The 57248-nt window shown below is 68.9% G+C and carries 49 protein-coding genes and 6 pseudogenes (2 of these 55 running past the window's edge); 36 read left to right on the top strand and 19 right to left on the bottom strand.

All coding sequences use genetic code 11. The features are described from left to right. The 4 genes and pseudogenes from IEY89_RS20115 to IEY89_RS20105 all read right to left on the bottom strand — a co-directional run. Positions 1-334, bottom strand: partial view of a LamG domain-containing protein gene (locus tag IEY89_RS20115; RefSeq protein WP_189148823.1) — the start only. 3884 nt of this gene lie to the left of the window's left edge; the window shows 334 of its 4218 coding nt (coding positions 1-334); it begins with the start codon at positions 332-334; its stop codon lies beyond the left edge, outside the window. A 174-nt stretch (positions 335-508) separates the two neighbouring features. Further along, positions 509-1233, bottom strand: a pseudogene (locus IEY89_RS20110) (glycoside hydrolase family 38 C-terminal domain-containing protein); the annotation flags it as partial. 53 nt (positions 1234-1286) lie between these two features. Further along, a pseudogene (locus IEY89_RS42220) lies at positions 1287-1454 on the bottom strand (IS701 family transposase); the annotation flags it as partial. A 4-nt stretch (positions 1455-1458) separates the two neighbouring features. Next, complete coding sequence (locus tag IEY89_RS20105) at positions 1459-2307, bottom strand: hypothetical protein (RefSeq protein WP_189148822.1); 849 nt, start codon at positions 2305-2307, stop codon at positions 1459-1461. Positions 2308-3116: 809 nt separating this feature from the next. Here IEY89_RS20105 and IEY89_RS20100 point away from each other — a divergent pair. From IEY89_RS20100 to IEY89_RS20090, 3 genes are all read left to right on the top strand, one after another. After that, positions 3117-4076, top strand: coding sequence for a DNA-processing protein DprA (locus IEY89_RS20100; protein ID WP_189148821.1), 960 nt, complete (start codon positions 3117-3119; stop codon positions 4074-4076). Positions 4077-4234: 158 nt separating this feature from the next. Next, a complete protein-coding gene (locus tag IEY89_RS40735) occupies positions 4235-4822 on the top strand; it encodes a ComF family protein (protein ID WP_229695318.1) in 588 nt (195 codons plus the stop codon). A 198-nt stretch (positions 4823-5020) separates the two neighbouring features. Then, positions 5021-5230 (top strand): hypothetical protein, encoded by a 210-nt coding sequence (locus IEY89_RS20090; RefSeq protein ID WP_189148820.1) that lies wholly within the window; start codon positions 5021-5023, stop codon positions 5228-5230. Positions 5231-5740: 510 nt separating this feature from the next. Here IEY89_RS20090 and IEY89_RS20085 read toward each other — a convergent pair. Beyond that, positions 5741-6109, bottom strand: a complete 369-nt coding sequence (locus IEY89_RS20085; protein ID WP_189148819.1) for a hypothetical protein — start codon at positions 6107-6109, stop codon at positions 5741-5743. Positions 6110-7205: 1096 nt separating this feature from the next. On the opposite strand from IEY89_RS20085, the gene IEY89_RS20080 reads away from it, so the two are divergent. Beyond that, on the top strand, positions 7206-7544 hold the full coding sequence (locus tag IEY89_RS20080) for a CRISPR-associated endonuclease Cas1 (protein WP_189148818.1): 339 nt from the start codon (positions 7206-7208) through the stop codon (positions 7542-7544). After that, on the top strand, positions 7492-7836 hold the full coding sequence (gene cas2, locus IEY89_RS41930; protein WP_189148844.1) for a CRISPR-associated endonuclease Cas2: 345 nt from the start codon (positions 7492-7494) through the stop codon (positions 7834-7836). The genes IEY89_RS20080 and cas2 overlap by 53 nt, the downstream gene beginning before the upstream one ends. A 1051-nt stretch (positions 7837-8887) precedes the next feature. Here cas2 and IEY89_RS20070 read toward each other — a convergent pair. Both IEY89_RS20070 and IEY89_RS20065 read right to left on the bottom strand, forming a co-directional pair. Continuing rightward, positions 8888-9705, bottom strand: a protein-coding gene (locus tag IEY89_RS20070) for an IS5 family transposase (RefSeq protein WP_189148817.1) whose coding sequence is annotated in 2 segments (ribosomal slippage) — positions 8888-9363 and positions 9363-9705 — 819 coding nt in all. Because the reading frame shifts where the segments join, the coding sequence is not laid out codon by codon here. A gap of 127 nt (positions 9706-9832) precedes the next feature. Further along, positions 9833-10174, bottom strand: a pseudogene (locus IEY89_RS20065) (hypothetical protein); the annotation flags it as partial. Between the two features lie 103 nt (positions 10175-10277). On the opposite strand from IEY89_RS20065, the gene ggt reads away from it, so the two are divergent. Beyond that, the gene (gene ggt / locus IEY89_RS20060) at positions 10278-12086 is read left to right on the top strand and encodes a gamma-glutamyltransferase (protein ID WP_189148816.1); all 1809 of its coding nucleotides are present in this window, start codon (positions 10278-10280) and stop codon (positions 12084-12086) included. Between the two features lie 215 nt (positions 12087-12301). Here the strand turns inward: ggt and IEY89_RS40730 are convergent. Together IEY89_RS40730 and map are read right to left on the bottom strand one after the other, a co-directional pair. Continuing rightward, positions 12302-12517: pseudogene (locus IEY89_RS40730) on the bottom strand (GNAT family N-acetyltransferase); the annotation flags it as partial. 120 nt (positions 12518-12637) lie between these two features. Further along, entirely contained in the window at positions 12638-13429 is a 792-nt protein-coding gene (map, locus tag IEY89_RS20050; RefSeq protein WP_189148815.1) for a type I methionyl aminopeptidase, read from the bottom strand. Positions 13430-13461: 32 nt separating this feature from the next. On the opposite strand from map, the gene IEY89_RS20045 reads away from it, so the two are divergent. The 9 genes from IEY89_RS20045 (at position 13462) to IEY89_RS20005 (ending at position 25014) form a co-directional block, all read left to right on the top strand. After that, the gene (locus tag IEY89_RS20045; RefSeq protein WP_189148814.1) at positions 13462-13722 is read left to right on the top strand and encodes a helix-turn-helix domain-containing protein; all 261 of its coding nucleotides are present in this window, start codon (positions 13462-13464) and stop codon (positions 13720-13722) included. 161 nt (positions 13723-13883) lie between these two features. Beyond that, positions 13884-15833, top strand: a complete 1950-nt coding sequence (locus tag IEY89_RS20040; RefSeq protein WP_189148813.1) for a hypothetical protein — start codon at positions 13884-13886, stop codon at positions 15831-15833. A gap of 163 nt (positions 15834-15996) precedes the next feature. Continuing rightward, on the top strand, positions 15997-16839 hold the full coding sequence (locus tag IEY89_RS20035) for a nitrilase-related carbon-nitrogen hydrolase (RefSeq protein WP_189148812.1): 843 nt from the start codon (positions 15997-15999) through the stop codon (positions 16837-16839). Then, complete coding sequence (locus IEY89_RS20030; protein WP_189148811.1) at positions 16836-18122, top strand: aspartate aminotransferase family protein; 1287 nt, start codon at positions 16836-16838, stop codon at positions 18120-18122. The genes IEY89_RS20035 and IEY89_RS20030 overlap by 4 nt, the downstream gene beginning before the upstream one ends. A 24-nt stretch (positions 18123-18146) precedes the next feature. Beyond that, a complete protein-coding gene (locus IEY89_RS20025; protein WP_189148810.1) occupies positions 18147-19715 on the top strand; it encodes a PucR family transcriptional regulator in 1569 nt (522 codons plus the stop codon). Between the two features lie 189 nt (positions 19716-19904). Further along, the gene (locus IEY89_RS20020; protein ID WP_189148809.1) at positions 19905-20747 is read left to right on the top strand and encodes a nitrilase-related carbon-nitrogen hydrolase; all 843 of its coding nucleotides are present in this window, start codon (positions 19905-19907) and stop codon (positions 20745-20747) included. A 127-nt stretch (positions 20748-20874) separates the two neighbouring features. Continuing rightward, on the top strand, positions 20875-22278 hold the full coding sequence (gene hydA, locus IEY89_RS20015; RefSeq protein ID WP_189148808.1) for a dihydropyrimidinase: 1404 nt from the start codon (positions 20875-20877) through the stop codon (positions 22276-22278). Between the two features lie 11 nt (positions 22279-22289). Continuing rightward, positions 22290-23309, top strand: coding sequence for a TIGR03842 family LLM class F420-dependent oxidoreductase (locus tag IEY89_RS20010; RefSeq protein ID WP_189148807.1), 1020 nt, complete (start codon positions 22290-22292; stop codon positions 23307-23309). A 160-nt stretch (positions 23310-23469) separates the two neighbouring features. Continuing rightward, positions 23470-25014, top strand: coding sequence for an NCS1 family nucleobase:cation symporter-1 (locus IEY89_RS20005; RefSeq protein ID WP_189148806.1), 1545 nt, complete (start codon positions 23470-23472; stop codon positions 25012-25014). Positions 25015-25045: 31 nt separating this feature from the next. On the opposite strand, the gene IEY89_RS20000 is transcribed toward IEY89_RS20005, so the two are convergent. Then, on the bottom strand, positions 25046-25705 hold the full coding sequence (locus IEY89_RS20000) for a hypothetical protein (protein WP_189148805.1): 660 nt from the start codon (positions 25703-25705) through the stop codon (positions 25046-25048). Positions 25706-26070: 365 nt separating this feature from the next. On the opposite strand from IEY89_RS20000, the gene IEY89_RS19995 reads away from it, so the two are divergent. Continuing rightward, positions 26071-27906 (top strand): gamma-glutamyltransferase family protein, encoded by a 1836-nt coding sequence (locus IEY89_RS19995; protein ID WP_189148804.1) that lies wholly within the window; start codon positions 26071-26073, stop codon positions 27904-27906. Between the two features lie 86 nt (positions 27907-27992). Beyond that, a complete protein-coding gene (locus tag IEY89_RS19990; protein WP_189148803.1) occupies positions 27993-28838 on the top strand; it encodes an inositol monophosphatase family protein in 846 nt (281 codons plus the stop codon). Here the strand turns inward: IEY89_RS19990 and IEY89_RS19985 are convergent. Further along, positions 28774-29436, bottom strand: a complete 663-nt coding sequence (locus tag IEY89_RS19985; protein WP_189148802.1) for a hypothetical protein — start codon at positions 29434-29436, stop codon at positions 28774-28776. The two genes, IEY89_RS19990 and IEY89_RS19985, sit on opposite strands and share 65 nt — an antisense overlap. A 96-nt stretch (positions 29437-29532) precedes the next feature. Between IEY89_RS19985 and IEY89_RS19980 the strand changes: the two genes are divergently transcribed. The 3 genes from IEY89_RS19980 to IEY89_RS41685 all read left to right on the top strand — a co-directional run bounded on the left by IEY89_RS19980 (position 29533) and on the right by IEY89_RS41685 (position 31885). Continuing rightward, positions 29533-30942: a phytoene desaturase family protein gene (locus tag IEY89_RS19980; RefSeq protein ID WP_189148843.1), complete on the top strand. Its 1410-nt coding sequence runs from the start codon at positions 29533-29535 to the stop codon at positions 30940-30942. Further along, the gene (locus IEY89_RS19975; RefSeq protein ID WP_189148801.1) at positions 30939-31451 is read left to right on the top strand and encodes an O-acetyl-ADP-ribose deacetylase; all 513 of its coding nucleotides are present in this window, start codon (positions 30939-30941) and stop codon (positions 31449-31451) included. Before IEY89_RS19980 ends, IEY89_RS19975 begins: the two co-directional genes overlap by 4 nt. 206 nt (positions 31452-31657) lie before the next feature. Then, complete coding sequence (locus IEY89_RS41685; RefSeq protein WP_189148800.1) at positions 31658-31885, top strand: hypothetical protein; 228 nt, start codon at positions 31658-31660, stop codon at positions 31883-31885. 190 nt (positions 31886-32075) lie between these two features. Here the strand turns inward: IEY89_RS41685 and IEY89_RS19965 are convergent, their stop codons facing one another. Next, entirely contained in the window at positions 32076-32462 is a 387-nt protein-coding gene (locus tag IEY89_RS19965; protein WP_189148799.1) for an ArsR/SmtB family transcription factor, read from the bottom strand. 34 nt (positions 32463-32496) lie between these two features. On the opposite strand from IEY89_RS19965, the gene IEY89_RS19960 reads away from it, so the two are divergent. From IEY89_RS19960 to IEY89_RS19950, 3 genes are all read left to right on the top strand, one after another. After that, positions 32497-34527, top strand: a complete 2031-nt coding sequence (locus IEY89_RS19960; RefSeq protein ID WP_189148798.1) for a heavy metal translocating P-type ATPase — start codon at positions 32497-32499, stop codon at positions 34525-34527. A gap of 103 nt (positions 34528-34630) precedes the next feature. Further along, the gene (locus tag IEY89_RS19955) at positions 34631-36151 is read left to right on the top strand and encodes an AlkA N-terminal domain-containing protein (protein ID WP_308437451.1); all 1521 of its coding nucleotides are present in this window, start codon (positions 34631-34633) and stop codon (positions 36149-36151) included. A gap of 17 nt (positions 36152-36168) precedes the next feature. Next, positions 36169-36651: a methylated-DNA--[protein]-cysteine S-methyltransferase gene (locus IEY89_RS19950; protein ID WP_189148797.1), complete on the top strand. Its 483-nt coding sequence runs from the start codon at positions 36169-36171 to the stop codon at positions 36649-36651. Between the two features lie 133 nt (positions 36652-36784). Here the strand turns inward: IEY89_RS19950 and IEY89_RS19945 are convergent. Further along, positions 36785-37482: pseudogene (locus IEY89_RS19945) on the bottom strand (SIR2 family NAD-dependent protein deacylase). A gap of 289 nt (positions 37483-37771) precedes the next feature. Between IEY89_RS19945 and IEY89_RS19940 the strand changes: the two are divergent. Then, positions 37772-40195, top strand: a complete 2424-nt coding sequence (locus IEY89_RS19940; RefSeq protein WP_189148796.1) for a restriction endonuclease — start codon at positions 37772-37774, stop codon at positions 40193-40195. Between the two features lie 31 nt (positions 40196-40226). Here IEY89_RS19940 and IEY89_RS19935 read toward each other — a convergent pair whose 3' ends face one another. Then, complete coding sequence (locus IEY89_RS19935) at positions 40227-41579, bottom strand: NsdA family TPR-like regulatory protein (protein WP_189148795.1); 1353 nt, start codon at positions 41577-41579, stop codon at positions 40227-40229. 169 nt (positions 41580-41748) lie between these two features. Between IEY89_RS19935 and IEY89_RS19930 the strand changes: the two genes are divergently transcribed. Continuing rightward, a complete protein-coding gene (locus IEY89_RS19930; RefSeq protein WP_189148794.1) occupies positions 41749-42312 on the top strand; it encodes an ATP-binding protein in 564 nt (187 codons plus the stop codon). A gap of 324 nt (positions 42313-42636) precedes the next feature. Then, complete coding sequence (locus IEY89_RS19925) at positions 42637-42927, top strand: hypothetical protein (RefSeq protein WP_189148793.1); 291 nt, start codon at positions 42637-42639, stop codon at positions 42925-42927. A 407-nt stretch (positions 42928-43334) separates the two neighbouring features. On the opposite strand, the gene IEY89_RS19920 is transcribed toward IEY89_RS19925, so the two are convergent. After that, positions 43335-44114 carry a GntR family transcriptional regulator gene (locus IEY89_RS19920; RefSeq protein ID WP_189148792.1) on the bottom strand — a complete coding sequence of 260 codons (780 nt, stop codon included), beginning with the start codon at positions 44112-44114 and terminating at the stop codon, positions 43335-43337. Positions 44115-44277: 163 nt separating this feature from the next. Between IEY89_RS19920 and IEY89_RS19915 the strand changes: the two genes are divergently transcribed. From IEY89_RS19915 to IEY89_RS19900, 4 genes are all read left to right on the top strand, one after another. After that, positions 44278-44619 carry an SCO3933 family regulatory protein gene (locus tag IEY89_RS19915; protein WP_189148791.1) on the top strand — a complete coding sequence of 114 codons (342 nt, stop codon included), beginning with the start codon at positions 44278-44280 and terminating at the stop codon, positions 44617-44619. Further along, positions 44616-45920, top strand: coding sequence for an FtsK/SpoIIIE domain-containing protein (locus IEY89_RS19910; RefSeq protein ID WP_189148790.1), 1305 nt, complete (start codon positions 44616-44618; stop codon positions 45918-45920). The genes IEY89_RS19915 and IEY89_RS19910 overlap by 4 nt, the downstream gene beginning before the upstream one ends. Continuing rightward, positions 45917-46114 (top strand): hypothetical protein, encoded by a 198-nt coding sequence (locus tag IEY89_RS19905; RefSeq protein WP_086747616.1) that lies wholly within the window; start codon positions 45917-45919, stop codon positions 46112-46114. Before IEY89_RS19910 ends, IEY89_RS19905 begins: the two co-directional genes overlap by 4 nt. Before the next feature lie 303 nt (positions 46115-46417). Beyond that, positions 46418-47773 (top strand): replication initiator, encoded by a 1356-nt coding sequence (locus IEY89_RS19900; RefSeq protein WP_189148841.1) that lies wholly within the window; start codon positions 46418-46420, stop codon positions 47771-47773. A gap of 189 nt (positions 47774-47962) precedes the next feature. Here IEY89_RS19900 and IEY89_RS19895 read toward each other — a convergent pair whose 3' ends face one another. Further along, on the bottom strand, positions 47963-49612 hold the full coding sequence (locus tag IEY89_RS19895; RefSeq protein ID WP_189148789.1) for a recombinase family protein: 1650 nt from the start codon (positions 49610-49612) through the stop codon (positions 47963-47965). Positions 49613-49797: 185 nt separating this feature from the next. Here IEY89_RS19895 and IEY89_RS19890 point away from each other — a divergent pair, with 185 nt between their 5' ends. After that, positions 49798-50004, top strand: a complete 207-nt coding sequence (locus IEY89_RS19890; protein ID WP_189148788.1) for a DUF2191 domain-containing protein — start codon at positions 49798-49800, stop codon at positions 50002-50004. Between the two features lie 20 nt (positions 50005-50024). Here the strand turns inward: IEY89_RS19890 and IEY89_RS19885 are convergent, their stop codons facing one another. Continuing rightward, positions 50025-50516 carry an NUDIX domain-containing protein gene (locus IEY89_RS19885; RefSeq protein WP_189148787.1) on the bottom strand — a complete coding sequence of 164 codons (492 nt, stop codon included), beginning with the start codon at positions 50514-50516 and terminating at the stop codon, positions 50025-50027. Between the two features lie 51 nt (positions 50517-50567). Then, positions 50568-51661 (bottom strand): annotated as a pseudogene (locus tag IEY89_RS19880) (ADP-ribosylglycohydrolase family protein). Between the two features lie 194 nt (positions 51662-51855). Here IEY89_RS19880 and IEY89_RS19875 point away from each other — a divergent pair. Next, positions 51856-52974, top strand: a complete 1119-nt coding sequence (locus tag IEY89_RS19875; RefSeq protein ID WP_189148840.1) for a glycerate kinase — start codon at positions 51856-51858, stop codon at positions 52972-52974. Positions 52975-53003: 29 nt separating this feature from the next. Here IEY89_RS19875 and IEY89_RS19870 read toward each other — a convergent pair whose 3' ends face one another. Beyond that, positions 53004-54239 (bottom strand): PucR family transcriptional regulator, encoded by a 1236-nt coding sequence (locus tag IEY89_RS19870; RefSeq protein ID WP_189148786.1) that lies wholly within the window; start codon positions 54237-54239, stop codon positions 53004-53006. 196 nt (positions 54240-54435) lie between these two features. Here IEY89_RS19870 and IEY89_RS19865 point away from each other — a divergent pair, with 196 nt between their 5' ends. The 4 genes in view from IEY89_RS19865 to IEY89_RS19850 are tightly spaced (at most 51 nt apart) and all read left to right on the top strand, a layout consistent with a single transcriptional unit that may run on beyond the window. Continuing rightward, positions 54436-55326 (top strand): ABC transporter ATP-binding protein, encoded by an 891-nt coding sequence (locus tag IEY89_RS19865; protein ID WP_229695317.1) that lies wholly within the window; start codon positions 54436-54438, stop codon positions 55324-55326. A 51-nt stretch (positions 55327-55377) separates the two neighbouring features. Next, the gene (locus IEY89_RS19860; protein ID WP_189148785.1) at positions 55378-56148 is read left to right on the top strand and encodes an ABC transporter ATP-binding protein; all 771 of its coding nucleotides are present in this window, start codon (positions 55378-55380) and stop codon (positions 56146-56148) included. Then, positions 56145-57035, top strand: coding sequence for a branched-chain amino acid ABC transporter permease (locus IEY89_RS19855; RefSeq protein WP_189148784.1), 891 nt, complete (start codon positions 56145-56147; stop codon positions 57033-57035). The genes IEY89_RS19860 and IEY89_RS19855 overlap by 4 nt, the downstream gene beginning before the upstream one ends. Continuing rightward, positions 57028-57248 carry the start of a branched-chain amino acid ABC transporter permease gene (locus IEY89_RS19850; RefSeq protein ID WP_373287262.1) on the top strand. The gene runs 880 nt beyond the window's last position, so the window shows 221 of its 1101 coding nt (coding positions 1-221); the start codon lies at positions 57028-57030; its stop codon lies beyond the right edge, outside the window. The genes IEY89_RS19855 and IEY89_RS19850 overlap by 8 nt, the downstream gene beginning before the upstream one ends.

Here is a 57248-nt window from a genome sequence, read left to right as displayed (position 1 = left end):
CGGCACGCGGGGCGACCGAACCGTCCGGCCGCCGCACCAGGGTGGTGTCGATCGCCACCCACTTGCCGTCTTGGCGCGCCCGGACCGGGCCAGGGTGCAGCACTGCGGTGAAGTGGCCCTTGGGGTCGGCGTAGACCTCCATCGTCTCGGTGCGCTTCGCCGTCACCTCGACCCGCTTCCCGGACGCGCGGGCCTGGGTTAAGGCCGTGCGCTCGGCCGGAGTGGGGGCCGAGCTGGTGGGCGAAACGGGCGGCGGTGCTGCCGCGTCAGCAGCCCTCTGCCTGGTCAGGCCACCCGCGCCCAGCCCTGTGAGCAGGACCGAAAGCCCCACCATGACAGCAACGACACCCCGGTACCGCGATCTTGCCATCACCCACCGCCCTCGCCCTGCCCCACCGGCGTCCACGATCGGGAGAAGGATGGCATCGGCGGATCGCGACCACCAGAGGGCGATCAGATTGGCCGGAATCCTGGGATGCCTGTCCCGATTGAGCGGGTAACCGGTCGATCATCCGGTTCTGCGCAGCCGCAGGGTCATGACCTGGAAGGGACGCAGCGAGACGGGGATCCGGCCCTCGGCGTCGATCGGCACGGGCTCGCCGGGCAGTGGCCGTTCGAGCAGGTCCGTGGCCGTCGCGGCGGCCACCGGGAACGAGGTCCGCAAGCGCGTGTCCGCCCGGCCGCTGAGCGACTCGTACGTCGTACGATCACGTCGCCGGACCGGTCGTCGGCGAGCTTGACCGTCTCGATCGACGCGGTGTTCCCCCCGATGCTCACCAGCGGTGCCGGGGGCGCGTCGGAACTGCCGGTGGCGACCCGGAGAGGCATGTTCAGCGCATAGCCGCCGGCCACGGCTGCGCCGGGCAGCAGCGTGTAGGTCATCCGGTGGCGCCCCTGGTCGGCCTCGGGGTCGGGACTGCGCGGCGCGCGCACGAGGCTGAGCCGTACGGTCGTTGTCGTCCCGCCGTCCGGACGGGTCGTACGGGTGACGTCATGCCCATAGATGGAGTCGTTGAGCAGTGCCACGCCATAGTCCGGTTCGGCGAGGTGAACCCAGCGATGGCAGGCGGTCTCGAACCGGGCCATGTCCCAGCTGGTGTTGGTGTGCGTCGGCCGGAAGACGTGGCCGAACTGGATCTCTGCGGCCGACCGGTCCGCGTGCACGTCGAGCGGGAACGCCGCCTTGAGGATCTTCTCGCGCTCATGCCAGTCGATCTCGCTCTCGATCCGTACCCAACCCCCCTTTGAATAAGCTCCCAGCTGTAGATCGTGCTCTTCATGGGGGCGGCCGGCCTGCTGCTGTAGTGGCAGGCTCGGGCCCGGGCTTGATGGCGTCGGCGCCATGCGGACCAGCGGAGCCGGTGTCCGGTTGCGTGGAGGGGCTGGGCAACGAGCGTAGTGAACAGGTGTTGGATCTCGTTGCAGGCCAGCTGGATCAGGCCGTCCGGGGCTGGAGTATTAACCACCCATCTCTTCGAGCCTCTGCTGATCTTGGTAGAGCTTGGCAACAAGCAGCTCGCGCGGGTCGGCAATCGGGTAGCGCATTTTCCGATCACGCTTGCTGAACGCGCGGCTCACGGGGTATCCGAGCCAGCGGTCGATACGAGTTGCCTCGATGGGCGCTTTCGGTCCACTGGTCAAGAAGATAAGGAACGGTGGGAACGAGACGGCCCAGAACTCGGTGCTGCTCGCGCCCTGGCCGGTGAGGCTGACGGACACGGATAGCACGCCGTTTCGGAAGTAGCACAGGCCGGAGCCAGCGAGCGCCAGGTGCAACGCGAACGGTTCGATCGACGTCGGCTCGTCGGAGTGGTAGGCAGCGGCCAACTGCGGCTGTGTGTCCAGCAGGTAGCGCGTGTCCTGTACGGCCAGCATCATGCCGAGCACCTGACGAACGATCTTGCCGGGATTCAAGTTCGTGATGTGCTCTGACCCGAGCTTTGTTCCGTGCTCCATCGGCAGCGTGAAGGCACCGCCTTCTCGGGCGGCGATGAAGAACAGGTCGTTGTGTGGCTGACCACTGGAATGGTGGAACGCCGCAGCGGCTTCCCGGAGGTGGCCGATGGTGTCATCGCGCCAGAGCGCGTACGCCTCCGGCAGACCCCGGTGGCTGGCCTTGTTGTTGTCAGCCCTGCAGAGCGACGGAATCGTGTGGCCCGCCTCGAAGCTCCGAAGTACCGTCAGCGCTCCGTCTTGCTCGTTGTACACGGTGATGGGTGACCGGTTGCCCGCGACTCTTGGCGGAAGGTGCTCCTCGGTCATCGGCCCGTGGTTGCCGCAGTGTCGGCACCAGTCGAAAATCGTCACCAGATGAGGCTACTAGTGCTCCGGCTGTAGGTCGTGGTCTTGCTGGTCGAGGCCGGTCCGAGAACGGGCGCGGCCACCGGTGATCATCGGTGTGCGAAGACAGAGGATCAGGCGGTGGCCGTAGGGTGCATCGTAGATCCTGTCCGCTGGCAGGACATGTTCGAGGCCCTGATGCCACATCCCGGGAGGTCCGCCAGGGTGGAACCACGACGCCGGGCACGGGAGTTGGTGCTGGCGTTGCTGTCGGATACCTGCCGCGCTGATCAGGCGACATCCTGTACCAGACGCCCCCGGTGAGCCTGCAGCTCGGACCGACCGCCGGGGCCTCGATCGCCTCCGCGATCAACACGTCCTTGTCCGCGTTGCAGCCGTTCTTGTCGTCGTCCTTCCAGTGCAGGTACAGCTCGCGCTTGTACCCCTCGCGGATCTCATCGGCGACGGGCAGGGAGGCGATGCCCTCCATGAGGGTCAGCTCGTCGGCATGGGCGGGTGTCGGAGCGAGGGTGGCGAAGGCGAGGGCGGCGGCGACCAGGCCGCGGCGTAGGTTCATGATCGCGAAAAGTGTCTGGCGGTCACAGGACGTAGATGGCTACCTTCGTCCCGGTCGTTCACTTGGGAGAGTGGCAGAAGCCGCCGAAGGTAGAAGCCCTGGTCATCCTGGAGGAGAGGCGACCGTCCGGGTGTTTTGCAGAACTGAAACGCCGGGCCCCCGTGCGCTGTCTGGACGCCGTGCGCCATGATGGGAGACGGCCCAAAGAATCAGAGCATCACCCTTCGAACAGTCGGGGCCATAAGTAGAAGGACACAAAATGCCCGCAATAACGCCTGAGCAGAGGGATCTGCTGGCGATCTGCGCCCTCCGCGTCGGAAGTAAATCCGTCGACTGGAACCTGATCGCCCGGACCTGCCAGTCGCCCGAAGCGCTCCAGGTCGTCCTCGGGGGCGACATCCCTGAAGACTCCGCTGTCGCTCGCAAGAACCTCACCCTTCTGCGGGAGGCGCTTCCTGTGATCGAGGATGCCCGCGCACGCGTCGCCGATGAGCTGGAGGCAGCCGAGAAGGCTGGCGCCCGCCTCGTGACGGTGCTCGACGCTGGCTATCCGGCCAACCTGCGCCTCGTGCCCAACCTGCCCCCCTTCCTGTTCCACCTCGGCGACCTCGAAGAGCGCGACGCTCGCTCGGCCGCCATCGTCGGCACGCGCAACGCGAGTGAGGACGGGATGCGCCGCGCCGCCCGCATGGCGCGGCTCCTGGTCGACGAGGACGTGGTGATCTTCAGCGGCTTGGCCAAGGGGATCGACACCGCCGCCCACACGGCCACACTCGACACCGGCGGCCGGACCGTCGCTGTCATGGGAACCGGCATCGCCGCGAAGATCTACCCTGCCCAGAACAAGGGACTGGCTGCCCGCATCGTTGATGAGGGCGGAGCCCTGGTCTCGCAGTTCTGGCCCACGTCAGGGCCAGCCACCTGGACCTTTCCGCGTCGCAACGTCGTCACCTCCGGCTCGACGATGGGCAGTGTCGTCATCGAAGCGTCCTCGACCTCCGGCGCCAAGATGCAGGCCCGCATTGCCCACGAGCACGGCAAGCAGGTCTTCCTGATCAAGTCCCTCGCGACGAAGGAGCCGTGGGCGGCGAAGATGGTCGCGGAAGGGAAGGCGGTGGAGGTCGCTGAGCTCGATGACGTCCTCTCGCGCCTCGGCAATGCCAAGCGAGTACAGCAGGCCGCGCAACTGCGCCTCCAGCTCGCGCTGGCGGGCCTGTGACCCACCAGTCTGATCTTCCGAAGCGACTCGTCTTCCCGCAGTGCCGTCGGTGCGCCTACCGATTCACCGGGACGACGCAGGTGTGCGCGGAATGCGCGGCATCGGCCGTTCGCCCGCTTGCCGAGCACCACTGTGCGGTATGCGGCCAGACGCTGGCCGTGCCGGGAGCGAAGTGCTGGAACAAGATCTGCGGCTGGGACGCGGACACCCGCTTCTTCACGCGCGTGGATGCTCTGGCGCTCTACGCCTTCCCTCTCGAACAGACGATCAAGGAGTACAAGTACGCCCTCCAAGACGGGTCGCAGGGTTGGGGAGTCATCTTCGGGCGGCTGATCGTCGGGTACCTCGAAGCGAACCAGAGTATGTTCGCCGACATCGACCTCATCCTCGGCAACCCCACCGCGCCTGGCCGTGCTCCGCTCCAGCACATCGAGATGATGATGAGGGCGGCCCACGCGGAGGATGGACTGGACCGCTGGCCACTCGCCGACCCTGACAGCCCTGTCCTGGTCAAGACACGGGAGACCGCGAAGTCGGCCGGCAAGGGTTGGTACGAAAAGATGGATGCCGCCCGCGAGCATGCCGCGGCGCTCGGGCTCCGTCAGAGCGTCGAGGGCAAGCGCATCCTGCTTGTCGACGACGTCTTCACCACCGGCTCCCAGTTCCACACCGTCGGCAAGTTCCTGCGGGAGGCCGGCAAGGCGAAGGAAGTACGAGGACTGGTCCTCGCTCGCGTTCCAGGCTGACGACTGCGGAGCCCGCCCCATGTACCCGAGAGAGTACCCGGGGCGGGGTTCCACTGTTGTCCAGCGGGTCATTGGGGCGGTTTGGGGGCCGTAGCGATCCATACGGCGGCGGTCTCAGCGAATGCCTTGCGGTACCGGCCCAGGTCCCCGAGGACTTCGCCGTGCCGGTCCCGCAGGTGCCGGCGCGTCTCTCGCCGGTTGCCGCCTTCGATCACCGGCGACCTCACCATCGCCACCCGCCTCCTTGCCGACGGACGCGCCCACATCGCTATCCAGTACACGGACGCAGACGAGTGGTACACCCTCACCGGCAGCCCAGTCCCGGCGCCGCCGCAGAGCCTGGCCGCCCTCCATGAAGAGATCCTGGAACGGGTCCGCCGCGGTAGCGGCGCCGAAGCACCACGCTGATCCTGTGGCACGTGGCGTCCCCTTGCAGTGGGACTCCGGTCCGGCGACAGCGGGTCGGCTCGAGGCCTTCCTGGAGGCAGAGAGTCGGCCGCATGCGCTAAACTTGATCTTGAGCTGGTCGCCGCAACTCGGGTCGGCTGGTTGTGCGTTGGTGGTCCAAGGAAAGACGTCCCGCTTCCTGCGGGGAAATGCAGGTGCAAGGCCTGCCCGGCGCTCGATACACGTAGGGCCCGTCCGTACACCGGACGGGCCCTACGTGTTGCCCGGCGTCAGAACCCGGGCGGCTGCGATTTCGCTGTTCCGGCGTGCGACGCGCCGACGGGTGTGGCACCGTGGCGGTCAGTGCGGCCCGCCGTTTTCCCCCGAATCGGCGGGCCGTCCGCGTTCTGCAGGCCCGGCCGGGTTGTCCACAAGCCCTCTTGTAAGTGGCGGACGAGCTGGCCTGCTGCAGCCGGTCGCCGACGTCTGCGTGGAGACGACATTGCGGGCAGGTGAGATCGGAGCACCGATCTAAATCCGCGAGGGGTCCTGGGGTTCAAGATCGAGAATGGTTCGGGCCTTGTCGGCGGCACGACCGTAGAACAAGCTCGCCAGCTGCGAAGAACCGTTGCCGACTTGGAAGAACGCATACACCAGGGCAACACTCTCACCCAGCCGCTCGATCGCGATGTAACCGTTGACGAGCACCCCTTGGTGCCTGGCGTCCATGCGCACCGCGGTCGAATCCGGGCCCCCGAAATGGATTGGTGTCAGCGAGAGCGTGATCGTTTGTTCAGTGGATTCGAGGCTGATGGAGTCACAGGACTCGAGAGCTTGCTCGGCTTGCGCGTAGTCGGCGTCGAGAGCGCCGGGCGGCTCCGCCGTCAGCGCTTCGTACACAGCAACCAGGCCGTTCCGACTCCGGAACGTCACCACGGCCTGGGGTGTGCCTGAGGAGGTGCCACCGTCTCCGTTCAGCCACCGCGCCAAGGGCTGGCAGCCTGTGTATCGGCTGTCCTTCTCTCCCTCGGACGGTGACGGGGTAGGGGTTGCCTTCTGCATGGCTGGTCCCAGTTCATCCGCTTTCAGTAGCGCCGAGTGCAGTTGCTTACTCGTAGGAAGCCCCATCGTGGGCGCTGGCGAGGCAGCTACCAGGGCTGATGCACGGTCCTTGGCCCCTGCCTGATTGGATGAAGCAGACGCGCCGACGGAACAGCCGCCGACGAGGGTCACTACAGCGACGCACACCGTAGTTATAGCCGTCCGAGTAGTGCGAGCACTCCTCATTGCGCCTCCCGTGACCTTGAAGGGTCGGCCAGCGGACTAACGGACGGGGCCTCGCAGGCCGTCAGCTACACGAGCACCGAGCACCCGATCGCAGACTCCTACCGATACCCTTTACTGGCTGTTTCGTTGGTCGGCATAGTCAGGGCAGAAGACCTTCACCGCAGCTTCGAGGACGATCCCTGCTTCGCGTGGGTCCAGTGAATGGTCATAGAACTCGATCGTGCCTCTGGCCAGTTCCGGGTTGCTCGGCAGGAACTCGACAGCGTCAGTGCACACCTGGGTCCAAGCTGTGCTAGGTCTACATCCGAGTTGACCGACAGGACACTGTTCTCGCGCAAGATGGCGAGGAACTCCGCGACCTGCTTCTCCTTGACGCTCTGCGTCTTGTCTTGAGCGGTCGCCCGCATGGGCGACTCACCGCTGTCGCCGCCGCAGGCCGAGACAGCGGCACCCAGGATGAGTACGAGGACAGCCACACTGCCGCCAAAGGATCTCACCATCGGTGTCTTCCTTTACGAGCACGGAACCCGGTGTAACTATTGTCCGCCTGCCCCGGGCGGCCAGCATTCGCTACGAGCTGCCGTCCTTTGCCAGATGGTACGCCGCCGCACGGCACCCCGCTCGGACGGCAGGCCGGGGCGGTGGCCCGCGAGCGAATCAGCTTGCCGCATCATCACAGCGGCCCCTTCCACACCCCGCCAGCGTGAGCATGGCCACGGCAGCAGTCGCTGCGGCCCTGGCCCTCGGCCTGGTCGAGGAGTTCCGGCCGCTGATCGTCGACCATCTCGTCATCGGCCTGTGTACGTCGGGAAAGATCGGCCCCGCCGGTTTCACGACGGACGAGACCGGAGGGAAGGGGTGCCGCATGGACCGCGACACGCTGCGGACCTTCCTGGCCGCGTACGAGCGGCGCATGCTGACCGCGGCCCACCATCCCTCGGCCGGCCGCTGCGTCTCCTACCGGAAGGCGCTGACGGTGCGGGCCCGCCACCTCGCTGACGTCATCACCGACCGGACTCCGGCCTACACACCCATCGGCTGGAGGTGAGCACACATGCCGGACACCCTGCTGGTCAGCTACGACATCGCCGACGACGACCGGAGAGGCGAGATCTCCGATCTCCTGGCCGCCCCAGGGGGCGCGGGTCCAGTACAGCATCTTCGAGGTCACGCTCCCGACGAAGAAGGCGGTCCAGCAACTTCGCGGCACCCTCCGCAAACTGATCGACCGCGACGAGGACCAGATCCGCATCTACCCGCTCCCCGTGTCAACGCTCAACGAACTGATCATCCTCGGCAACAGACGTCTCGAAGAACGCGCTGACTTCTGGATCGTGTGAAGGGAGACGCGATGCCCCACCCTTCACTCCACAGCTTGACCCCCGTAACCGCCCCGAGCGAGAGCACCTCCGAAGCAGAGATTCCCGCGCGACCCGTTGCCGCAGGTCACCAACGAGATCCACGTCGACGTGACGTACGTCACCGACTCCTGAGGGTGATGGCGCGCTGCCCTGCGCATCGGGCACAATCACCACAGGCCAGGAGCCCTCTCCAGGAGGAAGGGTTCCGCCGGAGCTAAAGCCCGTAGGGCGTAGAAACTCGAAGTCAGCGACGTACACACAGCCGATACGCTGGAGTTCCGCCGGAGCCAAAGCCCGTAGGGCATAGAAACTTCAGTCCGCCGCGGATACCGTGCTCGTTGTCCCCGGGTTCCGCAGGAACTGAAGCCCGTAGGGCATAGAAACGGGTCGGGGGGTGAAGACCCACAAAGCTCAGGCTAAGGTTCCGCCGGAGCCGAAGCCCGTAGGGCATAGAAACTCTAGAGGACGTCGCGACGCGTGGTGATGCCCGAGTGTTCCGCCGGAGCCAAAGCCCGTAGGGCATAGAAACTTGTCTGCTGCGCCGTGGAGTTGGTCTTAGGCAGCCTCCATTCCTCAAAAACTGAAGCCCCTAGGGCATGGAAACGGCATTGCCGAGGACCTTCTTGAACATGTCCCACGGTTCCGCAGGGCTTGAAGCCCGTAGGGCATGGAAACGCGTTGTTCAGGTAGACCTGGTACTGACGGTTGAGCAAGAATTCCGCAGGAGCCGAAGCCCGTAGGGCATAGAAACGGACAGACCACTGAGGAGCGTGATGGCGTCCTCGAGTTTCGCCGGAGCCAAAGCCCGTAGGGCATAGAAACGAGATCGGGCCGGTGACCGGCGCGAAGCCCTGCTCGGTTCCGCCGGTGCCAAAGCCCTTAGGGCATAGAAACGGGTCTCACTACAGGCCTTGTAATTCTGCGACCCTGAGGTTCCGCCGGGGGTAAATCCCGTAGGGCATAGAAACTGGCACGATTCCCTGCTTGGGGGTGCAACCCGCACGGCGTTCCGTCGGATTTAGACGGTGTCCTATGTGGTGAGGCGGACGAACCGCTTGTAGCAGCAGATGGCTGCGGCGAGACCGAGAAAGGCCAGGTAGTTACGGGGATTGCGTTCGTAGCGGGGGCTGAGTCTGCGGTAGCCGGACAGCCACGAGATGGTTCGTTCGATCACCCAACGGCGGCGGCCCAACCGTTCGCTGGACTCGATGCCTTTGCGGGCGATGTGCACGCCGATGCGCCTGCCGCGTAACCATTTGCGCAGGTGGGGGATGTCGTAAGCCTTGTCGGCGTGTAGTCGCTGGGGCTTGAAGTAGCGGCCATTGTGGGGGTCGTGTCTCGTTTGGTGACCCTCGACCATGGGCTTCAGGCCTTCGCTGTCGTGGACGTTGGCGGCGGAGACGCCGACGACCAGGGGCAGTCCGTTCGCGTCCGACAGGATGTGCATCTTGGAGCCCGGCTTGCCTCGGTCCACGGGGCTCGGACCTGTGTGTTCGCCCCCTTTTTAGCCCTTACGTGGGCGGAGTCGAGGACGACGGGGGAGACATCAACGAGGTCCGCATCGTCGAGTCGGTGCAGGACTGTTTCGTGTAGCCGGCCCCAGACGCCGGCCCGCGACCAGATCATGAACCGGCGGTGGGCCGTCGACTTCGATATACCAAAGCATGGCGGCAGAGCCCGCCAGGCGCAGCCGCTGACCAGCATGTAGATGATCGCTGCGAATAGCGTCTCATCAGTCGTGTTCTGGGTCCCGCCGCCCTGCGGCCGCACCCGATCCTCCGGAATCAACGGCCTGGCGAGTTCCCACAAGCCGTCTGGAACAATCCAACTCCACGTACCCCGCCCCATGGAGAGACCAACGAATGATCACCACATAGGACACCGTCTAATGAAGGCAGCGGGGCGGTGACCAGCACGGCAGTACCGTCAGCCGGGGTGCTGTCGTCTGGAGCGAGGGCGGCAGTGGCGGAGGTGATCTGCCGTTGGAGGCCGGGCCGCCCACGCAGAACTCGGTCCGCTCGCCGAACCCCTGCTGTGCGGTGTCGTGGGCGACGACCTGGGCGTGGGCGTGGCAGTCCTTGATGAGGGCGGCGAGCTCCAGGAGCGCGAACACGTCGTGCCGCATCACCGTCAACTCGGGTCCGCCGGCCTCGCGGTTCACCACGAGCAGCGACTCGGAGTTGTCCGGCAGTCCGAAGAAGGCCTGCTTACGGCGGAGTTTGCGCTTCCACAGATAGGTGCGGGCCAGCCAGCCGAGGGCTGCGCTGATACCGGCCGCGACCACACCGAGGACGATATTGCGCACATCGTCAGTCATGGGCGCGCATGCTAGCGGTCGACCGCAACGGTGTTCGAGGGGCCCTTACGGGACCGCTGGGATGAAGTTACGCTGCGCGGACGGTCGTTGACTGGAGGTATTGATGCGTCGCCCTGTCGCGCGGAGTCTGGCGGTCCTGGCGGTTTCGGCAACAGTGGTTTCGGTGGGGGCGGCTGCGCCGCCTTCCGGAGCCATGTCCGCGGACCCGGCGCCGAGGAAGGTCCCGGTCGCCGTTGGCTACGGCGGTGCCGTGGCGAGCGTGGACGCGGATGCCTCGGCCGTCGGGATCGAGATCCTGCGCAAGGGCGGCAACGCGGTGGACGCCGCCGTCGCCACGGCCGCCGCGCTCGGGGTCACGGAGCCCTACTCCAACGGCATCGGCGGAGGCGGCTACTTCGTCTACTACGACGCCAAGTCCCGAACGGTGCGGACGATCGACGGCCGCGAGACGGCGCCCCTGACGGCCGACTCGGGCCTGTTCCTGGAGAACGGGCAGCCGATCGCCTTCGCCGACGCCGTCACCAGCGGACTGGGCGTCGGAACCCCGGGCACGCCCGCCACCTGGCAGGCGGCGCTGGACAGTTGGGGCACCAAGCGCCTCGGGACGCTGCTGAAGCCGGCGGAGCGGCTGGCTCGCGACGGCTTCACGGTGGACGACACGTTCCGCTCGCAGACCGCGTCGAACGAGGCACGGTTCAGGAACTTCCCGGACACGGCGAAGCTGTTCCTGCCGGGCGGCGCGCTGCCGGTGGTCGGGTCGACGTTCAAGAACCCCGATCTGGCCCGTACGTACGAGGAGTTGGCCCGCAAGGGCGTCGGCGCCCTCTACCGGGGCAAGCTGGCACGGGACATCGTCGACACGGTCAACAAGCCGCCGGTGGACCCGGGTTCGGGCTACAACGCGCGTCCCGGCGAGCTGTCGCTGAAGGACCTGGCGGCGTACAGGGCGAAGCGACAGGCGCCCACGAAGACGTCGTACCGTGGCCTGGGTGTCTACTCCATGGCACCCTCCTCGTCGGGCGGCACGACGGTCGGTGAGGCGCTCAACATCCTTGAGAGGACGGACCTTTCGAAGGCGAGCGAGGTCCGGTTCCTGCACCGCTACATCGAGGCGAGCCGGATCGCCTTCGCGGACCGCGGGCGCTGGGTGGGCGATCCGGCCTTCGAGGACGTACCGACGAAGGAGCTGCTGTCGCAGTCGTACGCCGACTCGCGGGAGTGCCTCATCAAGGACGACGCGGTGCTGACGAGCCCGGTCGCGCCCGGCGACCCGCGCAACCCGGCGGCCTGCACGAGCACCGGCATCGCGGCGCCGACGACCTACGAGGGCGAGAACACGACGCATCTGACGGTGGCCGACAAGTGGGGCAACGTCGTGTCCTACACGCTGACCATCGAGCAGACCGGCGGCAGCGGCATCACGGTCCCGGGCCGTGGTTTCCTCCTGAACAACGAGCTGACGGACTTCTCCTTCGCGCCGGCCAACCCGGCCGTCCACGACCCGAACCTGCCGGGGCCGGGCAAGCGTCCGCGCTCGTCGATGTCCCCGACGATCGTCCTGGACGCTCAGGGCAAGCCGGTGGTGGCTCTTGGCTCACCCGGCGGCGCGAGCATCATCACGACCGTCCTGCAGACCCTGACGGGCTTCCTCGACCGAGGGCTCCCGTTGGTCGACGCGATCGCCGCGCCGCGCGCGAGCCAGCGCAACCAGACGACCACCGAGCTCGAACCCGGGCTGTGGAACGGCGAGTCGAGGGCTGGGCTGGAGGCGATCGGCCACGGTTTCCGGCTCAACCCCGAGATCGGCGCGGCGACCGGCGTGCAACGACTGCCGAACGGCAAGTGGGTGGCGGCGGCGGAGACGGTACGGCGGGGTGGCGGGTCGGCCATGGTGGTGCGGCCGACGTCATGAGTCACGCGGGAGCGGGCGGCGGCACGGTGTCCGAGGCCGTCCGCCCGTCCCCGTAACGGCTGACTATCGCCGCGGGCCAGGTGTACTCGATCTCCGCCAGCGTGAAGCCCGCGGCCGTCGGCGAATTCCAGGGGGCGTTCCGCCGTACGGACGCCGCCCGCGCGCTCGTGGAACGGGATCGCGCGGGCGTTGCCGCGCAGCACCTCCAGGCGGATGCCCCGGCCGTGGTGCAGCAGGGCGCGGCCGACGCCGGTGCCGACGTGACCCGGCCGGGCGTGCAGGTTGTCCACGTGCACCCGGCCGTCCGGGGCCGCGTCCAGATGGACGAAGCCGCGCAGCTCGCCGTCCTGCTCGGCGAGCAGCGGACACCGGTCGTCGGACAGCGCCGCCGCCGACCCGCCACTTCGCGAGGTTCTCCGCCGCCAACGCACCGTCCAGATACGCGGCGGGCATGAGCGCCGCGTACGCGCTGCGTCAACTGGCCGTGTGCAGGTCCGTGATGCTCTCCGCGTCGGCGGAAGTGCCGTTTCCGATGAGCATGGAGCCGAAGGCTACGCCCGGCTCGTGTGTGCCTCCTGCCGGGCTGTGAGCACCCGTGGCCCCGACTCCGTGATCGCCACCGTGTGTTCCGCGTGGGCCGCGCGGGAGCCGTCGTTCGTGCGGAGGGTCCAGCCGTCCGGGGCCTCGTGGTAGCCGTCCTTGCCGCCGCCGATCAGCATCGGCTCGATCGCCAGCACCAGACCGTGGCGCAGCGGCATGCCCCGGCCGGGGCGGCCCTCGTTGGGGACCGGGGGATCCTCGTGCATACGGCGGCCGATGCCGTGGCCGCCGAAGCCCTCCGGGATGCCGTAGCCCGCCGTTCGGCACACCTTGCCGATCGCGTGCGCGATGTCGCCGATGCGGTTGCCGACGACCGCCGCCGCGATGCCCGCCGCGAGGGCCAGCTCGGCGGTCTCGATGAGCCGTATGTCGGCGGGGCGAGGTTCGCCCACGATGAAGCTGATCGCCGAGTCGCCCGCCCAGCCGCCGAGTTGGGCACCGAAGTCGATGGAGACGAGGTCGCCGTCGCGCAGCCGGTAGCCGTCCGGGATGCCGTGCACGATCGCGTCGTTCACCGAGGCGCAGATCACCGCCGGGAACGGGGTGGGCGCGAAGGAGGGACGGTAGCCGAGGAAGGGGGAGGTCGCCCCGGCCGCGCGCAGTACCTCGTGCGCCACCTCGTCCAGCTCCAGCAGGGACACGCCCACGTCAGCGGCTTCCCGGACGGCGGTCAGAGCTCTGCCGACCACCTGGCCCGCCTCGTACATGGCATCGATCTCCGCGTCTGTCTTGAGTTCCACCATGCCAATTACTATACCGGTATTAGAATGGTGACATGGTACGCACTCCTCTCACCCCCGAAGAGCGTGAACGCGGCGAGCGGCTCGGCCGGTTGCTGCGTGAGGCGCGTGGTGGCCGCAGCATGGCGGAGATCGCGGCCCGCGCCGGTATCTCGCCCGAGACCCTCCGTAAAATCGAGACCGGGCGGGCGCCGACCCCGGCCTTCTTCACGGTCGCGGCGCTTGCCCGGGTCCTTGGACTGTCCATGGACGAACTGGTCGGGCGGTGCGAGCCCTTGGCCCCGGTCGCGGCGTAGGCCGCGGGGGACGGTTCCGGCCATTGTGCCGGTTACTCACGTCACGTTCCGCTGGGCGCGCGGTACTCTGCGTCCGGTCCGAAAACCCTTCGTAGTCCATCCGTAACACGGTTGGTGTTTTCTACGGGCGGAGAACTCCGGTCGGGCATGGGGTGGACGTCATGGCGGTGGAACAACTCCCGGGGCAGGTGCGGGAGTTCGCGGGGTATCTGAACGGCCTGCTGGCTCGCCTCGATCAGGGCGCGGGCTGGTGCGGCGTGTTCTGGCAGCGCGACCCCGACGGTATGCGCGCCTGCCTGGATGGGTACGAAGTGCCGCCCTGGGACGTCGTGGAGGCGCTCCTCCAGGATCTCGCCGCCGGGTACGGCTCGGGCGCCGTCACCCCGGAGGCCGAGCGGGCGCGTGCCCTGCACCAGGCATCGCTCGCCGCGTTCGACTCCCGCCCGGGCGCCCGTGACACCCTCGGGGACCGGCTCGACGTGATGCTCCGGGAACAGAAGTACGCCGCCGAACGGCTCGCCGAGCTGGGGCGGTCGCTCGGGTCCGCCGCCAGCCACGAGGAGGCCGAAAGTCTCCGCCTGGACCTCGCCTGGGCCCGCGACGACCATGAACGTGCCTCCGCGCGCTGCGTCGAACTCCGTTACCGCCTCGACCAGTTGGCCCGCTGGACGGTGAGCCGAGCGCCCTTCCGGCGCCTCGACCGCGACGACGAGGCAGACGTCTTCGCCAACCGCGTCCACAACGCCCCGCACCTCGCCGACGCACCCGACGGCGACCCTCTGACCCTGCCGAGACAACGCACCGACACCGAGGACACGGCCGACCGGTACGACGACGAGCGCGACGCCCGCAGGCAGCGAACGGACAGCCGTCCGGCCGCCGGATACGGGAACGGGTCGGGCTCTCGCCGAAAGGCCCCGGACGACCCCGCCCCGGCCCGCTACGGAGACGACCGGGACGCGGGCCGCCAAGGCTCCGGCGACCGGACGGCCGTCTGGCGCGAAGGCACCGGTCGCTCCGACCGCACGGACGACCGCGACGCCGCCCGCCCCACCGCCTACGGAGACGGCCGCGGTCCCGGCCGTGAGGACGCCGACGGCGAGGCGTCCGCCTGGCACGCGGGCAGCCGCCGCTCCGGCCGGACGGACGACCGCGATGCCGCCTACGGAGACGATCGCGGCCCCGGCCGCCACAGTCCCGACGACGAGGCGTCCGCCTGGCGGGACGGCGCCCATCAGCCCGACGCCCCCAGCACCCCGGAACCCTCGGCCGAGCGCGCGGCCCCGCGGCTCCCCACCGACTGGTACGAGCCCCCCGCCGCCGGCCCCGACCCCGAGCCCGCCCCCGCGGACCCCCGCCCCGCCCCCAAGCAGCGCTCCAAGCGCCGTGCCCGTGGCGGTGCCCGGTTCGCAGGGATGATGGACGACGCGGACACCGGCGCCACGCCCGTCGTCGACCCCACACCCGTACCGCCCGTGCCGGGGCCCGCCGCCCCGAGCCGCCGTACCCCGCGGGGGGCCCGGTTCGCCGGGGCCGCCGCCAGGTCCGCGGCAGCCGTGCCCGTGCGGGAGGCGCTGGACGACGACGCACGGCACGACACCATCGACGCCGTCCGCAACCTCGTACGACTGCGCGGCGAGGGACGCAGCGGCGAGGCGCACGCGCTGCTCGTCGAGGCCTCCCACTGGCCCGCCGCCCGTTTTCCGCTGCTCGCCGCCGAGCTGAACCGCGCGGGGCTCGGTGCCGACTGGGCCACCCTGCTCTGGGAGGCCGCGTCCCTGCCGGCCGACCGGCTGGTCGCCGCCGCAGACGCGCTTGTCGCGGCGGGACGGGAGACCGACGGCCGGCAGATCCTCCGGCAGGGCATCGTGCGGCCCGCCCAGGAGGTGGGCGAGGCGGTGCTCCGGCTCGCCGAGGAGGGCAAACAGCGCGAGGTACGTGCGCTGCTCGACGCGTACGTCCGGGTCCGCACCCCCGAGGAGGCCGTCCGCAGTGTCGCCGCCGACCCCCAGCGCCTCGTACCGCTGCTCCTGGAGGCGGCCCGGGGTGCCTCCGAGGACCGGTACTGGGATCTGGTGCACGCCCTGCGCGTCGCAGGGCACAGCGCGTAACCCGACCGGCTGTGACTCGCCCACCGGGGTGTGAAACGTGATCGACTCCGCGGGTTAACGGCGATGGTCTTGGCAAGGCTCCTCCGGAGGCTTACTTTCGAGCCCCTACGACCTTCGTCTACGGGCGTAGAGGCTCTCTGACGTCCAGCCGAAGGAGCAGGTCATGGCCAACGTCGTACGTGCCGCTCTGGTCCAGGCCACCTGGACCGGCGACACCGAGTCCATGGTCGCCAAACACGTGGAGCACGCCCGGGAGGCCGCCCGGCAGGGCGCCGAGGTCATCGGATTCCAGGAAGTCTTCAACGCCCCGTACTTCTGCCAGGTCCAGGAGCCCGAGCACTACCGCTGGGCCGAGCCCGTGCCCGACGGGCCGACCGTCACCCGTATGCGGGAGCTGGCGCGCGAGACCGGCATGGTCATCGTCGTCCCCGTGTTCGAGATCGAGCAGTCCGGGTTCTACTACAACACCGCGGCCGTGATCGACGCCGACGGGACCTACCTCGGCAAGTACCGCAAGCACCACATCCCGCAGGTCAAGGGGTTCTGGGAGAAGTACTACTTCAAACCCGGAAACCTCGGCTGGCCCGTCTTCGAGACGGCCGTGGGAAAGATCGGCGTGTACATCTGCTACGACCGGCACTTCCCGGAGGGCTGGCGTCAGCTCGGCCTGAACGGCGCGCAGCTCGTCTACAACCCGTCCGCGACGCACCGGGGCCTCTCCTCCCACCTGTGGCAGCTGGAGCAGCCCGCGGCGGCCGTCGCCAACGAGTACTTCGTCGCCGCGATCAACCGGGTCGGCCAGGAGGAGTACGGGGACAACGACTTCTACGGCACCTCGTACTTCGTGAACCCGCGCGGCCAGTTCGTCGGCGAGGTCGCGAGCGACAAGGACGAGGAACTCGTCGTCCGCGACCTTGATTTCGATCTCATCGAGGAAGTCCGGCAGCAGTGGGCCTTCTACCGGGACCGGCGGCCGGACGCGTACGAAGGGCTGGTGCAGCCGTGAGCGATCTGTACGGGCGTCACAAGGCGGTTCTGCCGGACTGGCTCGCCCTCTACTACCAGGACCCGCTCGAGATCACCCACGGCGAGGGCCGGTACGTCTGGGACGCTGACGGGAAGCGGTACCTCGACTTCTTCGGCGGCATCCTCACCACGATGACCGCGCACGCGCTGCCCGAGATCACCAAGGCGGTGAGCGAACAGGCCGGGCGGATCATCCACTCGTCCACGCTGTACCTCAACCGGCCGATGGTCGAACTCGCCGAGCGCGTCGCCCAGTTGTCCGGCATCCCGGACGCGCGTGTCTTCTTCACCACCTCCGGGACGGAGGCCAATGACACGGCACTCCTCCTCGCCACCTCCTACCGGCGCAGCAACCAGATCCTGGCCATGCGCAACAGCTACCACGGCCGCTCCTTCAGCACGGTCGGCATCACCGGCAACAAGGGCTGGTCCCCGACCTCCCTGTCCCCGCTCCAGACCCTGTACGTCCACGGTGGCGTCCGCACCCGTGGTCCGTACGCCGATCTGAGCGACGACGAGTTCATCGCCGCCTGCGTCGCCGACCTGGAGGACCTGCTCGGACACGTTCGCCCGCCCGCTGCCCTGATCGCCGAGCCCATCCAGGGCGTCGGCGGTTTCACCTCACCGCCCGACGGGCTGTACGCGGCCTTCCGCCGAGTGCTCAAGGAACGCGGCATCCTGTGGATCGCCGACGAGGTGCAGACCGGCTGGGGCCGCACCGGCGAGCACTTCTGGGGCTGGCAGGCGCACGCGGAGGACGGTCCGCCGGACATCGTCACCTTCGCCAAGGGCATCGGCAACGGCATGTCCATCGGCGGGGTCGTGGCCCGCGCCGAGATCATGAACTGCCTTGACTCCCACTCCATCTCGACCTTCGGCGGCACCCAGATCACCATGGCGGCCGGCCTCGCCAACCTCACCTACCTCCTGGAACACGACCTCCAGGGCAACGCCCGGCGCGTCGGCGGACTCCTCATCGAACGGCTGAGGGGAGTCGCCGCGCAGCTGCCGGGCGTACGGGAGGTCCGTGGGCGCGGGTTGATGATCGGCGTCGAGCTGGTGAAGCCGGGTACCGACACCGCCGACCCGGATACCGCCGCCGCCGTGCTGGAGGCGGCCCGGGAGGAGGGGCTGCTGCTCGGCAAGGGCGGCGGCCACAACACCAGCGCGCTGCGCATCGCACCGCCACTGTCCCTCACCGTCGCGGAGGCCGAGGAGGGCGCCGCGATCCTCGAACGTGCTCTGAGGAGCTGCGTCCAGTAACACCACAGCCAGAGAGACGGCCCCATGCTTACGACCACCACCTTGGAACCCGCCCTGTCGGTCCGTCAGGTCCTCGGCCTGGAACGGGTGCTCGCCGGGGAGCCCGAGGTGGTGGCCGGCGCCGGCCAGCTCGACCGGGCCGTGCGCTGGGTGCACGTCGCCGAGGCCGCCGACGTCGGCGTGATGCTCAGCGGCGGCGAGATGGTGCTCACGACCGGGGTGCTGCTCGCGGGGGACGAAGAGGCCCAGGTCGAGTACATCCGGTCGCTGCACCGGGCGGAGGCCGCCGCCGTCGTGCTCGGGCTCGGCCGCGCCTTCCCCGCGCCGCCGGACGTGATGCGGCGGGCGGCCGAGCGGTGCGGGCTGCCGATGGTGGTGCTCCACCGTCCCTTCCCCTTCGCCGAGTTGACGGAAGAGGTCCAGTCCCGGCTCGTACGGCGGAAGTTCGCCGCCGTGAGCCTGTCCGAGGCCGTACGGACCGCTCTCACCGGGCTCATCACCTCCGGCGCCCCGCTGCAGAGCCTCCTCGACGAGGTCGCCTCCCACAGTGCCTGTCCCGTCGTCGTCACCAACCTCGCCCATCGGGTCCTCGCCACGTCGGGGGAGCGGTCGGCCGTCGACGACGTGCTGCGCGACTGGGAGCGCATCTCCCGGCAGGCCGGTGGCAGCGAGGGCGACGGCTGGATCCGGGCCGAGCTGGGCGGGCGCGGGGAACGCTGGGGGCGGATCGTACTGTGCGGGTATCGCGGTGACGCCGCGACCGGACGGCTGCTCGCGGACCGGGCCGCCGAGGCGCTCGTCCTGCACCGCATGCTCGGGGGGTCCGTGCGCACCTGGGAGGAGCAGTCCGCGCAGAGTCTGCTGACGGACCTGGTGAGCGGAGTCGTACCGGCCCGGCAACTGCTTCCGCGGGCGCGGGCGGCCGGGCTGCCCGTCAACCGGCGGACGTTCGTGCCGCTCGTCGTACGGGACGGTGATCCCGCCGAACTCGACCGCGTACTGCGGCTGTTGGGGCTGCCGGGGCTGGTCGCGGAGCTCGCCGGCGACGCTACCGCCGTCCTGCTGAGCCTGGCCCGGGACCAGGACGCCAAGGCGCTGGCCGCGCACTTCGCGCTCCGGCTGCGCACCGAGACCGGCGGGAGCCGGACCGTCGTGGCCGCCGCCGAGGCGCTCGGCTCGTGGGACGACGTACCCACCGGACTGCGCGAGGCGCTGCACGTCGCCGCGGCCGTCGCGGACACCCCGGCGGGACAGGAGCTGCCGGTGCTGGTGCACCTGCGGGACGTACGGCTGCGCGGCCTTGTCCGGCTGCTGCGGGACGATCCGCAGGTGCAGGCGTTCGCGGAGCGGGAGCTGGACGGGCTGCTGTGCGGGGCCGAGGGCGAGTCCGAGCTGCTGCCCGTACTGCGGACCTATCTCGCCACGGGGCGCAACAAATCACGTACCGCGCAACTGCACCACGTTTCGCGGCCCGCCCTCTACCGGCGGCTGGAGGCGATAGAGACGCGGCTCGGGCTCGATCTGGACGACTTCGAGCAGGCCGCCTCCGTGCACATCGCGCTTCTCGCGCACGACGCTCAGCAAGGCAGATGACCGCACGCTCCAGCGCACCGTCTTACCGCTCCGAAACATCCAGGGACCAGGGAAAACAGTGGTGAAACATGGGCCGACGGCAGGGTGACACCGTGGAACGCCAGACGTCCGCAGGCGTGACACCGTGCAACTCAAACCCGCTCTCCGGGCTTCCTAGGCTCGCCCTACACCGAGTGACCGGAGGTCCCGATGAGCAGGGTGATTCGCGCCGCCATTTTCCAGACCGCCTGGACGGGCGACAAGGAGTCGATGATCCAGGTCCACGAGCAGGCGGTCCGCGACGCCGCGGCCCAGGGTGCTCAAGTCATGTGCTTCCAGGAGCTGTTCTACGGCCCCTACTTCTGCCAGGTCCAGGACAAGGCGTTCTACGAGTACGCCGAGCAGATCCCGGACGGCCCGATCGTCAAGCGCTTCCAGGCGCTCGCCAGGGAACTGGGCATCGTCCTCGTCCTGCCGATGTACGAGGAGGAGCAGCCCGGCGTCCTCTACAACACGGCCGCCGTGATCGACGCCGACGGCTCGTACCTCGGGAAGTACCGCAAGCACCACATCCCGCAGGTCAACGGCTTCTGGGAGAAGTTCTACTTCCGCCCGGGCAACGCAGGCTGGCCGGTCTTCGAGACCGCCGTGGGCAAGATCGGCGTCTACATCTGCTACGACCGGCACTTCCCGGAGGGCTGGCGTGCGCTGGGCCTCGAAGGCGCCGAGATCGTCTTCAACCCGTCGGCGACCTCGCGCGGCCTGTCCGCCTATCTGTGGCAGTTGGAGCAGCCGGCTGCGGCCGTCGCCAACGAGTACTTCGTCGGCGCGATCAACCGGGTCGGCGTCGAGGAACTCGGCGACAACGACTTCTACGGGACCTCGTACTTCGTGGACCCGGAGGCACAGTTCGTCGGCGAGGTGGCGAGCGACAAGGAGACCGAACTCGTCGTCCGCGACCTGGACCTGGCCAAGCTGCGCGAGGTCCGCGACCGCTGGCAGTTCTTCCGCGACCGCCGCCCGGACGCGTACGGCCCCCTGACGGCACCGTAATAAGCAGACGGCCACACCCGCGCCCCTTTCAGGGGCGCGGGGCGGCGTCCATCAGCGGCTCCGCCGCGGGGCGTGACCAGCCACATACAACGGGCACCTTGCAGACAACCGAACGGAGCGTGAACCCATGGGCGGCCGTACTCTCATCCGTGGCGGACTAGTCATCACCGCGTCCGACGAGATCCACGCCGATGTCCTCATCGAGGACGGCAGAATCGCCGCCCTCGCCACCAGCGGAAGCGTAACCGCCGAGGCCTGGACGGCCGAGCGGACCATGGACGCCACCGGTAAGTACGTCATCCCCGGCGGTGTCGACGCGCACACCCACATGGAACTGCCGTTCGGCGGTACGGCCGCCTCGGACACCTTCGAGACCGGCACCCGGGCCGCCGCCTGGGGCGGTACGACCACGATCATCGACTTCGCCGTGCAGAGCGTCGGCCAGTCGCTGCGCGACGGCCTCGACACCTGGAACGCCAAGGCCGACGGCAACTGCGCCATCGACTACGGCTTCCACATGATCGTCTCCGACGTGAACCAGGACACGCTCAAGGAGATGGACCTGCTGGTCGAGGAGGGCGTCACCTCCTTCAAGCAGTTCATGGCCTACCCGGGCGTCTTCTACAGCGACGACGGCCAGATCCTGCGCGCCATGCAGCGCTCCGCCGAGAACGGCGGCCTGATCATGATGCACGCCGAGAACGGCATCGCGATCGACGTCCTCGTCGAACAGGCGCTCGCCCGGGGCGAGACCGACCCCCGCTACCACGGCGAGGTCCGCAAGGCCCTCCTCGAAGCCGAGGCCACGCACCGCGCCATCAAGCTCGCGCAGGTCGCCGGCGCACCCCTGTACGTCGTCCACGTCTCGGCGCAGGAGGCGGTCGCCGAGCTGGCACGGGCACGCGACGAGGGGCTCAACGTCTTCGGTGAGACCTGCCCGCAGTATCTGTTCCTGTCCACCGACAACCTCGCCGAGCCGGACTTCGAGGGCGCGAAGTACGTGTGCAGCACGCCGCTTCGGCCCAAGGACCACCAGGCCGCGCTGTGGCGGGGCCTGCGGACCAACGACCTCCAGGTGGTGTCGACGGACCACTGCCCGTTCTGCTTCGAGGGGCAGAAGGAGCTGGGGCGCGGCGACTTCTCGAAGATCCCCAACGGGCTCCCCGGCGTCGAGAACCGCATGGACCTCCTCCACCAGGCCGTCGTCGACGGGCACATCAGCCGCCGTCGCTGGATCGAGATCGCCTGCGCCACCCCGGCCCGGATGTTCGGCCTCTACCCGAAGAAGGGCACCATCGCCCCGGGCGCCGACGCCGACGTCGTCATCTACGACCCGCGGGCCGAGCAGACCGTCTCCGCCGAGACGCACCACATGAACGTCGACTACTCGGCGTACGAGGGCAAGCGGATCACCGGCCGCGTCGAGACCGTCCTGTCCCGGGGCGAACTCGTCATCACCGAGCGGGAGTTCACCGGGCGCGCGGGTCACGGCGTCTACACCCCCCGCTCCACCTGTCAGTACCTCAACTAGGAGCAGCGCTCATGGACTTCGGCCTCGTCCTGCAGACCGACCCGCCGGCCTCGCGTGTCATCGAGCTGATGCAGCGCGCCGAGGGCAACGGCTTCACGTACGGCTGGACCTTCGACTCCGCCGTGCTGTGGCAGGAACCGTTCGTGATCTACAGTCAGATCCTTTCCAGCACCGAGAAGTTGACGGTCGGACCGATGGTCACCAACCCGGGCACCCGTACCTGGGAGGTCACCGCCTCCACCTTCGCCACCCTCAACGACATGTTCGGCAACCGCACGGTGTGCGGCATCGGCCGCGGCGACTCCGCGATGCGCGTCGCCGGCCGTACGCCCAACACCCTGGCCCGGATCAGCGGCGCGATGAAGGTCATCCGCTCGCTGGGCCGGGGCGACGAGGCCGACCTAGGCGGTACGGTGATCAAGTTCCCGTGGGTGAAGCCGGGCGCCGAACTCCCCGTCTGGATGGCCGCGTACGGCCCCAAGGCGCTCAAGATGACCGGTGAGGAGGCCGACGGGTTCATCCTCCAGCTCTCCGACCTCTATCTGACCGAGTACATGGTCAAGACGGTCAAGGACGCCGCTGTCGCCGCCGGACGTGACCCGTCCGAGGTGAAGATCTGCGTCGCCGCCCCCGCGTACATCACCGAGGACGACTCGCCCGAGGCGCTCGCCCACGCCCGCGACCAGTGCCGCTGGTTCGGGGGGATGGTCGGCAACCACGTCGCCGACCTCGTGTCGAAGTACGGCGAGCACTCCGCCGCCGTACCCGAGGAACTCACCGACTACATCAAGGCCCGCGAGGGCTACGACTACTCCCACCACGGACGGGCCGACAACCCCGACACCCAGTTCGTGCCCGACGAGATCGTCGACCGGTTCTGTGTCATCGGTACCCCCGCGATGCACATCGAGAAGCTCAACAAGCTGCGTGAGCTCGGCGTCGACCAGTTCGCCGTCTACGACATGCACGACGCCCAGGAAGCCGTCATCGACGCCTACGGGTCGACGGTGATCCCGGCCGTCAACGCCTGACGACGTACGCAGGCTGCTGTGTTACGTCCCCACCATCTCCCTCTCCCCGGCGTTCAGGTTGCCGGGGGGAGGGTCAGGACACCTCCGGGTGTCCTGTGCGCGTCCCCCAACGCGCCGCCCGCACGGCCTTTCCCGACCCATCTCATTGATTGGCCTGCCCATGACCGACACCGCTCCCACGGCCATACCGCCGTCCTCCCAACTCACCCTCCCCGACGGCCGGGTGGAGATCTCCCCCGACGCGCCCGTTCCCAGCGGGCCGTACGCCAACGAGGACCTGCTGCCGGTTCCGGTCGAGAAGCGCACCTGGAACACGTACAACTTCTCGGCTCTCTGGGTGGGCATGGCCCACAACACGGCCTCCTGGACCCTCGCTTCGGGTCTGATCGCCGTGGGCATGGACTGGAAGCAGGCCGTGCTCACGATCGCCCTGGCGAACGTGATCGTGCTGGTCCCGATGCTCCTCACCGGGCACGCAGGGCCCAAGTACGGCATCCCCTTCCCGGTCTTCGCCCGCGCGTCCTTCGGGGTGCGCGGCGCCAACCTCCCCGCTGTCGTACGGGCGTTGGTGGCGTGCGGCTGGTTCGGCATCCAGACCTGGATCGGCGGCGAGGCGATCTACTTCCTCGCCGGGAAGCTGATCGGCAACGGCTGGAGCGACGCCGGGAAGATCGGCGGCTACGCCTGGACCATGTGGCTGTCCTTCGCCATCTTCTGGGCGATCCAGGTCGCCATCATCTACCGGGGCATGGAGACGATCCGCCGCTTCGAGAACTGGGCCGCGCCCTTCGTGCTCGTCGGCGCCGGCGCGATGCTGTGGTGGATGGCAGACAAGGCCGGCGGCTTCGGTCCGCTGCTCGACCAGCCCTCCAAGCTGGGCTACGGCGCGGACTTCTGGAAGATCTTCGCGCCCGCCCTCATGGGCATGATCGGCTTCTGGTCCACGCTGTCCCTGAACATCCCGGACTTCACCCGCTACGGCAAGAGCCAGAAGGCCCAGACGTGGGGGCAGGCGCTCGGCCTGCCGACCACGATGACCCTGTTCGCGTTCCTGTCCGTCATGGTCACCTCGGGGTCGCAGGCCGTGTACGGCGAGGCCATCTGGGACCCGGTACAGCTCGCCGCCAAGACCGACAACGTCTTCGGGCTGCTGTTCGCCCTGGTCACCGTGCTGGTGGCGACCCTGTCCGTGAACGTCGCGGCCAACCTGGTCTCCCCGGCCTTCGACTTCTCCAACATCGCGCCCCGGAAGATCAGCTTCCGGGCCGGCGCGCTCGCCACCTGTGTACTCGGCGTCCTGATCTTCCCGTGGAAGCTGTACTCCGACCCGCAGGGCTACATCTTCACCTGGCTCGGCCTGGTCGGCGGGCTCCTCGGCACGGTCGCCGGCATCCTCATCGCCGACTACTGGATCCTGCGCCGAGGCAAGCTCGACCTCGCCGACCTGTACCGGGCGGGCGGACGCTACTGGTACGACAACGGCTGGAACTGGCGGGCGGTCGTCGCCTTCCTGGTCGGCGGCGTGCTGGCCGTCGGCGGTGCCAATTTCGCGCCGCTGGTCGACGGGCGGCCCATCCCGGCACTGTCCTCACTGGCGGACTACGGCTGGGCCGTGGGCCTGGGCACGTCGATGGTGCTCTACCTGGCGCTGATGCTGGCGACCGGGAAGGGGCGGGACGAGGTGAAGGAGACGACCACGGTATGACCCTGTGACTCGCCCCGGAGGGCGGCCGGTTCTACCGGCTGCCCTCCAGGGCTGCCACCGCGTCCCGGGCGGCCTTGATGGCGCCCTTGTTGATCACATCCGTGCTGGGTGCCTTCTTCGACTCGAAGTCGCTGCCGTTGTACGTGATCACCACCAGCGCGTTCGACGCGCGGACCAGGACCACACCCTCGCGGGTCTGCTGCTTGTCCTCGGTGGTCAGGTTCACGACGGAGTAGGCGGCGTCCCCGAGGCCCGGCACCTCCCCGCCGCCGCTCTTCTCCGTCAGGCGGTCCTTGTACGTCTTCTCCGCCGCCGCGTCCGTGTCGGACAGCTCGAACGACACGTCGAGCCAGCGGTAGTCGTACCCCTTGAGCGCGTTCCAGGAGCAGGTGCGGCGCGCATCCGTGTCCGTCGACGGGATCTCCTTGCCGGCCGCCTTGGCGCCCGGGACAAGGGACTTGACCGTCCCCGGGTTGATGGCCGAGCAGGGTGCGGGCGCGGCGGTGAAGGTCTTCGTGGCCGCCGAGGTCGAGGGTGCGGTGGGTGATGCGGACGCGCCCGTGGTGGCCGCCTTCTGATTGTCGGTGGGCGCCGTGGTGAGCGGGCCCGAGGACAGCGCCCAGCCGGCTGTGGCGAGCACGGCGACGGGCGCCAGGCGGGCGGTGAGTGCGAGCGGCAGAGGAAGGCTCAAGGCGCACTTCTCGTGGGGGACGGTGCGGAGGGGGTCCGCACTCCGGACGGGACGCCAGTGTCACATGACTGCCTGTGGGGGCGGAAGTAAGAACTCGCTCCGTGGCGGTGCGATGACTGCCACCCATGGCCGGCCGCCCGTACTGTCCGTCGGAATGCGCAAATCGGCGCCCATAGTGCTCAATTCACTTTTAGTGACATGGAACAAGACGAAATTCCCATAGATGGCGAAGTGGACGACGGTACCGGCCGAGTGAGAGGTCGGAGACCAAGGGTGAGAGGTGAGCCGACGCGGGCGGTGTACCGGCGACGCGGTGAGGGGTACGTACGATCATCGGATCGTGTGCCGCAGTGAGGGAGTCGCCCGTGTTCACCACCCGACCCACGCTCCAGGGCACCTTCGGGATGGTGTCCTCCACGCACTGGCTTGCCTCGCAGTCGGCGATGGCCGTCCTGGAGGACGGCGGCAACGCGTACGACGCCGCCGTCGCCGCGGGCTTCGTCCTGCACGTCGTCGAACCGCACCTCAACGGGCCCGCCGGTGAGGTGCCGATCATCCTCGCCCCGGTCGGCGGCGAGGTGCGGGTGCTGTGCGGGCAGGGTGTCGCACCCGCCGGGGCCACGGTCGCGCACTACAGGGGACTCGGTCTGGATCTCGTCCCTGGCACCGGGCCCCTCGCCGCCGCCGTGCCCGGTGCCTTCGACGCCTGGATGCTCCTGCTCCGCGACCACGGCACCAAGCCGCTCGCCGACGTCCTCAAGTACGCCATCGGATACGCCGAGGACGGGCACGCGCCCGTGGAGAACGTCGGCGCGACCGTCGAGACCGTACGAGAACTGTTCGAGACGGAGTGGACCTCCTCCGCGGACGTGTACCTGCCCGGCGGACAGGCGCCCCGGCCCGGCCGGCTGTTCCGCAACCCCGCCCTGGCCGCCACCTGGAAACGCCTGCTCGCCGAGGTCGCCGGGGCCGGGGACCGGGTCGCCCAGATCGAGGCGGCACGGGAGGTGTGGCGCACGGGCTTCATCGCCGAGGCACTCCTGCGACAGTCCGCGCGACCCACCCTCGACACCAGCGGCACGCACCGCACCGGCACCCTGACCGCCACCGACCTCGCCTCCTGGTCCGCGGCCTACGAGTCCCCGGCCACCTACGACTGGCGCGGCTGGACCCTGTGCAAGGCCGGCCCCTGGAGTCAGGGTCCGGCCCTCCTCCAGCAGCTCGCGCTCCTCCCGCCGGAGCTGCCGGCGTACGGGTCCGCCGACTACGTCCACCTGCTGATCGAGGGCTGCAAGCTCGCCATGGCGGACCGGGAGGCCTGGTACGGGGACGCGTCCGGCGGGGCCGACGTGCCGCTCGACGCACTGCTGTCCGACGCCTACAACGCCGACCGGCGGGCCCTCGTCGGGGAGAAGGCCTCGTACGAGCTACGGCCCGGCAGCCCCGGCGGGCGCACCCCGCGACTGTGCGCACACGCGCGCGTGGTGGCCACGGACGAACCCGGATTCAGCCCCCTGGGGGTCGGGGAGCCGACCGTCGCCAAGCTCCCCATCCCACCCGTGCCCGGCGAGCCGGAGATCACCCCCGACGGCTCCACCCGGGGCGACACCTGCCACCTCGATGTCGTCGACCGCTGGGGCAACATGATCGCGGCCACGCCCAGCGGAGGCTGGCTCCAGTCCAACCCCGTCGTACCCGAACTGGGCTTCCCCCTCGGCACCCGGCTCCAGATGGCCTGGCTGGAGGAGGGCCTGCCGAACTCCCTCACTCCGGGCCGCCGCCCCCGGACCACCCTCACCCCTTCCGTCGCGCTGCGTGACGGAGTGCCGGTGCTGGCGTTCGGTACGCCCGGCGGGGACCAGCAGGACCAGTGGCAGCTGCACTTCTTCCTCGCCGTGGCCCTGCGCCCCGAGGTGCGCGGCGGCCTGGACCTCCAGGGGGCGATCGATGCCCCGAACTGGCACAACGACAGCTTCCCGGGTTCCTTCTACCCGCGCGGCATGCGCCCCGGGAGCGTCACCGTCGAGGCCCGCACGGCAGGCGAGGTGGTCGAGGAGCTGCGCCGCCGGGGGCACGACGTGACGATCGGCGACGACTGGTCCGAGGGCCGGCTGTGCGCGGTCGCCCGGGATCCGGACACGGGTGTCCTGTCGGCGGCGGCGAATCCGCGGGGGATGCAGGGGTACGCCGTCGGGCGCTGATGTCCGAATCCCGGTCTTCAGGCGGATTCCATCCCATGTCCACCGGCCCGGCGGGGATTGTCAGTGGCGCATGCTCTCATGGAGACATGATCGAAGAAAACGAAACCATCGAAGAGTTTCTCGCCGGGTACGCGTCCGACGTCGAAGAAGCGGTCCGTGAGGCGGCGGCCGCGGAGATCATGCCGCGTTTCCGGCAGCTAGCCGCCCACGAGGTCGACCAGAAGAGCGGCCCGCACGACCTGGTGACGGACGCCGACCGCAAGGCCGAGCTGTATCTCACCGAGGTGCTGCCCAAGCTGCTGCCCGGGTCCGTCGTCGTCGGCGAGGAGGCCGTGCACGCCAACCCCGCTTCGTACGAGGCGATACAGGGCGAAGCACCCGTCTGGATCGTCGACCCCGTGGACGGCACCCGGCAGTTCGTCCACGGCGACCCCGGCTTCTGCACGCTCGTCGCGCTCGCACACCGCGGCGTCGTCCGCGCGTCGTGGACGTTCGCCCCGGCCCGCGAACAGCTCGCCACGGCCATCCGGGGACAGGGCGCCTTCCTCGACGGCGCACCCCTGCACGCGGGCGCGCCCGAGCCCGGCCGTGACCTCCGGGTGGCCACCTCCCACCCGGACTACACGACGGACGAACAGAAGCGCGCCCTGCTCGGCGTGTGGACGGACGGTGTCCGGCCGCGTGCCTGCGGTTCCGCCGGCCTGGAGTATCTGGCCATCGCCCGGGGCGAGCTGGACGCCACCGCGTTCTCCTGGGAGGCCGCCTGGGACCACGCCGCAGGCATCCTCCTCGTCGAGGAGGCCGGCGGCGCCCATCTGACCCGCGCGGGCGAGCCCTTCCGTATAACCGGCGGCAACGTGCTGCCGTTCACCGCTGCACGCGATGAGGCCACGGCTCGCCGGGTGGTGGAGCTGCTGTCGGGCGGAGCCTGATCTGCGGGCGGGCCGAGCTGAAGCGCAGGGTGACGACCTCGAACTCGGCCACGGTGCCCACCGTCGGCCAGTCCGCGGGGTCGAAGGGCAGCCAGGCGACGTCCACGAAGGCGTCCACCGGCAGGTTGATGTCGACGAACAGACCCGTCCGGCCCGGCCCCCACGGCAGCGCGCACACCATGCCGGTGACCAGGGAGCCCTCCGGCAGCGGGCCGGTGACGTAGTGGCTCAGGTGCCGATGCCGCAGGGCCGTGGACCACGCCCGCTCGAACTCCGACTCGGACACGTCCACCGCCTCCGGCGGCACCTCCACGGCGCCCTCGGTGAACGCCCCGTACACGGTCTGGTAGAGCTGGACACCCAGGCGCCCGAACCGCTCGCGCACGAGGGCCAGTTGGGCCTGTGCGGCGGCCATCGAGGCGCCGCCGGAGGTGGTGCCGTCGGGGTTCTGGAGCGCCTCGCACGAGCGGGGTACCTCCAGTGCTGCCTCGAACACCGCCTGCCGCAGCACCCAGCCGTCGTCCTCGACCTCGAACCAGTACCAGGCGGTGTCGTCGGCGTCCTCGCCGGGCGATTGGATGCGGAAACGGCGCGTCATCCGGCCGAGGTTACCCGCGCCGAGCGGTGTCGGTGTCCCGGCATATCCTGATCTGAAGTGGCCGTCGGCTGACAAAGGAGTCCGAAGGTGCCGTCGATGCTCGATGTGGTCGTGGTGGGGGCGGGGCCCAACGGGCTGACGGCTGCCGTGGAACTGGCCAGACGAGGCTTCTCCGTCGCCGTCTTCGAGGCGCGCGACACCGTGGGCGGTGGCGCCCGAACGGAGGAGCTGACGCTGCCCGGCTTCCGGCACGACCCGTGCGCGGCGGCGCATCCGCTCGGTATCAACTCCCCGGCGTTCAGAGCGATGCCGCTGGCGGGGTACGGGCTGGAGTGGCTGCACGCCGACCTGCCCATGGCACATCCGTTCCTGGACGGCACGGCCGCGGTGCTGTCCCGTTCCGTGGCCGAGACGGCCGCCTCCTTCGGTCCGCGTGACGCGGGCGCGTACCGCAGGCTGGTCGAGCCGTTCCTCAGCAGGTGGGACACGCTGGCCCACGACTTCATGTCCCTGCCCCTGTCCTCCCTGCCCCGCGACCCGGTCACCCTCGCCCGCTTCGGCCTGGCCGGGCTGCCGCCCTCGACCTGGCTGATGCGCCGCTTCCGCGACGAGCGGGCGAAAGCCCTGTTCGCAGGCCTCGTCGGACACGTCATGGCCCCGCTCGGCGGGATCGCCACCGGGGCAGTCGGCCTGGTCTTCGCCCTGGCGGCACACGCCCGTGGCTGGCCGGTCGCCCGTGGCGGTTCCCAGTCGATCTCCGACGCGCTCACCGCGTATCTGACGGACCTCGGCGGCACCGTCCACACCGACTACGAGGTCAAGCGGCTGGACGACCTGCCACCCGCGCGTGCGTATGTCTTCGACACCTCACCCACCGCACTGGCCCGCATCGCGGGTTTCGGCGGCTACTACGAGCGCTATCGCTACGGCGCGGGCGTCTTCAAGATCGACTATGCGCTGGACGGCCCCGTGCCCTGGACGGCGCCGGAGGCCCGCACGGCGACCACCGTCCAGGTCGGCGCGGACAGCGTCGAGATCGACACCGCTCTGCGCGCCGCCTCCCGCGAGGGCCGGGCACCCGACACCCCCTTCCTGATCACCGTCCAGCCGAGCCTCGTAGACCCCTCCCGGGCTCCGGAGGGCAAGCAGGTCTTCTGGGCCTACGGACACGTCCCGAACGGCTGGACGGGCGACCTCACCGACGCCATCGAGCGCCAACTGGAGCGCTTCGCCCCCGGCTTCCGCGACCGGGTCCTCGCCCGCGCGACCGCAGGCCCGCCCCAACTCGCGGCCCGCAACGCCAACTACGTCGGCGGCGACATCGGGTCCGGCGCGGCCAGCGGCCTCCAGCTCGTGCTGCGCCCCAGGCTTTCCCTGTTCCCGTACGCCACCCCCCACCCGGCCGTCTTCATCTGTTCCTCGGCCACTCCGCCCGGCCCAGGCGTCCACGGCATGTCGGGACACAACGCGGCGAAGGCCGTCTGGAGAAGGCTGAGGCAGTCATGACCGCCATCGTGCTTGTCAAGGGCGACATCACCCGACAGAGTGCCGACGCGATCGTCAACGCGGCGAATTCTTCACTCCTGGGTGGGGGAGGCGTCGACGGGGCGATCCACCGCAGGGGTGGTCCGGAGATCCTCGCCGCCTGCCGAGCCCTGCGCGCAGGGCACCACGGCAAGGGACTGGCCACCGGCAAGGCGGTCGCCACGACTGCCGGAAACCTGGACGCGCGCTGGGTGATCCACACGGTGGGGCCCCGATTCCTCCCCGAGGAGGACCGGTCGGCACTGTTGGCCTCGTGCTACCGGGAGTCACTGAGGGTGGCCGACGAACTCGGCGCCCGCACGGTGGCGTTCCCGGCCGTCTCCGCGGGCATCTTCGGGTGGCCGATGGAGGACGCGGCCCGTATCGCGGTGGAGACGGTGCACGCCACGGAGACGGCGGTCGAGGAGGTGCGGTTCGTCCTCTTCGACGATCAGGCGTACGAGGCGTTCGCCGGGCAAGTGCGCTGTTGACGGCGGGGGCTCGGCCCGCTTGACCGGTCCACCTGGCGGACGCGGCAGCTGGTTCGGTGGGTGCGGCGAAGAGCGGCGGCCCGTCGATGCGGTGGGCGACGGTGTGCTCCGCCGGCAGACATGCGTCTCGGCGCTGTCGCCCCGGTCCAGGGGCCACGTCGGGGCGAGGGGGGCGGGGCTGCGCGGCCATGGCCCGGAGCGCGGGGGTGCCCGCGACGACGGCCAGGCCGATGATCACCGCGTACGACAGGTCGAGGACGAGGGCGGCGAGGACGCTCAGCACCAGGATCAGCGCGTCGGAGCGGGTCGCCCTGGCCATCGCCCGCGGTGAGCCGACCTCGACCGTGTGGATGGCGGGCCATCGCCTCGACGTCGGCACGCACGGGCGGCAGAAACCGCACCGCGCCCCATGCAACGCCCTGCTCGGCGGATGACGGGCCCGCTCACTCCACCCTGGCCGACATGGCGAAGCGGACACGTCCGGCTCTCTCGTTCTCGCCCGGCCGTCCCTGGACGGACGCGGTTTCCGCGAACACACCCGGTGGAGCAATGCAGACAATGGCGGGATTCGGCAACGGGCATCCGACGGCACCCGCCGCGCAAGTGCCGTGCACACTCCGGGAGTCAATCGGTGGTACCCGTCTCGGCGTCGGCGTCCGTGTCGCTCAGGCCGAGCCGCAGATGCTCCACGTGGTAGACCGCCTGGTCGAGAAGTTCGGCGACATGGTGGTCGTGCAGCGTGTACACCACGGAACGCCCGCGCCGCTCGCCGACGACCAGGCCCAGGTTGCGCAGCAGTCGCAGCTGGTGCGAGCACGCGGACTGCTCCATGCCCACCTCGGCCGCCAACTCCGTCGCCGGAAGCGGGCCTTCGCGCAGTCGAGCCAGGATCAGCAGGCGGGAGGGTGTGGACAGGGCCTGGAGTGTGGTGGCCACCTTCGCGACATTGTCCGCGTCGATGCGTACGCGCTCGGCGGCGTCCTGCGCGGTGACGACGGCTCCATGACCCATAGCCGTATCTTACTCATCACGCATGAACGAATGAATGGGTGTTCATGTGTTCCTGTATGGTGCTGGGGTGTCTGCCACTCTCACCCCGGCCCCGGCCGTCCCGTCGTCCCCCGCGTCGACCGCACCCAGCCGCCGTACCCGCGTCCTGGCGCTCCCCGAAGCCCGCTGGGCCACCGCGGCCACCGCCCTGTTCCTGCTCGCACTGCCCCTGCAGCTGGCCGGGACATCCGCCTGGCTCTGGGGCCCGCTCTACGCGCTGGCCTACGCCACCGGTGGCTGGGAGCCCGGCTGGGAAGGCCTGAAGGCGTTGCGGGACCGGACCCTCGATGTCGACCTGCTGATGATCGTCGCCGCCCTGGGTGCCGCCTCGATCGGCCAGGTGATGGACGGCGCCCTGCTGATCGTCATCTTCGCGACCTCCGGTGCCCTGGAGGCACTGGCCACCGCGCGCACCGCCGACTCGGTCCGCGGCCTCCTCGACCTGGCCCCCGCCACGGCCACCCGGCGGGAGGCGGGGGGCGGTGAACTGACCGTACCCGTCGCCGAGTTGACTATCGGCGACACCATCTTCGTACGCCCCGGAGAACGCGTCGGCGCCGACGGCCGTGTACTGGACGGCGCGAGCGAGGTCGACCAGGCGACCATCACCGGCGAACCGCTGCCCGCGCCGAAGGGGCCGGGGGACGAGGTCTTCGCCGGCACCCTCAACGGCGCCGGTGCCCTGCTCGTACGGGTGGAGCGCGACGCCTCCGACTCGGTGATCGCCCGGATCGTGCGCATGGTCGAGGAGGCGTCCGAGACCAAGGCGCCCACCCAGCTGTTCATCGAGAAGGTCGAGCAGCGCTACTCGCTGGGCATGGTCGTGGCCACCCTCGCCGTGTTCGCCGTACCGCTCGCATTCGGTACGACCCTCACCGACGCCCTGCTGCGCGCCATGACCTTCATGATCGTGGCCTCGCCCTGTGCGGTCGTGCTCGCCACCATGCCGCCCCTGCTCTCGGCCATCGCCAACGCCGGCCGACACGGTGTGCTGGTCAAGTCGGCGGTGGTGATGGAACGTCTTGCGCAGGTCGACATCGTCGCCCTCGACAAGACCGGCACGCTCACGGAGGGCACGCCGAGGGTGACGGATGTACGACCGTTGCCGGGTTCGGGCCTGGAGCGGGAACCGGACGAGGACGGACTGCTGGCGCTCGCGGCGGCGGCCGAGCATCCGAGCGAGCACCCGCTGGCCCGGGCCCTGCTGGAGGCCGCGCGGGAACGAGGGCTCACGCTGTCCGCGGCGGAGGACTTCACGTCGATGCCCGGCGTGGGCGTGACGGCGGTCGTGGACGGGCGTGTGGTCGTGGTGGGGGCGCCGGAACGGCTGCTGGGCGGAGCCGGGGTGCCGACGGACTCGGCAACTCGCTTGCTGATCGAGGAAGTTGAGGCGTCCGGGCGTACGGCGGTCCTTGTCGTCGCCGACAACGTGCCGGTCGGAGTGCTCGGTCTCGCCGACCGGCTGCGTCCCGGTGCCGCCGACACCGTCGCCGCGCTCACCGAACTCACCGGCACCGCACCCGTGTTGCTGACCGGTGACAACCCGCGCGCCGCCGCCCGGCTGGCCGCCGAGGTCGGGATCGAGGACGTGCGGGCCGGCCTGCTTCCCCAGCAGAAACTGGACACGGTAAGGGAGTGGGAGGCGGCCGGACGCAGGGTCATGGTCGTCGGGGACGGTGTCAACGACGCCCCGGCACTGGCCGCCTCCCACACCGGAGTGGCCATGGGCCGGGCGGGTTCCGACCTCGCGCTGGAGACCGCGGACGCCGTGATCGTGCGGGACGAGCTCGCCACCGTCCCCGCCGTGATCGCCCTCTCCCGGCGAGCCGGACGCCTGGTGGCACAGAACCTGGTGATCGCCGGGGTGTTCATCGCGGGCCTGGTCGCCTGGGACCTGATCGGTACGCTGCCGCTCCCGCTCGGCGTCGCGGGCCACGAGGGCTCGACCGTGCTCGTCGGCCTCAACGGGCTTCGGCTGCTGCGGGAGACGGCCTGGCAGGATGCGATGAGCCGGGCGAGCCGGTGAGGCCTCGACCAAGACGGAAGGTGATCCGGGAGTCCCCTGGACACGCCACCTTGATGTCGGATTCTCGCCAGCCCCGGCCCGGGTCATCGCCGATGCTGGACGTATGCGGAACGCGATGCACACCGACACCGAACGCTGCGTACGTGCCGTCCGGTCCAAGGACGCGCGCTTCGACGGCTGGTTCTTCACGGCGGTCCTGACCACCCGGATCTACTGCCGGCCCAGCTGCCCGGTGGTGCCGCCCAAACCCGAAAATATGACCTTCTACCCGAGCGCGGCGGCCTGCCAGCAGGCAGGCTTCCGGGCCTGCAAGCGGTGCCGGCCCGACACCAGCCCCGGCTCGCCCGAGTGGAACCAGCGCGCCGACCTCGTGGCCCGAGCGATGCGGCTGATCGGCGACGGGATCGTCGACCGCGAGGGCGTCCCCGGCCTCGCCGCCCGCCTCGGCTACAGCACCCGCCAGATCGAACGGCAACTCCTCGCCGAACTGGGCGCAGGCCCGCTCGCCCTCGCCCGCGCCCAGCGCGCCCAGACCGCGCGACTCCTTGTCGAGACGACCGCGCTGCCCATGACGGAGATCGCCTTCGCGGCCGGCTTCTCCTCGATCCGCACCTTCAACGACACCGTCCGCGAGGTCTTCGCCCTCTCCCCGAGCGCACTCCGCGACCGTCTCCCGAAAGCACGCACCGATGCGCGTCCGAGCGGGACGAGCACGGTGGGCGCGGCCGTCGGCGCCCCGGCCGCGCTGAACCTCCGGCTCCCCTTCCGAGCCCCGCTCAACCCCGACAACCTCTTCGGCCACCTGGCCGCGACCGCCGTACCCGGCGTGGAGGAATGGCGCGACGGCGCCTACCGCCGGACCCTGCGCCTCCCGTACGCGCACGGCATCGCCGCCCTCACCCCGAAACCCGACCACATCGCGTGCCGCCTCACCCTCGGCGACCTGCGCGACCTGCCCGTCGCCATCAGCCGGTGCCGCCGGATGCTCGACCTGGACGCCGATCCGGTCGCGGTCGACGAGCAGTTGCGTACGGATCCGGTGCTTGCGCCCCTCGTCGCGAAGGCCCCGGGGCGGCGTGTCCCGCGCACGGTCGACGAGGCGGAGTTCGCCGTACGGGCGGTGCTCGGGCAACAGGTCTCCACGGCCGCCGCCCGTACCCACGCGGCCCGTCTCGTCACGGCGTACGGCGATCCGGTCGACGACCCGGAGGGCGGACTCACCCACCTTTTCCCGACTCCACAGGCGCTGGCCGCTCTCGACCCGGAGTCCTTGGCCATGCCCCGCACCCGGCGGACCACTTTCACCAACCTCGTCGATCAACTGGCGGACGGCACACTCCACTTGGGCGTGGAGAGTGACTGGCCCGAGGCCCGCGCCCGACTCCTCGCCCTCCCTGGCTTCGGCCCCTGGACGGTCGACGTCATCGCGATGCGTGCCCTCGGCGACCCCGACGCGTTTCTTCCCACGGACCTCGGAATCCGTCGCGCGGCCCAGGAGTTGGGCCTCCCGTCGACACCGGCCGCGCTGACCGCACGCGCGGCGGCCTGGCGGCCGTGGCGGGCGTACGCGGTTCAGTATCTGTGGGCGACGGACAGCCATCCGATCAACTTCCTCCCCGTATAAGGACGTCAGGAACAGCAGTGAAGCAGCACACGGTCATCGACAGCCCGTACGGCCCCCTCACCCTCGTGGCCGACGACGGAGTCCTCTGCGGCCTCTACATGGTCGACCAGCGTCACCGTCCGCCCGAGGAGATCTTCGGCGCACGCGACGACACACCCTTCGGGGAAGCGGTCGATCAGCTGGACGCCTATTTCCAGGGCCAGTTGAAGGAGTTCACCCTTGAACTCCGCCTACCCGGAACCGACTTCCAGCGCAGGGTATGGGAACAGCTGGCCCGTATCCCGTACGGCGAGACCCGCTCGTACGGCGAACTCGCCGAAGCCCTCGGCAATCCGAAGGCCTCCCGTGCCGTGGGCCTCGCCAACGGCAAGAACCCGGTCGGCATCATCGTGCCCTGCCACCGGGTGGTCGGCGCCGACGGCAGCCTCACCGGGTACGGGGGCGGCCTGGAGCGCAAGCAGCGGCTGCTGGACTTCGAACGGGGGCCTGCGCTCTTCTAGCCCCCTCCCTCCTCACCTTCCTCCGCGCGCCCTGAGGGGCGATGGACGATGGCGCTCAGCAGCCGTTCCACGGGTTCCACGGCCATGACGGCGGGGGACTCGCAACGCCCCCGCCGCCGTGCGCTCCACGCGCCTAGGCCGGCCCGGACTCCCTCAGCCCGCGCAGCAGTTGGGGCAGGGCCGTGCCGATCGGGTCCCGAACCACCTCGTCGGCCCGGTCGTCGTACGGGGTCGGCTCGGCGTTGACGATGACGAGCCGGGCGCCGTGGTCGGCGGCGACACCGACGAGCCCGGCGGCGGGCTGGACCTGGAGGCTGCTTCCGACGGCGATGAACACCTGGCAGGCCTTGGTGATGGCGAGGGCGTCGCCGAGGACGACCGGGTCGAGGCGCTGACCGAACATCACCGTCGCCGACTTGAGAATCCCGCCGCCGTCAGACACGGCGGATCGTCCTCGCCCGCCTCGACCCTGGCGAGGGCGTCCTCCATGGGCCCGCGCGCGGAGCACCCGGTGCACACGAACTCCCGTGCGGTGCCGTGCAGTTCGAGCACCTTGCGGGCCGGCATCCCGGCGAGCTGGTGCAGCCCGTCGACGTTCTGTGTGATCACCCGCACGGGCACCCCGGCCCGCTCCAGCTCGGCCACGGCCAGGTGCGCGGCGTTGGGCTCGGCCTGAAGGGTCCGGTTCTGGCGCCGCATCTGCCAGGAACGGCGCCGGATCTCGGGATCGCTCATGTAGTAGTCGTACGTCACGAGCTTCTCGGCCTCGGGATCGCGCCGCCACAGGCCGTTGGGGCCGCGGTAGTCAGGGATCCCGGAATCGCAAGGCATCGGTGGATGTAACACTGCGAGCTGGCCAACGACGGCTCAAGCCTTGACCGTTCGAGCGCGGAGGGCGGGACAGGATGACATGGATCAAGCCATCATCATTCTCGCCTGGCAACACCGGCCGTCCGGTGGAGCTCGTCCGGTCATGGCCCGAGGTAGGGCCCAGCGGACGTGAGGAGATGGGGAACGACTGCTTGATCCATGTCAAGCCTCGTTCACAGACCTCAAGACAGTTGCTGGTGGTACGGCCGAACTGGTCATCCAAGCAGCCATGACGATGCATCATGGAGGCGTGGCTAGGAACTATGCGGACCTTTCACCTTACGACTTCGAGCTGCTCGTCAGAGACCTCCTACAAGCCGAACTGGGCCTACGCCTAGAGACCTTCCCACCTGGGCGTGACGGTGGCGTAGATGTGAGGCTGCACCGGGACGGATCGGAACAGTTGATAGTGCAGTGCAAGCACACTCCAGGAAAGCGATTCTCTGAGATAAAGGGGCAACTCGAAAGGGAGGCGAAAAAAGTCTCTGGAAGGTTCACTGCCACATACATGCTGGTTACCACTGGGTCGCTAACGCGAGCCAATAAGATTGAAATAACCAAAATATTTAAGGGTGTAAACCTCAAAGAGCCGGAAATTTGGGGAGTTGACGACATCGAGAACCTTCTACGTCGGCACCCATCCGTAGAGCAGAAAAATTTTAAGTTGTGGATCACTTCTACCGCTACACTGCAAATGCTGCTCCACTCAGCGATTTATCAACGAAGCTCAGGGCTAATTGATCACGCATTGAATCAGGCGCACAAGTATGTCCACACCGAGGCTTTCCCGATTTCTCTGGAAATGCTTGAAGGGCATCACGTGTGTGTCATATCCGGGGAGCCGGGGATCGGTAAGACAACTCTGGCGGAGATGCTAATCCTGCATCACATTGCAGAAGGATGGCAGGCCTACGTTGCATCGGAAGACGTATCTGATATCGATAAAGTCTGGCGCCCCAACGAGAAACAGATTTTCTTCTACGACGACTTCCTAGGGCAAAACTCACTCACCGACAAACTGAATAAGAATGAGGATGGCAGGCTTGCTCAAATCATCCAGCGAATGAAGCGAGATCCCTCAAAACGATTCGTTCTGACGACACGAGAATACATTCTTCGACAGGCAGCTCAAGTCTATGAGCCGTTGCGTAGGATTTCTGCGGTCAACGACGATAGGTTTATCCTTAAGCTCGATCATTACACCCCGGGCCAACGGGCGCTAATCTTGTATAACCACATATATTTCTCGAAACTCTCCCTCGTGGCCCGCCAATCGGTCATCGAGGGTCAGCTATATAGGAAACTGGTAAATCACCGAAATTACAGCCCTAGATTGATCGAACTCATTACCGCCACCTACGAGGACAGTTCTTCCCCGGGACAGACATTCGCTGAATACGCCCATTCGGGACTGGAAGACCCCGAGCATCTCTGGAATATTATCTTCGAGTATCAGCTATCAGAGTCAGAGCGCAACTTGCTGCTAGTTCTGGCAACATTTCCAACAGATGTGCTGCAGGACGACCTTCAGGAAGCTCTAGCTGGTTACGAATCCGTGCGCTGCGTGCGGAACACGACCTCCAGAGAAGTCCTCTCCGCACTCAAGCGTCTCCAAGGGACTTTCGTAACCACTATGCAGCGGAAAATTGTTGCCGATGATGAACTTGGAGAATCTCTCGCAACATTGGTCCGGTTCAGTAACCCGTCATTTAACGACTACATCTGCCGGAGCCTAGTGCTAAACCCAAGAGAGCTGACACCTATCATCGAAGGCTGTCAATTCTTTGAACAGCTCGAAACGATTTGGCAGTGGCATCTGGGACTCTTCGCCAAGAGTTACCACGCCCACAAAATTGAAGAACAGATTAATCTGACGTCCGAACGAGTCATCCCTATATTGAGCCCCAGGGGATTGGCTGCCGCCCTCCATCGGACAATGAGCCGCAATTCTTGCCAAATTCCAGGGACACAGATAGTGAACCTGACCGTTCGGCGCAAGCGCTTTTATGCGGCATCACGGGACGCCAGTATTCTCAAAATGCACTCGGATTCAAACTTTTCGCTGCTAACTAATCAGGAAATCGAACAAATAATCGAACGACTCGAACGCAGAGTGCAAGCGGATCCTGAAACATTTCCTATCGACACCTACGCTACGCGGAGTATCCTGTCGCTCTTGATGCGCAGTGGAGCACGGGTGGCGCAACTTGTCAGGTTGCGAGATCAAGCATACGAAGTGATCACATCCGATATGAGTACTCCTGACGAATACGATGAAGCATGGAGACTTCTAACCCTGGAAGGATTCCCTTTGTTCGCAGAGCTAGAGGAAAAGAAGAATGCCCTTCGGGATGAATTTCTAGCTTTTGTGAAGGATTGGGATAGGGTGAAATCCGAGGAAGCAGCAAGCGGCTCGGAATGCGAAAATGCCATTGAGGAGGTTGCTTCAGCTGGCCATACTCTCGGAATTCCATACGAAATTCGCACTCCGCTGCTTGACGAGGTACGCGAACAGTTCGACGACGAGCACGACAGACACTTTGAGGAGTACTACCAAGGTAGTTCGAGCCAAAATTCGTCATTGCGTGATGTTCTCAATGAGGCCTCGGACAAGCGAAGTGTTGATGAAATCTTTGAGACACTTCGCTGGGGTGAGAGCAGTACAGACGGCTAGCGATAGATGTAACGGACCGGGAAAATTCAGCTCAGAACGGAAGCTCGGGCTGGGCTGCGCCTCGCTTCATGGTCATGATCCGTTCGTGGAAGTCGCGTGCGGCGACCTCGCGTGGATACCGTGAACGGAGTTCCTTATCCAGCTCGTCAGCGACTAAAAGTAGGGACGGCAGGGACTTCCGGTCGGCTTCGAGCGCGGCTGTGCCCAAACCTATGGCTTCGTCGATCTCTCCGGTACGTGCGGCAGCAACTCCGAGTGTGAGTCGGGCCTCTGCGGCGCGCATGGGGGAGATCTCGGTGCCGTCAGGACCCGTACTGATCCGGATCACCGATCGGGCGTGGGTGGCGGCGCGTTCGTCGTCTCCGAGGAGGCGGTAGGCGTCCATCTCGTAGAAGTCCCACTTATCCGGGTCGATTATGAAGTGGTGCTCGGGGTGATCCGGGCGGGGGAGTCGGTCCAGGCGGGCGCGTCCGGCGTCCAGGGAGTCACGGACTAGTCGGGCGTCTCCCATGCGTGCGGCGGCGCGGGCTTTGTGGGCGTACAGCTGGACGCCGACGGAGTGCGTTTGGTCGGCGATGTGCCCGGCTTCTACGGCTTCAAGCATGTCCGTCCAGCGGCTTTGGGTGAGGGCGAACCAGGCTTCGATCTCGAATGCCCATGCCTTGATCTCGCCGTGTCCGGCCTCGTCGCCGATCCGCAGGGCGGCGGCCTTGCTGAGGTTGGCGGCCTCGCGCTGGCCTCGGTCGTACTGCACGCATGCGTTCAGCAGGAAGAGCCATCCTGCGTCGACGAGGAGTTCCCGGTGCTGGCGCAGGGTCATCCGGCCTTCGAGCTGCTTGGTGACGTACTGCAAGCCGTTGCGGGTGCGCTCGTGCAGGTAGTCCGCGTCGGCGTACGGATAGGCGCGGGCCAGTTGATCAATGCCCTGCTCGATCGACTCCAGGGCCGCGCTGTTGATGCTGGACATCTCCGTGCGCCGTAGCAGTTCGGCGATGTCCCAGAGTCCTGCACCACCCTCTGTGATCAAGGTGCTTGGATCCTGCGGCACGGCGATGCTGGCGCTGCGTGCCAGCTCCCAGGGGCGTGGGGCGAGTCCTGCGAGAGGGCCGGGGATGCGTAGCCCGTCCACCACTTCGAGGATCTTGCGGTGCTGGGTGATCCGTGGGCGTACGCCCTTGCCGTCGGTCTCCGGCCGGGCCATGAGGCCGATGTGCTCGCGCTTGTAGCCGACGGCTTCAGCGATCTTGGCGTAGCTGATCTTTCCGTGCAGACGGGCGAGTCTGAAGACTTCGCCGAAGTCGTGGTTCGCGACTGCCGACCGTACGTCCGCGCGTTCCAGCACGTGCGGCGGCAGAGCTGCCGGTGTCGGTGCTGCTTCGGTCATCTCACTTCCCCATCGTGATTGACCAGACGTGTCTTCTCTCGTCTCGCGAGTGTACCCACGAGGGGGGTCCCCAAGAGGGGGGAGCGACAGCCGGTACAGGGGATGCATCCTCGGTCCACCCCGCCGGGAGAGCCTCGGCGGACGTGACCGGAGACGGTGACTTTGTGTCATGACCGCGAAGCAAGCTCGAAAGCGTGAGCACGTGGCGAGTGAGCTAGATGCGTTCGCTCACTGGTTCGTCTCGCCGAATCTGTCCGACGGTGGGCGCTACCTGACGCTCACGCTCTTCGCCGAATTCGGCAACACCGCGCGCCTCGCGCGTGACATGACGGGTGCGTTCCTTGAGAGCACCGGGGCCCATGACGTCGTGGACGATGCCCGGCTGATCGTGTCGGAGCTGGTTGGGAACGTGATCAACCATGCTGTGCCGGAGCGCTGCTTTTCCAGGCCCGGCGGAGTTCGTCGTATCGATGTGGCGTTCAAGTTGTGGCCGAAGTGGCTGTTCATCGGCGTCGCCGATGAGGACTCGTCCCCGCCGTTGCTCCCTTTGGGTGAGCCGTTCTCCCCGGAACTCGCGGGCGAACTGTCTGAGGCTGTGCTACCCGACAGCGGGCGGGGGCTGCTGATCGTTCAGCGGCTGGCCGCCTCGGTCTGGTGGACGCCGGAAGACAAGGGCGGGAAGACCGTGTGGGCCCGCCTCGACCTTGCCGACGGCGCCAGGGGTAAGCCGTAGTGGTGATCTTCGGGCCGTCACGTCCTCGTTGCTCTCTCGGGAGCGGGTGACGGTCCGGGGGCTGGAGGGTCGTCCCTCCGGCGTATGGGGCGCGGCCTCTTGGCTTGGGCCATCGGGTTCCCCACCCGAGTAGCAAGGGGCCGCGCCTCACAACCGAAAACGCAAGACCGGACCACCCCCGCGCCTGGAAGCAACTGGGGTGGTCCGGAAGGGAGTACAGCGACCCCCGGTGCCTGATGGTACCGGGGTCGTTGTGCTGTGCATCCGCCCTGGACCAAAGAGAGTTGACGATCAGTTACCTGGACCAGGACAGAGGTGGACACAATGACTGGCGCTGGCGAGAACTGGCTGAGCGACGGCATCGACGACTCCGATGCGGACTTCGGGCTCTGGGTGCCTGGCGTCGACTACGTGGCGGCGTGGCGGGTTGCGCGGGAGTCTGCTGACCGTTTGAACCGGGCGTTCCTCGGTGCCGGGTTCGAGCTGTCGGAGGTGCGGGCCGTTGCCTCGACGAATGAGGACGGGCGCGGAGTGGTCCGGGTTTCCGGCTGGCCGGATGCGGTGGAGCGGCTTGCCGGGTTCCTGGAGTCGCACCCTGGCGACGGTGTGGCATGAGGAGCGTTCTCGCTGGTGAGTGGCGCGGGTGGGCATGTCGCCGGCCGCAGGGACTTTGGGCGGGAGCTGCCATGGGGCGAGTGAACAGGGGGCCTTACGCTCGCCAGCGGATCGGGCAGTCCTTGGAGCTGCCCGCAATAGCCCGATCGGCCCCCTGTTCTTCGAGGCTCGCCCCATGGTGGCTGCCTAAAGTCTCGGAGGCCGTCGACCCCCAGCCCACCACGCCCCGGCCCACCATGGCCGGTCGACGCCTCAACTCCCGTGGCGTGCTGCGGTGTGGGGCGTCTGGCGTCCGGACGGGATCGGCGGCCACGCCGCACGCCCGGCCGGGGCGGCCGGGTGCCCCGGCGCGCCGCAGGCGCGCCCTTGAGGAAGTGAAGGCTGTTTCGACCGATGGCCGTTGGCGCTCAGGCGCGGGTGCGTCGGGTGGGCTGTTTGTCGGCGGTGATCCGGTAGGCGAGTTCGGCGCGGTCCGCCCCGGTGCGCAGCTCTTCGAGGATCAGCGAGCGGCCGTCGGTGCCGTGCGTGACGCGGGCCAGGTGCAGGACCGGGGTCGCGTCCGGCAGGCGGAGAGTGGTCCGCTCGTCGGGCAGTGGCATGCGGGCGCGGACCGTCTCGGACCACGTCAGCTTCTGTCCGTCCTGGGTGAGCAGCCCGTAGATCTCGGCCGGTCGCGTGGACGGCTCCTCGGTGAGCAACGGGATGCCTTCGGCGGTCGTGAAGGGGATCAGTGTGCGGTGCATGGCTCGCGTCCCGGAGCTGGGGTCGATCAGGAGACGGTCGCATCCGAACAGGGCTTCTTCTGCGCCGAGTTGGAGGAGTCGGCCGGTGCCCGTCGTGGTGCGGGTGCGGTAGGTGCTCGGCTGTTCGGCCTCATCCCACGCGTCGCCGTTGGGCATCACGAACGTGCCGTCGGTGGTGCAGGTGATGCGGCGTTCGAGGGTGAGGGCAGGCTGTTGGCTGGTGCGGACGTAGCTGCCTTTGCCGTGGCGGACGTCGATGAGGCCTTCCGCTCGCAGGGCGGCAATCGCGTTGCGGACGGTGGGGCGGGATACGCCGTAGCGGGCCATGAGCTGGGCCTCGGACGGCAGCAGGGCATCAGGCTCGAACTCGCCCGAGAGGATGGCTTCCCGGATGGCGGCGGCCACCTGCTGGTAGAGGGCTCCGGGGCGCTGGATCTCCGACATGGCGGCATCTCCGGGTTCAGGTCGTAGTCACGTCGCACGCGCGACATCACTCGTCAGCATAAGTACTTGCGTCCCTGTCGTACAGCACTTCATAGTCATCACTCGTAAGGACAAGTGACGTCTGAATATGTCAGGCGTCCCATCGGCCAAGGAGGCCAACGACATGCAGTCCATTCCCGTGGACACCGGGCGGCTCGGCGTACTGCGCTGCGCCATCGCCCCCGAAGCAAAGATCAGCAACCAGGAAACGCAGGAGGTCAAGAAGGACCGGGACGGCAACCCCGTCTACACCGTCGCCGTCACCGTGCGGCAGGACCGGCGGCGCATCTCCGTCATCGAGATCGCCGTCACCGGCGAACCCAAGGGCGTCGAGGAAGGCATGATCCTCAAGGTCACCGGGCTGACCGCGTTCATGTGGGCGATGGGCGACCGCCACGGCGTCAGCTTCCGCGCCGACGCCATCACCCCCATCTCCGGCGCCTTAAAGGCCGGTGGTGCGTCATGACCGGCCTGCTCGCCCTCGCCCTCGGGCTGACCGTGCTGATGTGGGTGCTGGGCGGCGGTGATCTGCTGCGGCGGCATCGCCCGGTCTGGCACTGGTACCTCGCCGGATACCCGGCCGCTGCGTGGCGGGTGGTGTTCACCTGGCGCAAGATCGCGATGCTCACCGACCTTGCCGTGTCCCGCCGTCCGCCGCGCGGGCTCCTCGGTGACCTGGTCGTCAAGGGCGATCCGCTGCGCCCGGTGACACCGAAACTCTCGTTCCCCCGTCCGACGCGTGCCGGGCTGACCGTGATCGTGCGGCTGCACGCGGGCCAGACCCCCGCCATGTACCTCAAGGCGGCCGATGCCCTCGTCCATGCCTGGAAGGTCCACGCCGTACGGGTCACCTCCCCGGAACGAGGACTGGCGCTGCTGACGGCAACGGCCACCGATCCGCTGCAACGCCCCGGCCTCGCCACCGCCCCGCCAGCACTGCTCTCGGCCCTCATCGGGGTGCTGGAAAACGGGGGCGCGTGGGTGATGGATCTCCTGGTGGTGCCGCACTGGCTGATCGCCGGGGCCACCCGCTCCGGCAAGTCCACCCTGCTGGCCAGGCTGATCACCCAACTCGCCCCACAGAACGTCGCCCTGGTCGGCATCGACTGCAAAGGCGGCATGGAACTGGGCCTGTTCACCGACCGGCTCAGCGCACTGGCGACCTCCCGTCGTGAGGCGGTCGCGGTGCTCGCCGCGCTGGTGGTCGAGATGCAGGACCGGATGAGCGTCTGCCGGACGGCCGGGGCCCGCTCAATCTGGGAACTGCCCGTCAGGTTCCGGCCCGTACCGGTCGTCGTGATCGTCGACGAGATCGCGGAACTGTACCTGTCCGACGGCAGACGCGAGAGCAAAGCAGAAGCCGAACAGTGCTCCACCCTCCTGCTCCGCCTGGCGCAACTCGGGGCCGCCCTCGGCATACACCTGGTGGTGGCCGGGCAACGCGTTGGCTCCGACCTCGGCCCCGGTGTTACCGCACTGCGCGCTCAACTCGGCGGACGCATCTGCCACCGGGCCAACGACCCCGGCACCGCAGAAATGATCCTCGGCGACCTCAACAAGGACGCCGTGGCCATCGCTCAGTCGATCACCGCTCAGGAACAGGGCGTGGCCGTGTGCACCGGACCGGACGGCGGCTGGAACCGCGCCCGCTCCCATCTCACCCTCACCCAAGAGGCCGTCGCGGTCACCCGTAAGCACGCGGGCCTGGTGCCCGAACTGCCCACCGTCACCCGCGCGCTCGCCGCTCTCGAAGGAGACTCCCAATGATCAGCACAGGTGCCGCCGTGTCCCTCGTCGTGGTCTTCGGGATCATCACCTTCCTCCTCGTCCGCTCCCGCGACGTCCGCGCCTGGGAAGCCGTCTGCATCGCCCTGTTCGGCCTCTACCTCGGCCAGACCCCCGTCAGCCTCACCATCAACGGCTTCGTCACCTGGGTCCTCAGCGGCTTCTCCCACTTCTAGACACAGCAGAAAGGGACGTACGCCATGCCTATGCGCCGCGTGAGATGCACCGTCTGCAAGGGCGACGGAGCACGCAAGACCTGGACCGGACGATTGCGCCGCTGCCGCGTCTGCCGGGGCACCGGAACCATCCGCTGAACCCACCACCCGCCCGACCACGCCAGGAGTGATCCCCATGACCCACACCGCACCATCCGCCCCCATCCGTGCCGCTGCGGCGGCTCACCCCGGAAGGTCACCACCATCACCAGGCAACCCATCAACCCGGCTGACAGGCGCGCCGTCCTCGACCGCGCGGCGCGCCTGCGCCAACTCCCCGAAACAGACCGAGACGCACTCCGCATCGTCCAACACACTCACTTCGTGCGCTGGTTGGAGCAGATCACCGCTACCGGCGGCTGCGCCCACCCTGTTCACCTTTCCGGGTCGACAACGACTCTGGATACGGCAACGGGCGAGATCCTCCGCCACTACGACACCCGCACCGAACCCGGCGAACGGCTTTCCGTCCGCTGCCGCAACCGGCGGGCGAGTGTCTGCGCCCCCTGCTCCCGACTCCATGCGGGCGACACCTACCACCTCGTCCGCGCGGGCCTCCTCGGCGGCAAGAACATTCCCGCCACGGTCCGCAACCGTCCCCGGCTCTTCGTCACTTTGACTGCGCCTTCGTTCGGGCCGGTCCATCGTGCCGGGAACGAGCGTTGCCGACCGCGCCGTGACGGCGGAACCTGTGAACACGGGCGCACCCTCGGCTGCGGCGCCGCCCACGCCCCGGACGCACCCGCCATCGGTCAACCGCTGTGCGCCGACTGCTACGACTACACCGCCCACGTGCTGTGGCACGCGCACGCCTCCAAGCTGTGGGACCGGTTCGTCATCGACGTCCGGCGGCGTCTCGCCTCCTCCGTCGGCCTCGTACAGTCCCGATTCGCCGACCACGCCCGACTGTCCTTCGCCCGCGTCGCCGAATACCAGAAGCGCGCGGCCGTCCACGTGCATGCCGTCGTCCGCCTGGACGGTCGGAACGGAGCCAGCGACGAACCCCCGGCCTGGGGCACTGCTCAACTGCTCATCGACGCCGTACGCGGCTCCGCCGGTCGGGTCCTGGTCCGCACTCCCTACAGCCCGGCCGTGGGCGAGCTGGCCTTGCGCTGGGGCATCCAGGTCGACGCCCGGCAACTGCACACCGACGGCGACGGACCCGACGACGACGCCGTGGCCGCGTACGTCGCCAAATACGTCACCAAAGGCGCGAGCGAGACAGGCGCCGGCACCGACCACACCGTCACTACCTGCGACGACATCGACGCCGCACCCGTCACCGAGCACGTGCGCACCCTCATGCGGGTGTGCTGGCGCCTCGGCGGACTTCCCGAATACGAGCCCCTCCGCCTCCGCGCCTGGACTCACACCCTCGGCTATCGCGGCCACATCCTCACCAAGTCCCGCGCCTACTCGACCACATACGCGGCCCTCCGCGCCCAACGCGCCCACCACGTCGGCCACACCGACATCCCCGACACAGTCACCGAACGGAACTGGCGCTACGTCGGCTCCGGCCACACTTCCGGCGCCGCACTCATCGCCGCAGGAATCGCCGAGGACCTCGCTCAATCCCGAGAAGAGCGACGGGCTGTGCTCGGTGAGGAGGGCCGCTGACAGGCAGACGTGAAAGCGCTGAAGTGGCCGGGTGGGAGTGGGCCAGAGAGCACGCCCGTAAAGCTCCGAAGTGGTCGGATGCCCGTTGGCGGCAAATGAACGCGATTCTTGGTCTGGAAGTGAAAACGACTCGGGCCCGTTCCGGCAAACGGCTGCCGTGACGGGCCCGGTGAGCTGGTGCTGAGACGATCAGTCTTCTTCTCGATAGATGGGCGTGAGCCTGTTCCAGACAGGGCCTCCAGGCCTGACAGCCGGACTGACCAGTACGGTCAACAGCGTCTTCTCCACGTATGCATGCCGCTCGACGAAGTCAAGGTCATCCCACACGCGGCGCAAGTCGACCGGCTCACCCTTGACGCGCAGTGCACGGCGGCGCCACTCGTTCCGCTCCTTGACCAGTCGGCGTTCCGACGCCTCGGCCTTCGCTAGGAACGCGAAGTAGCGTTCTTTGCTGACCGTCCGCTGTTCCCGTTGCTCGGTCCAGTCGGCGACGTCTTCCCTGATCCGGGCAAGCTCCTCCTCGCCGTTCCACTCATCGGGAACCGCCGTGGCCGCCCTGTCCTGAGCCTCTTCCTCGTACTTGGTGATCACGAGCATCTTGAGTGCCTTGTCCGTGTCCGGGCCAGAGACCCGGACACCGCCGCATCCGTACCCGCTCCGCTTGTCGGGGCACGTGTAGTAGAAGAACCCTTCCGGCTTGTTCCTGCTCGCAGGGGCTTTTTGGGCACGCAAGCGGCTTCCGCACCCGTTCTTGTCGCATCGAAGGACGCCTGTTCCCAGGTATTTGCGGGCGTTGTACGCGGCGCCGGGTTCGGGGCTGCGGCCGATGGCCTCCGTGACGGCTTCCCAGTCGGCTACCGAGATGATCGGGGTCCACTGGCCCCTGACTGGTTCTCCGTCGTCATCAAGGACAGTTTCGACCCTGACACTCTCGGTTCCCGTCTCCGGATTGAACTCTCCGACCTTCTTTGACCGATAACCACAGATACGAGGGTTCCGGAGTACCTGTTTCACAGTGTCCTTGCTCCACGTGTTGCCAAGCGTCGTGGTGATGCCTCGCTTGTTCAAGTCGGCTGCGATCGCCCGGGGGGACGCCCCGGTGATGATGCGCTCAACCGCCTTGCGGATCGCGGCGGCTTCCTTGGGCTCAAGCGTCCGCTTGTCCCTCTGGTAACCGAAGGGGCGGGTGCTGCCCGTGGGGATGCCAGCCTGCTGCATTGCCCGGTGCTTGCGGCGAACACGACGCGCTGTGTCGGCACTCGATTTGTTGGCCACCGTCACCAACAGGCGCGCAACCGTGCGGCCGTTGTCGGTGAGGAGATCGAGCGTGCCGGTGATATCGATGATCGGGCGGCGGAAGTTCTCCACGACTTCGATCGCGTCTTCAAGGTGCCGGTTGTCGCGCGTCAGACGGTCAATGTCGTAGACGATCAGCCCGTCCAGCCGTTCGCCGTCCGGAGCCATCCCGCGTTTGAGGTCGGCTAACGCCCCTTCGAACACCGGGCGTATCACGCGGTAGGCGACTGTCCCGTCCGGCTGACGCACCCTCTTCCGCTTCCACGCCGACGTGTCGGGTTCCTCGTACGTGTAGACGTACCGGCCTCCGCGACTCTCGACGAACCGGCGGGCGTCCTTCTCCTGCTCCTCACGGCTCTTGATGTCCCGGCCGGTAGCTGGACGCCACTTCTCGCCGTTGCTGGCGGGGCGGTCCTGCTTCCTGCCCGGGGCCGTCGCGGACAACTCCTCGTCGTCAGCTTCCAGGGACAGCCGGACCAGTACTGCCCAGTTCTGGCCTTCCAGATCACCCCAGTGCGCTCGCTGTACTAAGTCATCGGTCATGGCGCGAGGTTACTTCCGCCGATGCTCTGTTCGGTCGAGATGCCGGCGCCGCTCAGAACGGCGACGAGGGGCTTGGTCATGTTGCCGAGGGTAGGTCCCGGGGTTCGGGGCGGCGACCGGTTAACCACCCGGGGCCGTCACCCGTAGCCGGTGTACGGGCAGGCGGCCGGTGCTAGTGTCCGCCCATGACAGCCAAGGTCTCCGTCTCGCTCGACGCCGAACTCGTCGTCGAAGTCATGGTGCTCGCGGGCGTAGGGAACCCCCAGGACGCCGTCGAACTCGTCGTACGTGACTACATCGCGCGCGGACACCGCACGGAGGCCCGGGTCGCCGATCGCGACGACGCGCGGTGGGCGGGGGACGATGTGAAGCCGCCGGACGTCCAGGGCTGAACCGCGTCCTGGGGTACTCGTCAGGCCACCCGGCTGCCGTTCTCCAGCTCCGCCGTTCCCGCGCCCTCCGCCAGGACGTCGAGGGCGTGCAGGACCCGGCGGCCCAGGGAGCCCTGGAGGTACTCGGGGAGGTCCTCGCGGGGTACCAGCCGCCACGACAGCAGCTCCTCCTCCTGCAACCTGATCGACTTGAGCTCGTCCTCGCCGAGGACACCACCGTCGTACAGGTACGCCACCAGCGGCGGGTGGCCCGCGATGTGGACCCAGTCGACGGCCAGCAGGCGGCCGAGTTCCCGGTCGAGGCCGATCTCCTCGAGGGTCTCCCGGCGCGCGCCCTGGCGCGGCGTCTCCCCGTCGTCCGACTCGATCGTCCCGCCCGGAAGGGCCCAGCCCTCACGGTAGTTGGGCTCGACGAGCAGGATCCGGCCGTCGGCGTCACGGAAGAGCGCGGCGGCCCCGGCCAGCACACGGGGCAGGCCGGCGATGTACGTGGCGAAGTCTTGGATGGTCACCCGCGAAGCGTAACCAGGGGAGGACGGCGATCGGGGGCCGTCGGGGTATCGTCACACCCGCGGGTGTCCCAACCGCACGGTCCGCTCCGCCGGTTCACTGATCCGCACCCCGTCGAAGCCGAACACCGCGCTCCGTACGGTGTCCTCCAGCGGGTCCTTCCACCGGCTCGGGATCGCCTGCGTGCCGCGCAGTACGCGCCGGCCACCGAGCCCGCGGTCGCGCCGTTCGAGTCGCTGTCCAGGCCGCCCCGGACGGTCAGTGTGAACGTGCGGGTGAAGTCGCCGTCGCCGTACAGGAGTCCGGCGGTGAGGACGGCGATGTTCGGGACCGTGTGGATCCAGCCGAGCCCGGCGGTCTCCCCGCCGACCGTGCCCGTGTCCTCCCAGGCGGTCCCGGCCTCGTGCAGCGACACGACCCGGCGCACCGTCCGGGCCAGCCGGCTGCTCGCCGGGACCACCGTCAGCGCCGTGTCCAGGGCGTCCCGCGCGGTGGGTGCGGTGAACGCCGCCGAGATCAGTGCCGCCGCGAACATCGCCCCGTACACGCCGTTGCCCGTGTGGGAGAGGACGGCGTCCCTGCGGGCGAGGTAGGGGGCGCGGTGCGGGGCGTCCGGACAGGTCCAGCCGTAGATGTCGGCGCGGATCAGGGCGCCGATCCACTCCTGGTACGGGTTGTCGTACGTGGCCGTCAACGGCGGCCTGAGACCGGCCGTGAGGTCGCGGTAGGCGGCGCGTTCCGCCGTGAACGTCTGAAGGAACGGCAGCCGCAGCAGCCACAGTTCACCGACCTGCTCGGTGCTGAAGTCGAAACCGTGCGTCTCCAGCAGGGCCAGGCCGAGGATCGCGTAGTCGACGTCGTCGTCACGGCAACTGCCGTGGATCCGGCCGCGTACGCACTGACGCCACTCGGGGCGCAGTTCGAAGCCGTCCGTCCCACCTTCCCCGTCCTCTCTGCCGGGCGGCGGCTCGGGCAGGTAGTCGGTGAGCGGCAGGGCGTCGGCGCGCCGCAGACAGCGGTCGATGCGGTCGCGCGTCCAGTAGTCGCCCCGCTCGACCGGTTTGCCGAGCATGCTGCCCGCGATCCGGCCGAGCCGGCCGCCGAGAACGCGGTCGGCGACATCGGGCCCGGTGCCTGCTGGGGCCATGTGTCCGGTCTACCACTTCGCGCGGCACGGATGCGCAGGCTGTGAGCGGCGGGGAAGGCATGACGGGGCGGGTGTCGTGCGGTTAAGGTCGCAGCGGCGCGACTGCCCTGACGGTACGGGGCCGAGAGCAAGGGGAGTACAGGGTGGCGGACGCTGCGGGTACGGCGAATCGGGCAGGTGTGCGGACGGCTCGGGTGCTGATCGCCGCCGACAAGTTCAAAGGGTCACTGACGGCTGTGGAGGTCGCCGAGCGGGTGACCGCAGGGCTGCTCAAGGCCGCCCCCGGTGTCGAGGTCGAGTCGCTGCCCGTGGCAGACGGCGGCGACGGGACCGTGGACGCCGCGGTCGCCGCCGGGTTCGAGCGACGCGAAGTACGGGTCGCCGGGCCGCTCGGGCACGAGGTGACGGCGGCGTTCGCGCTGCGCGGCGGCACGGCCGTGGTGGAGATGGCGGAGGCGAGCGGACTGCAGCGGCTGCCCGCGGGCGTCTTCGCGCCGCTCACGGCGTCGACGTACGGCTCCGGCGAACTGCTGCGGGCCGCTCTGGACGCGGGCGCGCGCACGATCGTCTTCGGTGTCGGCGGCAGCGCCACCACCGACGGGGGCGCGGGCATGCTCTCCGCGCTCGGCGCACGCTTCCTGGACGCCGACGGTGAGCCGGTGCCGCCCGGGGGCGGCGGGCTGGACGGACTCGCCACCGCCGACCTCTCGGGCCTCGACTCCCGCCTCGTGGACGTCGATCTCGTGCTGGCCAGCGACGTGGACAACCCGCTGACCGGGCCGAAGGGCGCCCCCGCGGTGTACGGCCCGCAGAAGGGCGCCTCCCCCGACGACGTGGCCGCCCTGGACGAGGCCCTCGCGCACTACGCCAAGGTCCTGGAGACGGCGCTCGGCGCGAAGGCCGCCGAGTACGCCGCCGCGCCCGGCGCGGGCGCCGCCGGCGGCATCGGTTACGGCGCTCTGGTCCTCGGCGCCCGGTTCCGGCCCGGCATCGAGGTCATGCTCGACGTCCTCGGCTTCGCGCCCGCCCTGGACCGCGCCACGCTGGTGATCACCGGCGAGGGCTCCCTCGACGAGCAGACCCTGCACGGCAAGGCCCCGGCCGGTGTCGCGGCGGCGGCCCGGGCCCAGGGCCGCGAGGTCATCGCCGTCTGCGGACGCCTCGCCCTGCGCCCGGAGGCACTGGGCCGGGCCGGCATCCGACGCGCGTACCCCCTGACGGAGATCGAGCCGGACATCGCCAAGTGCGTCGCCGACGCCGGGCCACTCCTGGAGCGGGTCGCGGAGAACATCGGACGGGACTTCCTGGTCTGAGGTCTGTGCCCCGTAGGGCGCCGACCGCGTCACTGGGCGAGGCGCGCGGCCTCCTCCTGCGCGCCCGCCGGCCCCGACAACCGGTACGCGTCCAGCGCCAGCGTCATCTCGATCAGATCGCGTGGCCTGGCCAGTGACCGGGACGTCAGCTGTTCCAGCCGCCGCAGCCGGTTGAACACCGTGTTGCGGTGGCAGTACAGCCGCCCGGCCGCCCGTCCCGCCGACCCCTCGCAGGCCAGCCACACATCCAGCGTCTCCAGCAGCACCTCCCGGTCGGCGGGCTCCAGCCCGACCAGGGCGCCGAAGACGGCCGAGACCAGCCGGTCCGCTAGTTCCGGCTGGCTCACCACCAGGGCCGTCGGCATCCGCTGATCCAGGCGTACGACCTCGCTCGCGTCCGGCGGGCAGGTACGCAACGCCAGTTCCGCCAGCCGCCGGGCCCGCCCCAGCTCGGCCAGCCCCGGTACGACGGGACTGATCCCGCCCGCCCCCGAGCACCGCCCGCTCAGCGCCTGCGCCACCGCGTCGAGCCCCTGGTCGGGCCCCAGCAGCACCACGCCCACCTCCCGGTCGGCCCGCATCCGCCACACGAACCGGTACCCGGCGCCCCGCAACGGCCGGTGGAAGGCCTCCCGGGGGTCCCGCCGCTCCGCCCGCAGCACCACCACCGCGTACGCGCCCCGCTCCGGCAGATCGAGCCCCGCCGCTGCCCTGGCCGCCAGCCCCGGCGACTCCTGACCGTCGAGCAGTGCGTCCAGCAACGCCTGCAACTGCTCGTCCGTACGCCGCCGCAACTCCATCTCGGTCGCCCGGTACGCTTCCGAGGCCGTCGCCGCCTGTGCGTCGATCGCCGACCACACCAGGGTCGCCGACCGCATCAGCACGCCGAGCCGCTCCGGCTCCTGGCCGCCCGCCCCCTCCAGCAGCGCGTCCCAGACCAGGTAGCCCGCACTCCGGTACGCGTGCACCAGCAGATCCAGCGGCAGCCCCTGCTGGGCCCGGCGCCGGCCCGCGTCCTCCGCGTACTCCAGGTCGCGGCGCGGTGCGCCCCGGGGCGCGGAGATCGTCCCGATGCCGATCCGCATCGCCTCCTCCGCCTCCCGCCACTGCTGGTCGTACGGGAGGACCTGGCCGTAGACGGGGGAGTGCTCCGACAGTTGCCGCACATGTTCGTCCACCAGCTCCGGCACCCGTTCCAGAAGCGCCGCGCAGGACTCGGCGAGCACCTGCCAGTCATGTCCCGTACGCCTTCTGCGCGGTCCCATGACCGGAGGATGCCACCCTCCGCGCCCCTTCGGCAGGCCCCTGACACGCAGTGTTGTGCACGCGCACAACGGGCGGCGGAGTCCGCTGGTCCCCGGCCACGTTTCGGCGGATTTTCGGCCGCGACCCGTGGACGGACGCCCGCCCCGGTGCTGGGCTGAGCGCCACACCGGACGGGTGTGCGGGAGGAGCGACGCCATGGGCGGTGGAACAAGGGGATCTCCGGGCGGCTCCCCGGGCGGTTCCGCGAGCAGGTCTCCGGGCGGGACCTCGGGCGGCTCTCCGGGCGGTGCCGATCTCGTCGTACGGGACCTGTCGGTCGGGTACGGGCCCGTGCGCGCCCTTCGTCAGGTGTCGCTGGAGGTGCCCGAGGCTGCCGTCGTGACGGTGCTGGGCGGCAACGGCGCGGGCAAGTCCACGCTGCTGCGGGCCATCAGCCGCACCCTCTCCTTCCAGGGCGGAGCGACGACCGGCGGCACCGTCACGCTCGGCGGACGCCGCATCGACGGGCTCGCCCCCGACCGGGTGGTGGCCGCCGGGGTGTCCCAAGTGCCGGAAGGGCGGCGCGTGTTCGCCCGGATGACCGTCGCCGACAATCTGCGCGCCGGAGCCCTCGGCGCGAGCGGTGGACGCGTGGAACGGGCCGCCGCCCTGCGCCGCGTGCACGAACTGTTCCCCGTCCTCGCCGAGCGCGCCCAGCAGCGCGCCGGGCTGCTGTCGGGCGGCGAGCAGCAGATGCTGGCCGTCGCGCGTGCCCTCATGGCCGCCCCCAAGGTCCTGCTCCTCGATGAGCCGTCGCTCGGTCTGGCCCCGCTGATGGCCGCGCGCATCGCCGACACCGTGCGCGAGATCAACGCCCAGGGCACCTCCGTCCTGCTCGTCGAACAGAACGCAGCGCTGGCCCTTCGGCTGGCCACCCGGGCGTACGTCCTGGAGGTCGGCGAGGTCACCCTCTCCGGCCCCAGCGCGGAACTCGCCGCCTCCGACGAGGTACGGCGCCGCTATCTGGGCGTGGTGGACGAGGACGCGGCGGCGGACGTACCCGGGTTGACGCCGTCCATGCCGAGGTTGACCAGATGGGAGAGTTGATCCACATTGACCAGAGTTGACGGGCCGACGTCCACCATTGACGACCGTGCCGTGCCCTCCCTCAACGTTGATCACCTCACCGTCCGCTTCGCCGGCCTCCTCGCCCTCGACGACGTCACCTTCACGGTCCGCCCCGGCACCGTCCACGCCCTGATCGGTCCCAACGGCGCGGGCAAGTCCACCTGCTTCAACGTCCTGTCCGGTGTCTACCGGGCCACCTCCGGCAGCGTCCGCTTCGGCGAGCACGAGCTGACCGGCATGTCCCCGCACAGCATCGCCGGCCTCGGAGTCGCCCGTATCTTCCAGAACCTCGCCCTGCCGCCCCACGCCACCGTCGAGGACAGCCTGCTGCTCGGCCGCCACCGGCTGACCAGGACCGGCTTCGTCGCCGCCGGACTCCGGCTGCCGTCGGCGGCGCACGAGGAACGCCGACACCGCGCGCGCGTGCGGGAGATCGCCGAGTTCGTCGGTCTGGAGGAGTACCTGGGACGCCCAGCCGGCTCCCTGCCCTACGGGCAGCAGAAACTCGCGGAACTCGCCCGGGCCCTGTGCATGGAGCCACGGCTGCTGCTCCTCGACGAACCGGTGGCCGGGATGACCGCCGACGAACGGCGCCGGGTCGCGGCCGTCATCGCCGGGGTCCGCGACAGCCTCGGCATCTCGATCGTCCTGGTGGAGCACGACATGGGGGTGGTGATGAGACTCGCGGACACGGTCACGGTCCTGGACTTCGGCCGGCTGATCGCGGACGGGGCCCCGGCGGACGTACAGAACGACCCGGACGTCGTACGGGCCTATCTCGGTGAGGAGGCCACGCCATGAGCACCTTCGCCGAGCTGCTCCTCAACGGCATCTCCATGGGCAGCGTCTACGCCCTCATCGCCCTCGGCTTCGTCGTGATCTTCCGGGCCACGGAGGTCGTCAACTTCGCGCACGCCTCACTGCTGCTCGCGGGCGGCTACGTCACCGCCTCCCTCCACGACGACATCGGCTTCTGGCCGGCGCTGCTCGCGGGAATCGCCGGTGCCGCGCTCATCGGCGCGGCCGTGGAGTTCCTGGTGATGCGCCGCGCCCGGGGCGGTGACCACAGTGTGCTGGCCATCGTCACCATCGGCGTCGACATCCTGCTGACCACCGAACTCACCCGGCGGCTCGGTACGGACGTCCTCGCGCTCGGCGACCCCTGGGGCGACGCGGTCCTCACCCTCGGCCCGATCTCGCTCGCGCACACCCGGATCGCCGCCTTCGTCGCCGCGGCCCTGCTCATCACCGTCTTCCTGCTCGCCTTCCGGTACACCAGCTGGGGCGTGGCGATGCGCGCGGCGGCCGAGAGCCCGGAGACGGCCGCCCTCATGGGCGTCAGGCTGGGCCGGGTGTCGCTCGGCGCCTGGGCCGTCGCGGGCGGACTCGCGGCCGTCGCCGCCCTCTTCCTCACCGTCTTCCCGACCCCGGGTCTCGAACGGGCCACCTCCCTCGCCGCGTTCAAGGCCTTCCCGGCCGCCATACTCGGCGGCCTCGACTCCACGACCGGTGCCCTCGTCGGCGGCCTGGTGGTCGGCGTCACCGAGTCCCTCGCCACCGGCTACCAGAGCGACCTCGCCTTCATGGGCCGGGGTCTCGGTGACCTCGCGCCCTATCTGGTCATGGTCGCGATCCTGCTCGTCCGGCCCGCCGGGCTCTTCGGCACGAAGGAGCCGGCCCGTGTCTGACCTCCTCGCCACCCAGGCCAAGCCCCGGCGCGTGCTCCGCCGGCCGGCCGCGCGTACCTGCACGGCCGCAGCGGGCGCCCTCCTGCTCCTCGCCCTCCCGTTCTACCTGGACCGCTTCTGGCTCCAGGCCGGCCTGTTCGCCATGGCCGCCGCGATCGGCGCCATCGGCATCAACCTCCTCACCGGCGCCACCGGCCAGCTCTCCATGGGCCA

The sequence above is a fragment of the Streptomyces lacrimifluminis genome (assembly GCF_014646095.1).
GTDB lineage: Bacteria > Actinomycetota > Actinomycetes > Streptomycetales > Streptomycetaceae > Streptomyces > Streptomyces lacrimifluminis.
This window is presented reverse-complemented; position numbering and strand designations above follow the sequence as displayed.

What these genes read in the sequence shown, in the direction of transcription:
- IEY89_RS20100 (WP_189148821.1), top strand. Translation starts at nt 3,117, where the DNA reads ATGCCCGCAATAACGCCTGAGCAGAGGGATCTGCTGGCGATCTGCGCC.
- IEY89_RS20080 (WP_189148818.1), top strand. Translation starts at nt 7,206, where the DNA reads ATGGCCACGGCAGCAGTCGCTGCGGCCCTGGCCCTCGGCCTGGTCGAG.
- ggt (WP_189148816.1), top strand. Translation starts at nt 10,278, where the DNA reads ATGCGTCGCCCTGTCGCGCGGAGTCTGGCGGTCCTGGCGGTTTCGGCA.
- map (WP_189148815.1), bottom strand. Translation starts at nt 13,429, where the DNA reads ATGGTGGAACTCAAGACAGACGCGGAGATCGATGCCATGTACGAGGCG.
- IEY89_RS20045 (WP_189148814.1), top strand. Translation starts at nt 13,462, where the DNA reads ATGGTACGCACTCCTCTCACCCCCGAAGAGCGTGAACGCGGCGAGCGG.
- IEY89_RS20040 (WP_189148813.1), top strand. Translation starts at nt 13,884, where the DNA reads ATGGCGGTGGAACAACTCCCGGGGCAGGTGCGGGAGTTCGCGGGGTAT.
- IEY89_RS20035 (WP_189148812.1), top strand. Translation starts at nt 15,997, where the DNA reads ATGGCCAACGTCGTACGTGCCGCTCTGGTCCAGGCCACCTGGACCGGC.
- IEY89_RS20025 (WP_189148810.1), top strand. Translation starts at nt 18,147, where the DNA reads ATGCTTACGACCACCACCTTGGAACCCGCCCTGTCGGTCCGTCAGGTC.
- IEY89_RS20020 (WP_189148809.1), top strand. Translation starts at nt 19,905, where the DNA reads ATGAGCAGGGTGATTCGCGCCGCCATTTTCCAGACCGCCTGGACGGGC.
- hydA (WP_189148808.1), top strand. Translation starts at nt 20,875, where the DNA reads ATGGGCGGCCGTACTCTCATCCGTGGCGGACTAGTCATCACCGCGTCC.
- IEY89_RS20010 (WP_189148807.1), top strand. Translation starts at nt 22,290, where the DNA reads ATGGACTTCGGCCTCGTCCTGCAGACCGACCCGCCGGCCTCGCGTGTC.
- IEY89_RS20005 (WP_189148806.1), top strand. Translation starts at nt 23,470, where the DNA reads ATGACCGACACCGCTCCCACGGCCATACCGCCGTCCTCCCAACTCACC.
- IEY89_RS19990 (WP_189148803.1), top strand. Translation starts at nt 27,993, where the DNA reads ATGATCGAAGAAAACGAAACCATCGAAGAGTTTCTCGCCGGGTACGCG.
- IEY89_RS19985 (WP_189148802.1), bottom strand. Translation starts at nt 29,436, where the DNA reads ATGACGCGCCGTTTCCGCATCCAATCGCCCGGCGAGGACGCCGACGAC.
- IEY89_RS19980 (WP_189148843.1), top strand. Translation starts at nt 29,533, where the DNA reads ATGCTCGATGTGGTCGTGGTGGGGGCGGGGCCCAACGGGCTGACGGCT.
- IEY89_RS19975 (WP_189148801.1), top strand. Translation starts at nt 30,939, where the DNA reads ATGACCGCCATCGTGCTTGTCAAGGGCGACATCACCCGACAGAGTGCC.
- IEY89_RS19965 (WP_189148799.1), bottom strand. Translation starts at nt 32,462, where the DNA reads ATGGGTCATGGAGCCGTCGTCACCGCGCAGGACGCCGCCGAGCGCGTA.
- IEY89_RS19960 (WP_189148798.1), top strand. Translation starts at nt 32,497, where the DNA reads ATGGGTGTTCATGTGTTCCTGTATGGTGCTGGGGTGTCTGCCACTCTC.
- IEY89_RS19955 (WP_308437451.1), top strand. Translation starts at nt 34,631, where the DNA reads ATGCGGAACGCGATGCACACCGACACCGAACGCTGCGTACGTGCCGTC.
- IEY89_RS19935 (WP_189148795.1), bottom strand. Translation starts at nt 41,579, where the DNA reads ATGACCGAAGCAGCACCGACACCGGCAGCTCTGCCGCCGCACGTGCTG.
- IEY89_RS19930 (WP_189148794.1), top strand. Translation starts at nt 41,749, where the DNA reads ATGACCGCGAAGCAAGCTCGAAAGCGTGAGCACGTGGCGAGTGAGCTA.
- IEY89_RS19925 (WP_189148793.1), top strand. Translation starts at nt 42,637, where the DNA reads ATGACTGGCGCTGGCGAGAACTGGCTGAGCGACGGCATCGACGACTCC.
- IEY89_RS19920 (WP_189148792.1), bottom strand. Translation starts at nt 44,114, where the DNA reads ATGTCGGAGATCCAGCGCCCCGGAGCCCTCTACCAGCAGGTGGCCGCC.
- IEY89_RS19915 (WP_189148791.1), top strand. Translation starts at nt 44,278, where the DNA reads ATGCAGTCCATTCCCGTGGACACCGGGCGGCTCGGCGTACTGCGCTGC.
- IEY89_RS19910 (WP_189148790.1), top strand. Translation starts at nt 44,616, where the DNA reads ATGACCGGCCTGCTCGCCCTCGCCCTCGGGCTGACCGTGCTGATGTGG.
- IEY89_RS19905 (WP_086747616.1), top strand. Translation starts at nt 45,917, where the DNA reads ATGATCAGCACAGGTGCCGCCGTGTCCCTCGTCGTGGTCTTCGGGATC.
- IEY89_RS19895 (WP_189148789.1), bottom strand. Translation starts at nt 49,612, where the DNA reads ATGACCGATGACTTAGTACAGCGAGCGCACTGGGGTGATCTGGAAGGC.
- IEY89_RS19890 (WP_189148788.1), top strand. Translation starts at nt 49,798, where the DNA reads ATGACAGCCAAGGTCTCCGTCTCGCTCGACGCCGAACTCGTCGTCGAA.
- IEY89_RS19870 (WP_189148786.1), bottom strand. Translation starts at nt 54,239, where the DNA reads ATGGGACCGCGCAGAAGGCGTACGGGACATGACTGGCAGGTGCTCGCC.
- IEY89_RS19865 (WP_229695317.1), top strand. Translation starts at nt 54,436, where the DNA reads ATGGGCGGTGGAACAAGGGGATCTCCGGGCGGCTCCCCGGGCGGTTCC.
- IEY89_RS19855 (WP_189148784.1), top strand. Translation starts at nt 56,145, where the DNA reads ATGAGCACCTTCGCCGAGCTGCTCCTCAACGGCATCTCCATGGGCAGC.